The following is a 57671-nucleotide window of genomic DNA, read 5'->3' as shown; positions in this document are numbered from 1 at the left end:
CACCGTCCGCAACGCGGGCACCGCCAACGCCCCCGCGACCACGGTGAACGTCAGCGTCGAGGGCACCGTCGCGGGCTCCGCACCGGTCCCGGCCCTCGCGGCGGGAGCGTCCACCACCGTCTCGGTCCCCGTCGGCAAGCGCCCCACCGGCTCGTACACCGTCTCCGCGGCCGTCGACCCGACGGACACCGTCCCCGAACTCGACAACACCAACAACAGCCGTACGGCAGACCGCAAACTGACGGTCTCCCAGGCACCCGGCCCGGACCTCACAGTCACCGGCATCACCAGCAACCCGGCCTCACCCGCAGTCGGTTCGTCCGTCTCGTTCACCGTGGCGGTGAACAACCGCGGCACCACCGCCGTCCCCGCCGGCAGCGTCACCCGGCTCACCGTCGGCGACACCACCCTCCAGGGCACGACCGGCACCATCGGCGCGGGCGACACGGCCACCGTCGCCATCGACGGCACCTGGAAGGCCACCAACGGCGGCGCGACCCTGACCGCCACGGCCGACGCCACCGACGTCGTCGACGAGACCGACGAGAACAACAACGTCTTCGCCCGCTCGATCGTCGTCGGACGCGGCGCCGCCGTGCCCTACACCGAGTACGAGGCCGAGGACGGCAGCTACGAGGGAACCCTCCTCACCGCCGACAAGAAGCGGACCTTCGGGCACACCAACTTCGCCACCGAGTCCTCCGGCCGCAAGTCGGTACGGCTCGACGACACCGGCGACCACGTGGAGTTCACCTCCACCAACGCCGCCAACTCCATCGTCGTACGCAACTCCATCCCGGACTCGGCCACGGGCGGCGGCCGCGAGGCCACGCTCAGCCTCTACGCCGACGGCGAGTTCGTCCGGAAGCTGACCCTCTCCTCCAAGCACAGCTGGCTCTACGGCAGCACCGACGACCCCGAGGGCCTGACCAACCGGCCGGGAGGAGACGCACGACGGCTCTTCGACGAGTCCCACGCCCTGCTGACCCAGAGCTACCCGGCAGGCACCAAGTTCCGCCTCCAGCGGGACTCGGGCGACTCCGCGGCCTTCTACATCGTCGACCTGATCGACCTGGAGCAGGTCGCCGCCCCCGCCACCAAGCCCGCCTCGTGCACCTCCATCACCGAGTACGGCGCCGTACCCAACGACGGCATCGACGACGCCGACGCCATCCAGCGCGCGGTGACCGCCGACCAGAAGGGCGAGATCGACTGCGTATGGATCCCGGCCGGGCAGTGGCGCCAGGAGAAGAAGATCCTCACCGACGACCCGCAGGACCGGGGCCAGTACAACCAGGTCGGCATCCGTGACGTGACCATTCGCGGCGCCGGCATGTGGCACTCGCAGCTGTACTCGTTGATCCCGCCGCACGAGGCCGGTGGCATCAACCACCCGCACGAGGGCAACTTCGGCTTCGACATCGACGACAACACCAAGATCTCCGACATCGCCATCTTCGGCTCCGGCACCATCCGGGGCGGCGACGGGGGAGCCGAGGGCGGCGTCGCGCTCAACGGCCGCTTCGGCCAGGACACCAAGATCACCAACGTGTGGATCGAGCACGCCAACGTCGGCGCCTGGGTCGGCCGGGACTACTCCAACATCCCCGAACTGTGGGGTCCCGGCGACCGCGTCGAGTTCAGCGGCGTCCGCATCCGCAACACCTACGCCGACGGCGTCAACTTCGCCAACGGCACCCGCAACTCCACCGTCTACAACTCCTCGTTCCGCAACACCGGCGACGACGCCCTGGCCGTATGGGCCAGCAAGTACGTCAAGGACACCTCCGTCGACATCGGCCACGACAACCACTTCCGCAACAACACCATCCAGCTGCCCTGGCGCGCCAACGGCATCGCCGTGTACGGCGGTTACGGCAACACGATCGAGAACAACCTGGTCTCCGACACCATGAACTATCCGGGGATCATGCTCGCCACCGACCACGACCCGCTGCCCTTCTCCGGACAGACCCTGATCGCGAACAACGGCCTGTACCGCACGGGCGGGGCGTTCTGGGGCGAGGCCCAGGAGTTCGGCGCCATCACGCTCTTCGCGCAGGGGCCGGACATCCCCGGCGTCACCATCCGCGACACCGACATCCACGACTCCACCTACGACGGCATCCAGTTCAAGACGGGTGGCGGCGCGATGCCGGGCGTGAAGGTCGAAGACGTCCGCATCGACAAGTCGGTCAACGGCTGCGGCGTCCTCGCCATGGGCGGCGCACGGGGCAGCGCCACCCTGACCGACGTCACCATCACCGACTCGGCCGAGGACGACATCTGCGTCGAGCCCGGATCGCAGTTCGTCATCAATCGCCCCTGACACACCGACGGGACCGGTGCGGCGGCTCCGCCCCCAGGGGCCGCCGCACCGGCACGACGACCCGGCAGGCGACGAACCTGCCCCCTTCCCCCCTTCGAGCCGCGTCGTGCGCCCACTCGGCACACGACGGAAGAGCGAGGATCGATGAGAACCCGCATCCGCAGATCCCGGTGCCTGAGCGCCCTGATCGCGACCAGCCTGCTGGCGCTGGGCGGACCCCTGATGTCCGCCCGCGCCGCGGGCGGACCCAACATCGCACTCGGCGACACCGCGTCGGCGAGCAGCTCCCACGCCGGATACGGCGCCGCGAACATCACCGACGGCAACCAGGGCACCTACTGGGAGAGCGCCGGATCGAACCTGCCGCAATGGGTGCAGGCCGACCTCGGCACGGCCACCCGCGTCGACGAGGTCGTCCTCAAGCTGCCCGCGGGCTGGGAGAGCCGCAACCAGACCCTCTCCGTCCAGGGCAGCGCCGACGGCACCAGCTACACCACCCTCAAGGCCTCCGCCACCTACACCTTCAGCCCGGGCAGCGGCAACACCGTCACCGTCTCCTTCCCGGCCGCCCAGACCCGGTTCGTGCGCGTCGACATCAGCGCCAACACCGGCTGGCAGGCCGCCCAGCTCTCCGAACTGGAAGTGCACTCCGCCGACGACGCCTCCACCAACCTCGCCGCCGGACGCCCCCTGACCGCCAGCAGCCACACCGACGTGTACGCGGCGGGCAATGCCAACGACGGCAACCGGGCCAGCTACTGGGAGAGCGCCAACAACGCCTTCCCGCAGTGGATCCAGGCCGACCTCGGCAGCTCCCGGGCCGTCAACCGTGTCCTGCTGAAGCTCCCGGCGGGCTGGGAGAGCCGTACCCAGACGCTGAAGATCCAGGGCAGCTCCAACGGTACGGACTTCACCGACCTGTCTGACTCGCAGACGTACGCCTTCAACAGCGCCAACGACAACACCGCGACCATCACCCTGGACGCGGCCACGACCCGCTACGTCCGTGTCCTGGTCACCGCGAACACCGGCCGGCCCGCCGCGCAGATATCCGAGCTGGAGATCTACGGCCCGGCCACCGGCGACACCGAGCCGCCCAGCGCGCCGACGCAACTGGCGTACACCGAGCCCGCCCCCGGCCAGATCCGGCTCACCTGGAAGGCCGCGAGCGACAACAAGGGCGTCACCGCGTACGACATCTACGCCAACGGCGACCTGCTGACCAGCGTCACCGGAGAAGTCACCACCTTCACCGACAACCGCCCGGCCGGCCAGACCGTGTCGTACCGGGTACGCGCCCGGGACGCGGCCGGCAACCAGTCCGCCGACAGCAACACCGTCACCCGGATCGGCGAGGCCGGTGACACCCAGGCCCCGACCGCCCCGTCCAACCTCGCCTACACCGAGTCCGAGCCGGGCAGGGTCAAGCTCACCTGGACCGCGTCCACCGACAACGTCGCCGTGACCGGCTACGACATCTACGCCAACAACGTCCTGCGTGGAAGCGTCGCCGGGAACGTCACCACGTACACCGACACCCAGCCGACGACGAGCACCGTCACGTACGTCGTGCGGGCCAAGGACGCGGCCGGCAACCGGTCGGGCGACAGCAACAGTGTCACCCGCAACGGCAGCGGCGGCAACGGCTCCAACCTCGCCGTCGGCAAGCCCATCGAGGCGTCCTCCACCGTGCACACGTACGTCGCCGGGAACGCCAACGACAACAGCACCTCCACCTACTGGGAGGGCGCGGGAGGCAGCTATCCGCAGACCCTGACCGTCAAGCTGGGCGCCAACGCCGACCTGGAGCGGCTCGTGCTCAAGCTGAACCCGGACTCGGCGTGGTCCGCCCGCTCCCAGACCATCGAGGTCCTCGGCCGGGAACAGAAGGCCTCCGCCTTCACCAGCCTTGTGGCGGCGAAGAGTTACGACTTCAGCCCCGCCAGCGGCAACACCGTCACCATCCCCGTCACGGACCGGGTGGCCGACGTGAGACTCAGGTTCACCGCGAACACCGGTGCCCCGGCGGGCCAGCTCGCCGAGTTCCAGGTCGTCGGCGTGCCCGCGCCCAACCCGGACCTCGTCGTCACCCAGCTGACCACGTCACCCGCCGCACCGGTCGAGTCGGACGACATCACCGTCGCCGCCACCGTCCGCAACGACGGCCCGGCGACCGCCCCCGCCAGCAAGGTCGCCGTGCGCCTCGGCGACACGAAGGTCGCCACCGCCGACGTCGGCTCTCTCGCGCCGGGCGCCCAGACCACGGTCGAGGCGTCCATCGGCACCCGTGACGCGGGCTCGTACGAGCTGAGCGCCGTCGCGGACGAGCCGAACGACGTCATCGAGCAGAACGAGACCAACAACACCTACACCCGGCCCACCGCCCTGGTGGTCAAGCCGGTCGCCGGCTCCGACCTGGTCGCCGGGACCGTGACCACCAACCCGTCCAGCCCCGCCGCGGGCGACTCCGTCACCTTCAAGGTGCCGGTGAAGAACCAAGGCACCGAGGCCAGCGCTACCGGCAGCCACGCCGTCACCCTCACCCTCCTCGACGACAGCGGCGACACCGTCAGGACCCTCACGGGCGCCCACAACGGGGCCATCGCACCGGGCGACACCGCCGTGGTGAACCTCGGCCCCTGGACCGCCGCCAACGGCTCCTACACCGTGAAGACCGTCATCGCCGCCGACGCCAACGAGCTGCCGGTCAAGCGGGAGAACAACACCTCCACGCAGCCCCTGTTCGTCGGCCGCGGCGCCAACATGCCCTACACCACCTACGAGGCCGAGGACGCGACCGTCGGCGGTGGCGCGAAGGTCGTCGGTCCCAACCGGACCGTCGGCGACATCGCCGGTGAGGCATCCGGCCGCAAGGCGGTGACCCTCGACGCGACCGGCGAGTACGTCGAGTTCACCACCCGCGCCGAGACCAACACCCTCGTCACCCGCTTCTCGATCCCGGACGCCCCGGGCGGCGGCGGTATCGACTCCACCATCAACGTCTACGTCGACGGCGTCTTCAAGAAGGCGCTCCCGCTGACCTCCAAGTACGCCTGGCTGTACGGGGCGGAGTCGTCACCCGGCAACTCCCCGGGCTCGGGCGCACCCCGGCACATCTACGACGAGGCGCACCTGAAGCTCGACGAGACCATCCCCGCAGGAAGCAAGATCCGGCTGCAGAAGGACGCCGCCAACAGCGCCGCCCACTACGCCATCGACTTCGTCGACCTGGAGAAGGTCGCCCCGGTCGCCAACCCGGACCCGGCGACGTACGCGGTACCGGCCGGGTTCACCCACCAGGACGTGCAGAACGCGCTCGACCGCGTCCGCATGGACACCACCGGCACCCTCGTCGGCGTCTACCTGCCGCCCGGCGACTACCAGACCTCGGGCAAGTTCCAGGTCTACGGCAAGGCCGTCAAGGTCGTCGGCGCGGGGCCCTGGTACACCCAGTTCCACGCACCCGCCGGCCAGGACAACACCGACATCGGCTTCCGCGCCGAGGCGAGCGCGAAGGGCTCCCTGTTCAAGGGCTTCGCCTACTTCGGCAACTACACCTCACGCATCGACGGACCGGGCAAGGTGTTCGACTTCTCCAACGTGTCGGACATCGTCATCGACGACATCTGGAACGAACACATGGTCTGCCTCTACTGGGGCGCCAACACGGACCGGATGACCATCCGCGACTCCCGCATCCGGAACATGTTCGCCGACGGCGTCAACATGACCAACGGCTCCACGGACAACCTCGTCGCCAACAACGACGCCCGGGCGACCGGCGACGACAGCTTCGCGCTGTTCTCGGCGATCGACGCGGGCGGCGCGGACATGAAGGACAACGTCTACGAGAACCTGACCACCACACTGACCTGGCGAGCCGCCGGCGTCGCGGTCTACGGCGGCTACCGCAACACCTTCCGCAACATCCACATCGCCGACACGCTCGTCTACTCCGGCATCACCATCTCGTCGCTGGACTTCGGCTACCCGATGAACGGCTTCGGCACCGACCCCACGACCTTCGAGAACATCTCGATCGTCCGGGCGGGCGGCCACTTCTGGGGCAACCAGACCTTCCCCGGCATCTGGCTGTTCTCGGCGTCGAAGGTCTTCCAGGGCATCCGCGTCACCAACGTGGACATCGTCTCCCCGACCTACAGCGGCATCATGTTCCAGACGAAGTACAACGGCACCCAGCCGGAGAACCCCGTCAAGGACACCATCCTGACCGACATCTCCATCACCGGAGCCAAGCGCAGCGGTGACGCCTGGGACGCCAAGTCCGGCATGGGTATCTGGGTCAACGAACTGCCCGAACCCGACCAGGGCCCCGCCGTCGGCGAGGCCACCGTCAACTGCCTGCGCATGAACGACAACGACGAGAACATCCGCAACACCACGACCACGTTCAAACTCACCGTCAACCCCTGCTGAAACCGACCCCCGCGGGACCGGCACAGGCCGGTCCCGCGGCATTTCCACGCCCGGTCAGCCCGCGGCGTTCACACGCTCTGTCAGCGCGCCGAAAGTAGGCGCGCAGGGCTTCCCGCCCCTCGATCCGGCGCCCGTTGTACGGCCATTCCCAGACCCCGTCCGGGTTGAAGAGGTCGCAGACCGTACGGGGATCACCCGGGTCCAGGCGGCGCGCGAGTTCCAGGACCACACGCTCGCAGCCGCGTTCCGCGAGCAGACACGTCATGGGATCGGGATCGTGAGTTGTCATCTCCGCTTCCTAACAGGTCAGTTGGGGTTCCCACGACTCCTTTGTGATTACCGGCTCGGGACGGCCGCCGAGCGGTTGGGCCGGGGTTAGCCGCATGTCACCGGCGGCTAACCCGCGCCCCCGTAGACCTGGGTCCGACGGCACCGACCGGTGCCGTGGACCTGGCGGGAGGACGAATCATGCGACGGACGTTCATGTCGTGGGCGGCAGTGACGGTACTCAGTGTTGGGGCGGCCGTGTCCCTGACGGCGTGCAGCTCGGACGGTGACAAGCCGGCGCCGAATGTCGCGGGTGACCAGGGCGGGCAGGGCGAGGAGAAGCAGCCGCAGGACCCGAAGGACGTCGCCGAGGCGTACGCCAAGTGCATGCGGGAGCAGGGGCAGGAGGTGCAGGTCGACAAGTTCGGCCGGGTCAACTCGCCCGCGACCGGTACCGGTTCGGAGGGCCGGGTGGCCGACGAGAACCTGCCCAAGGCCATCGAGAAGTGCGACAAGGAGGTCCCCGGCATGAAGCAGCTCAGGGAGAAGGGGAACTCGGAGAGCCTGGAGCAGGGGCGTGGCCTGGCCAAGTGCCTCCGCGAGAACGGCATCCCGAACATGGCGGACCCGGACCCGAAGCTGGGCGCCCTGTCCGTCCCGAAGGACGCGGCGGGCGACAAGTGGACCAAGGCCATGGGGATCTGCGGTGACAAGTTCCCCGGGGCCGCCTTCGTCGCGGAGCAGACCCAGTGACGGAGCAGATCAGCAGCGAGGGGGAGGACGGGCAGGGACGCCGCCGTGGCGCGTCGCGTTCTCGTCGGCGGTTCCTCGCCGCCGGGGTCGTGACCGCCCTGGCGGCGGCGGGCACGACCCTGGCCGCCCGGCGGTGGCCGAACGACGACCAGGACACCTCCGCACAGCACCGACCCCGCTCGACCGCGCCGGTCGTGCGCACCTCCTTGGCCTCCGGGCTGCAACTGGACGGCGAGCTCGGCCACACGCCCGCCGACGAGATCACCGCCCAGGGCCAGGGCACCTTCACCAAGCTGCCGAAGAACGGTGATCACATCCGCGTGGGCGAGCCCCTGTACGAGATCGACGCGCAACCCGTCGTCCTGTTCCGCGGCTCGCGCCCGTTCTGGCGCGTACTGAAGAAGGGCATGAGCGACGGCCCGGACGTCAAGGACCTGGAGCGCAACCTCACCGAACTCGGCTTCGCCGACGCGACCAACCTGACCGTGGACGAGGAGTTCACCGACGCCACGACAGAAGCCGTCAAGCGATGGCAGAAGGCACTCGGCGTGGAGCAGACGGGCACGGTGGAACTCGGCCGGGTCGCGGTTCTCCCCTACGGGGACGTGTGGGTCGAGGAAGTCGTCGCCAAGCCCGGGGCGACGGCGGGGACCGGCGGCACGGTGCTGAAGGTGACGACCACGGACGTGTACGCCACCATCAAGCCCGAGGAGGAGCAGCTGCCACAGCTTCCCCCGGGCAGCAGACTCATGGTGCGGCTCGACGTCGGCGGCACCCTCCAGGGGAGGATCACCTCCATCACCCGGAACACCCCCGGCAGCGGCGACGGCTCCGGCGGACCGGACAACCAGGCCAAACCCACGGTGTCGATCCGGCTCAAGGACCAGAAGAAGGCCACCGCGGCCCTGCGCAGCGGACGCGTCGGCGTCACCGTCACCGTCCCGGAGAAGAAGGCGGACGACGTCCTCGCCGTCCCGGTGACCGCCCTGCTCGCCACGGCCGGCGGCGGCTACGGCGTGGAGGTCGTCCGGCCGGACTCGGCCGAGCCGGAACTCGTCCCGGTGAAGGTGGGGCTGATCGTCGCGGGCCAGGCCGAGGTCGAGGGCCGGATCAAGGAGGGCGACAAGGTGGTGATCCCCGTATGAGCCGAGAGAGCGGTCGCCACGGGGACGGGCGGCGCACCCCGGTCCTGCAGCTCGACAAGGTCGTCAAGGAGTACGACGGCGACCCACCGCTGCGGATCCTGCACGGCATCGATCTCACCGTCCACCAGGGCGAGTTGGTGGCCGTCGTCGGGCCCTCCGGGTCCGGCAAGAGCACGCTGCTGTCGTTGGTCGGCACGCTCGACCGGCCGACGTCGGGACGGGTCCACCTGGACGGCCACGACCTGACGGACCTGAACGACCGGCAGATCGCGGCATTGCGCGCCAGCAGCATCGGCTTCGTCTTCCAGCAGTTCTTCCTCCTCCCGGGCCTGACGACCGTCGACAACGTCGCCACCGGCCTGCTCTACACCGGGGAGAGCGCCCGACGCAGACACGAACGAGCCGTACGCGCACTGCGCGAGGTGGGCCTGGCACACCGGCTCGATCACCGGCCCGACCAGCTGTCCGGCGGTGAGAAGCAGCGCGTCGCCATCGCCCGGGCCCTGGTCGGCAGACCCGCGCTGCTCCTCGCCGACGAACCCACCGGTGCCCTGGACTCCGCGTCCGGGCAGGGAGTCGTCGATCTGCTGCTGCACCTGAACGCCCAAGGCACGACCGTCATGGTCATCACCCACGACCGCGACCTGGCCGCTTCCTTCCCCCGCCAGATCGGGGTGCAGGACGGACGTGTCGCATTCGACCTGCACGGCGACACGCGCACAGCCGCTGTCCCGCGGTCCGCACAGGGAGGCCCGGGATGACGCAACACCTGCCCCGCCCGGCCCGGCTCCGGCTGCCCGACCTGCTCAGAATCGGACTCATCGGCCCCCGGACCCGCCGACTGCGCTCGGCGCTGTCCGCCCTGGGGATCGCCCTGGGCATCGCGGCAGTCGTCGCCATCACCGGTATCTCGGCATCCAGCCAGGCCCACCTCCTCGACCGCCTGGACCGCCTGGGCAGCAACCTGATCTCCGTGTCGCCGGGGGAGAACTACGGCGGAGAAAAGGTCCCGCTGCCCAAGGAAGCAGTCAGCATGCTCGCCAACATCGCACCCGTCGAGCAAGTGAGCGCCACCGCCGAAACCAAGGCGAACGTCTACCGCAGCGACTTCGTCCCCCCGAACCAGACCAACAGCCTGCGCGTGCTGTCGGCACGCCTGGATCTGCTGAAGACGCTGCGGGGAGAGCTGAGTTCGGGACGCTGGCTCGACAAGGGCACCCAACGGCTCCCCGTGGTCGTCCTGGGCGACACCGCGGCCCGGCGGCTGGGCGTGACCGCCCCGGGAACCAAAGTGTGGCTCTCCGGCCGATCCCTGCCCGGAGGCTGGTACGGAGTGATCGGCATCCTGCGGGCGAACGAACTCGTCCCCGAGATAGACGACTCGGTCCTGGTCGGCGCTCCCCAGGCCGTCGCCGAACTCGGCGGCGACCGCACACCGTCGACCGTCTACGTACGCACCCACCCCGACCGGGTACGTGACGTACAGGACGTGGCCGCGGCCACCGCCAACCCCGCCCGGCCGTCCGTGGTCGCCGTCTCCCGCCCGTCCGACCTGCTCAAGGCGCGCTCGGAGACGGATACCGCCCTCACCGGCCTCGTCCTCTCCCTCGCCGGTGTCGCCCTGCTGGTCGGAGGGGTAGGGATCGCCAACACCATGGTCGTCGGCGTCATGGAACGGCGCGGGGAAGTGGGGCTGCGCCGCGCACTGGGAGCACGCCGGGGGCAGATCACCCTGCAGTTCCTGATCGAGGCGGTACTCCTCGGCCTGTTCGGCGGCCTGGCCGGCGCCGCCCTGGGGGTCGTCGCGGTCTACGGGTACGCGGCCGTGAAGGATTGGCCCGCCACCGTGCCCATGGCATGGGTGGTGGCCGGACCGGCGGTGGCCGTACTGGTCGGCACGGTGGCCGGGCTGTATCCGGCACTGAGGGCGGCCCGGATGTCGCCCACGGGGGCGCTGCGCTCGGCCTGAGTATCGGAAGGTGGTCATCCGGGGCCCGGCGCGAGAGGCGCCGGGTCCCGGACCGACGCGTGCTGACCGGGCGGCAGCTCCACGCGCACCGTGAGACCGCCGGACGCGTTGGGTCGTACGGCCATCGTGCCGCGGTGCGTGCCTGTGACCGCCCGGATCACGGACAGACCGAGGCCCGCCCCCTTCCGGCGTCCGCTGCCCCGCTGGAAGGGTTCGCAGAGAGTCGGCACATCGGCCTCCGTGACAAAGGGGCCGGTGTTGACCACCTCGATGAACGCGCACCCCGCGTCGGTCGTTCCGGTGGTGACGTGGACCGAACCGTCGGCCTGGTTGTGGCGGACGGCGTTGGTCACCAGGTTCCCCACGAGCTGATGGAGCAGCGAAGCGTCACCCCACACCGGGGCGGTATGCAATTGGGCGTCCACGCTGACGCCGGTCTCCCGCGCTTCCGCGAGCACATCGGCGATCGCCGTCCGTGTCTCCTCGGCGAGGTCCGCCGAGCTCGGAAGCAGTACACCGCTCTCGCCTTTCGCCAGGGCCAGCAGGGCGGCGATCAGGCGCTCGCTGCGCCGGGTGGCGTCCAGAGCGCGGTGGATGTTGGGCAGGAGATCGTCCGGAATCCGCCCCTGGGAGAGTGGGATCTCCAGCGCGGTGCGCTGAACGGTGAGGGGCGTGCGCAGTTCGTGGGAGGCGTGTCCGGTGAAGCGCCGCTGTTCCGCGAAGCTGCGCTCAAGACGGTCGAGCATGGCGTCGAACGTGTCCGCGAGCTCCTTTACCTCGTCGTCGGGGCCGACGAGAGACAGCCGGGCGTGCAGGTTCCGGTCCCCGATGTCGCGGGCGGCCGCGGTCACCCGACCGATACGGGACAGGCCGCGCCGGGAGACCCACCAGCTGGCCAGGAGGGAGAACAAGGTCATCAGGACCAGCAGGAGCAGACACAGTTGCAGCAGCTCCTCCATGACATCCTGTTCGAACACCGCGAAGCGACCGGCGCTGGTCCCCGCCACCCGGCCGGCCGGCACCGAGAGAACGCCCTCGCCGAGCGCGTCCTCGGACCGCGTCGCCAGGACGATCGAGCTGTTGCGCGCGATGATCTCGCCCGCGCTCGCCCAGATCAGGGCGAGGAGAGCGGCGTTGCCGACGACGAACACGGTCGCGTTGATCAGGGCCAGACGGGTCCGGATGGTCAGCCGGCCGAAGGACAGGCTCACAGTCTGTATCCGAATCCGGGAACCGTCTCGATGAGAGGCGGTGGGCCCAGCTTGCGGCGGAGCTGGTGAACGGTGACCTTCACGGTGGTGCTCTCCGGATCCGTGTCGTAGTCCCACACCATTTCCAGCAGGTCGGCCGCGCGCAGCGGGGAGCCGTCGGCGGACATCAGCGCCTCCAGCACTCCGAGTTCCTTCGGGGTGAGCCGCAACAGACGCCCGTCACGCTCGGCGATCCTGCGGACGGTGTCCAGGCGCAGACCGTGCCGTTCGAGGACGGTCGGTGTGCCACTGGGCCCGCGCCGGGCCAGGGCCTGCAGCCGGGCGACCAGTTCGACGTAGGAGAAGGGCTTGGCGAGGTAGTCGTCCGCGCCCTTGCCCAGGCCGTCGACGAGATCTGCCAGCGATCCGGCCGCCGTCAGCATCAGGATCCGAGCCGGATATCCGTTCGTGGTCAGCATGCGGCACACGGCGTCGCCGTGGATGCCGGGCAGATCACGGTCCAGGACCAGTACGTCGTAGTCGGCTGCCGCCGCCATTTCCATCGCCCGGCCGCCGTCGAAGGCGACGTCCGCGACGATGCCCGAGGAGCGCAGCCCGTCGGCGATCATTTCGGCGAGGTCCTCCTCGTCCTCCACCACCAGTACGCGCATCGCTACCCCTCTCGTTCGGCTGCTCAGGCTCGCAGCCAGGGGGTTAAGCCGTGGTTAGCCGGAAGTCACCCGTGCCCAACCGACCCTCCGGGCCGCGGCAGGGTGCGTATGAGGGGGTGACTCGGACGCTGTCGGCGCGATGACGGGAATCGGGGATTCCCTTACCCGCGGCGGTAGTTGCCGTGTCGAACCTCTTGACCCGGGGTGGCTGGAACCATACCTTGCTGCAAGTTTCAGCAAGATTTTGCTGAGAGGTACGGCCAGTAACAGCCGTGCCCGCAATCCATTGCCCCAGCCTTTGGAGAGCCGCATGCACACGAACACAGCACCCGCCCGAAGACGAACCACCGCCGCGCTGGCGGGGGCGGGGCTGATCCTCGGCCTCACCACCGCTCTGGCCGCACCCGCACAGCCTGCCGCCGCGGCCCCCACCGCGAACGGCGGCAAAAAGGTCACCGCAGTCCTGTTCGAGTGGAACTTCGACTCGATCGCCCGTGAGTGCACCCGCACGCTCGGCCCGAAGGGCTACGGGTTCGTGCAGGTGTCCCCGCCGCAGGAACGTATACAGGGCAGCGCGTGGTGGACCGCCTACCAGCCGGTCAGCTACAAGATCCAGGGACCCTTGGGCGACCGTGACTCGTTCCGGACGATGGTCGACACCTGCCACGACGCCGGCGTGAAGGTCGTCGTCGACGCCGTGCTGAACCACATGACGTCCGGATCCGGAACCGGTACCGCCGGCACGCAGTACACCAAGTACAACTACCCGGGCACCTACTCGGACGCGGACTTCCACAGCTGCCGCCAACCCATCGGCAGCAACTACAAGGACCGCTACAACGTCCAGGAGTGCGAGCTGGGCGAGACGGGACAGCCCTCGCTCTCGGACCTGAACACCGGCAGCGACTACGTCCGCGGAAAGATCGCCGGCTATCTCAACGACCTGCTGTCCCTGGGCGTCGACGGCTTCCGCATGGACGCCGTCAAGCACATGGCCGCCGGGGACCTCGCCGCCATCCGCAGCAGGCTCACCGACCCGAACGTCCACTGGATGCAGGAGGCCATCTACGGCGCGGGCGAGGCCGTCTCGCCGACCGAGTACCTGGCGACGGGCGACGTCCAGGAGTTCCGCTACACCACCGATCTGAAGCGAGTGATGACCGGGGAGAAGCTGTCGTACCTGAAGAACTTCGGTGAGGGATGGGGCTACATGCCGTCCGGGCAGAGCGGCACCATGGTCACCAACCATGACACCGAGCGCAACGGTTCGAGCCTGAGCTACCGCGACGGCGCGAACTACACGCTCGCCCACGTCTTCATGCTCGCCCACCCCTACGGCTCCCCGTCCGTCCACTCCGGGTACGAGTTCAGCAACCGGGACGCCGGCGCCCCCAACGGCGGCAGCGTCAACGCCTGTTACAGCGACGGCTGGAGCTGCCAGCACACCTGGCGCCAGATCGCCAACATGGTGGACTTCCGCAATGTCTCCGAGGGCACCGCCCTCACCGACTGGTGGGACAACGGCAACAACGCCATCGCCTTCGGCCGCGGCAGCAAGGCGTACGTCGCCATCAACCACGAGGGCGGATCCCTCACCCGGACCTACCAGACCTCCCTCCCGGCCGGCACCTACTGCGACATCCAGCACGGCGACCCGACCGCGAACGGCGGCTGCTCCGGCACCACGTACACCGTCGACGGGGACGGCAGGTTCACGGCCACCATCGGCGGCAACGACGCCGTCGCCCTGCACATCGGCGCGATGGTCGAGGACGAGCCCGGCGACAACACCGCCACCGTCTACTACAGCACCGACAAGAACTGGTCGGCCTACCGCATCCACTACGCGCCCACCGGCGGCAGCTGGACCACCCCGCCCGGTGTCGCCATGGAGAGCGCGTGCGCGGGCTGGGTGAAGAAGAGCATCCCCCTCGGCTCGGCCACCGGCCTCAAGGCGGCCTTCAACAACGGCTCCGGCACCTGGGACAACAACAGCGGTGCCGACTACGCCCTCGGCACCGGTGACCTCACCGTCAAGAACGGAGTCATCGGCACGGGCAACCCCTGCGACGAACCGCAGACCGACCCCGGCGCCTCCTTCGCGGTCAACGCGACCACGGTCCTCGGCGAGAACATCTACGTAGTCGGCGACAAAGCGGCCCTCGGCAACTGGGCGCCTGCCGCCGCGCTGAAGCTGGACCCCGCCGCCTACCCGGTGTGGAAGCTCGACGTGGACCTCCCCGCGGGCACGTCCTTCGAGTACAAATACATCCGCAAGGACGCCTCCGGCAACGTCACTTGGGAAAGCGGCGCCAACCGCACGGCCACCGTCCCCACGGACGGGAAGATTACGCTGAACGACACCTGGCGCAACTGAACCGCAGCCGTGTGAGGGGGCACCGGCTGACGCCGGTGCCCCCGTTGCGCAGTCCGGAGGGGCCGGTCACGTCACCGGCCCCGCCCTCCGTGGCTCTGGGTCGTACGACGCCTTCGCCACGATGTCCCGCAACCGCCTTGCCGCGGTGAGGAGTTCTCCGTGCGTCGTGTACAGCGCGTTGACGCCGAAGCGGAGGAGGTCGGGGGCCCGCATGTCCGCGATCACGCCCTGGTCGGCGAGGGCGCGGGTGAGGGCGTGGGCGTCGGGGTGGCGCAGGGAGACGTGGCTGCCGCGGCGGTCGGGGTCGGAGGGGGTGACGGAGGTGAGGCCGAAGGGGGTGAGGAGTTCGTCGGCGCAGCGCAGGAAGAAGTCCGTCAGGGAGAGGCTCTTGGCGCGGATCGCGGTGAGGTCCACGCCGTCGAAGGCGGTGAGGGCCGCCTCCAGGGCGAGCAGGGACAGGATCGGGGGAGTGCCGATGCGGGCTCGGGCGATGCCGGGGGCGGGGGTGTAGTCGCGGCCCATTCCGAAGGGGTCGGCGTGACCGGTCCAGCCCGGCACCGGCGTGCGCAGCTCCTCGTGGTGGCGGTGTGCCACATACAGGTAGGCCGGGGCGCCGGGTCCGCCGGAGAGGAACTTGTAGCCGCAGCCCACGGCGAGGTCGGCACCGAGGGCGTCGAGGCCGACCGGCATGGCCCCGGCCGCGTGACACAGGTCCCACAGGACCAGCGCACCGGCGTCGTGAGCGCCCCGCGTCAGGGCCCCCATGTCGAACAGCTCCCCGGTGCGGAAGTCGATGGGGGAGTAGCTGACGACGGCCACCCGGTCGCCCTCGTCCGAGAGGAGGGCGGGGAGGCCGGCCGGCGGTACCCGACGGACCTCAAGGCCGCGGCGCTGGGCCAGGGCGTCGGCCACATAGCGGTCCGTGGGGAAGTGCCCGGGGTCGGTGACCAGCAGGGTGCGGTCCGGCCGGAGCGAGGCGGCCGCGTCGAGGGCGGTGAACAGGTGCACGCTGGTGGAGTCACCGGCCACGGTCTGGCCCGGCGCGGCCCCGATGAGTGCGCCGATGGCGTCGCCCACCCGCAGGGGCGCCTCCCACCAGCCGTTGTCGTTCCAGGAACCGATGAGGTCGGTGCCCCATTGCCGGGTCACAACGTCGGTGAGGACCGGTGGGACGGCGGCGGGCAGCGGACCCAGGGAGTTGCCGTCGAGGTAGATGAAGTCCGGAGGGAGCAGGAAGCGATCGCGCAGGTGAGCCAGCGGGTCGTCGGCGTCCAGGCGCGCGGCGGCCTCGGCCAGGTCGGTCGTGGGCAGCGTCGTCATCGGTGCGCGCGCTCCTCGTCCGTCGGCGCGGGGAAGGACGCCGCCATCTTCCGGAGCGTGTCGGCGACGGCGCGGGCGCCGGGCGCGCCCGGTTCGATCAGGGTGTAGTGGCCGGTGCCGGGCAGGACGACCGTGGTGAGGTCGCGGTGGACGGCCGCGTAGTCGGCGAACTGGGTGAGGGGCACCTCCTCGTCCACGGCGCCGTGCAGCAGCACGGTCGGCACCCCGGTCGTCCCCGCGTCGCGCAGCAGGGTCAAGGGGTCCACCTCGGCCATGCGCTTCGCGAAGTGCTCCTCACCGCCGAGGAGTTGCAGGGCCGCCCCGTTGCTCAGGTCGTCCCGGCGGGTGGCGGCGAGGTCGGTGAGCGGGGCCAGCGCGAGCACGGCCGTCGGCAGGGTGCGCGTGTGCCAGCGCGAGCCGTCGGGAAGCAGTCCCCGGGCCGCGCACCACAGGGCCAGGTGCCCGCCCGAGCAGTGGCCCGCCAGGACGTACGGCTGTCCCTGCGGGAGGGTGTCGACGATCCGGGCGATGTCGTCGAAGGTCTCCGGATAGCCGCCCGCGCCCCCGGAGCGACGGAAGCCGGGCAGCAGGACGTCGAAACCCTGCTCGGCGAGGTAGGCGGCGAAGGGCGTCAGGTGCATCCGGTCGTAACGCCAGTAGCCGCCGTGCAGCAGAATCACCCTCGGGGCCCCGGGGTTCTCGGCGGGCCAGGCGTCGTAGACCTGGTGCGGATGGTCGCCGTAGTGGCCGTGCACCGGTGCCAGGACCGGCTTCAGGCTCAGCACCCGCCGCTCCTCCTCCTCGGCGTAGGCCGAGATGACCCTAGATCCCACCGCGCACCTCCCACAGCTCGGGGAAGACCGGGCGGGCGGCGCGCCGCTCCAGCCAGGCCAGGCCGTCGGAACCGGCGCTGCCGGGCTTCGAGCCCATCGCCCGCCGTACCACCAGCAGATGCTCGAAGCGCCAGCGGGCGACGAGCCCGGCGATGTCGGTGAGGAGTTCGGCCAGCGCCAGTTGCGGGTGGTGCTGGGGTCCGGTGTAGATCTCCCGCCACATCGCCACCACTGCGGGGTCGGATGTGTACGGGGCGGTCATGTCCCGCTCGCGGACACGCATCGGCACTTGCAGGCCCTGCCGGTGCAGGAAAGCCAACACCTCGTCGTACAGGGACGGTTCGCGGTAGGTCTCGTTCAGTGCCTCGTGGACGTCCGGGTCGCCCCGGTGCGCGCGCAGCATCTCGGCGGACTTGTCGCCGAGCAGGAACTCCATGTGCCGGTACATCGCCGACTGGAAGCCCGACGCCTTCCCGAACGCCGCGCGGAAACCGTTGAACTGAGCGGGCGTCAGCTCGGCCAGCGGAGCCCAGGCACCGTTGAGCGAGGTCAGGGCACGGCGGCTGCGGGTGAGGGCGTCCGTCGCGGCGTGCAGATCGTCCTTGGTGAAAGCATCCCGCGCGGTGCGCCACTCGTGCACGACCAGGGTGAACCACAGCTCCATCACCTGGGTGGTGACGAGGAATCCCATCTCGTCCGGCGCGTCGGTGAGCGGGTGCTGCAGTGAGTTGAGGACCGAGGCGTGCACATAGCTGTCGTAGGGGCTCGGGCCGGTGAAGGGCCGGGTCAGGTCATCGTCCGTGACCGGCTCGGCGAGAGCGGTCGTGCGGTTGTTCATCGCATCTCCTGTGCTGCGGCCGAGAGACGGGACGGCCGGGTGTGGGTGCCGCGGACGGCGGGGGCCGTGGGCGCGGGGCCGGACAGCGGGGTCACACGCCCAGGTGAACTCCGCCGGAGGCGTCGATCCACTGACCGGTCATCCAGCGGGCGTCGTCGCTCGCGACGAAGGAGACCACGTCGGCGATGTCCGCCGGCCGGCCGAGCCGGCTGAACACGGACGCCTCGGAGCACCTGCGGCGGATCTCCGGGACGGAGAGCGTGGGGTTGATCTCCGTCTCGGTGTAGCCGGGTGCGACGGCGTTGACGGTGATGCCCCGCGGCCCCAGTTCCTGGGCCAGGGAGAGGGTGAGGTAGTCGAGGGCGGCCTTGGCCATCGTGTACGAGACGAGCGGCGGGTACGCGACCCGGGTGGCCACGGAGGAGATGTTGATGATCCGTCCGCCGTCCCGCAGTCGGCCGAGGCCGCGCTGGATGATGAAGAACGGTGCCTTGGTGTTGATCGCGAAGACCCGGTCGTAGTCGGCCTCGGTCACGTCGGCGATGGGGCGCGGGACGGTGATGCCCGCGTTGTTGACAAGGATGTCGAGGCCGCCGCTGACGCCGCGGTCGTCAAGGGCCCGGTCGAAGGCGGACCAGAGGGCGTCGGCGTCGCCCGGCACGCCGAGTTCGGCGTGCACGGCGAGGGCGCGGCCCCCGTCGGCCTCGATCTCCTTGACGGTCCGCTCGGCGGCGCCCGCGTCGTGGCCGTAGTGCACGGCCACCAGTGCGCCGTCCCGGGCGAGGCGACGGCTGATGGCCCGGCCGATTCCCCTGCTGCCCCCGGTGACCAGGGCGGTCCTTCCCGCGAGGCGGGCGGTGGTGGTCAAGACGTCTCTCCTTCGGTGAGTGCTGAAGTCGGGTGGGTGCCCCGAGGCGGGCGTCATGCGTCGAAGTCGATGACCACCTCGGCGGAGTCCGGCCGGGCCCGGCACACCAGCGTGTAGCCCTCGGCACGGTCGCGGTCGTCCAGGGCGTGCTGGCGCTCGGCTCGCACCCGTCCGGACACGACCTTCGCGCGACAACTGCCGCACACCCCCTCGCGACAGGCGTACGGCACGTCCGGGCGCGCGCGCAGCAGGGCGTCCAGGATGACCGAGTCCTGCGGCCCGAGGGCGGCCCGGACACGGTGCCCGTCGAACAGCGCGGTGACGCCCATCGGCCCGACCACCGGAGCCGGTCGAGTGGTGCCGACGGAGGGGGCGGGGGACCCGGACATGAACGACTCCCAGCGCACCAGCGCCGGATCCACACCCCTGCCGTCCAGGAACCGCCGCACGGTGGCGAGCATCCCCGGCGGCCCGCACAGGGCGTACGCGGTGTCCTCGCCGCGCCGGACGCCGAGGACGGTCAGCAGACGGGACAGCTGGTCGGCGTCGATCCGTCCGCGGAACGGCGCGTCGGGGTCCTGCTCGTCGCGGGTGAGGACGTACTGGACGGTGAAGCGGTCGAGGAACATGTCCTTCAGGGCGGCCACTTCGTCGGCGAGCAGAGCGTGCGCGGCGTTCGGCACGGAGTGGACGAGCGAGACCCGGCAGACAGCGTCCCGGCGCAGCGCGTCGGCAGCCAGCGCGGCGAGCGGGGTGATGCCGGAGCCGCCGGCGATCAGGACGTGGTGGGCGCCGGGCGGCCCGGCCAGGGCGAAGTTGCCCACGGGAGCGGACAGTTCGAGCCGGTCGCCCGGTGCGAGGCCGCTGACGGCATGGGCGCCGAAACCGTCCGGCGCGCCACGTTTGATCACGAGGCGGAGCGCCGAGGGGTCGTGCGGGGGCGGGCACAGCGAATAGGCGCGGCGCAGCTCGCCGTCGGCGCGGCGGTGGCGTACGACGACATGGCGACCGGGTTGGTGGGCGAACACCTCACGCAGACCGGCGGGCACCTCCAGGGTCACGGCCACGGCGTCCGGAGCCGCGCGGCACACCTCGCTGACCGTGGTGGAGTGCCATCGGGTACGGGTGGGCGGTGTGGTGGCGGTGTCGGTCACGGTGTGCCTCACAGCGCGGTCAGGTAGGGGAAGGGCTCGCGGCACGCCGTGCACCACAGCATCGACTGGCAGCGGGACGGGCCGAAGGGGCTGTGCGGCCGGGTCGCGTGCGAGCCGCAGTGCGGGCAGGCGACGGCACCCAGCTCCACGGCGACCGGGCCGCCGGAGGCCCCGCGCACGGGCGGGGCGATGCCGTGGTCGACGAGGATCCGCCGTCCGCGCGCGGTGATGCGGTCGGTCGTCCAGGGCGGCGACAGGACCTGCCGCACCCGGCCGTCCGGGTGACCGCAGTCGATCAGGACCTGGTGGACGGCGTCGGTGATCGCGGGCAGGGCGGGACAGCCCAGGTAGGTGGGGATGATCTCCACCTCCAGGTTTCCGTCGGTACCCGGACCGACCGAGCCCACCACCCCGAGGTCGCCGAGGCCGATCACCGGCAGCTCCGGATCGGGCAGCGCCTCCACCCGTCTGCGTACCTCGTGCGTCGACACGGCGCCGTTCACCAGGTCCCTCCGGGGAACTGCCGCCGCACCGACTGCAGTTCGCCGATCAACCCCGCGAACTCCTCGGTGTGCAGCCCCGATCGGCCACCCCGCGCCTCCCAGGCCGGCGCAGGCACAGTCAGCCCCGCCTCGGTCACGACGTCGGTGACGCGCTGCTCCCACCGCGGGCGCAGCGGCGCCGGTGAGGGCACTGTGCCGGCGGCGGCCAGGCCCCGTACGAGGTCGTCCTCGTCGAAGAGTTCCGCGATGTAGGGCCACACGCGCTCCAGACCCTGCTGCATCCGGCGCGCGCTCTCGGCGGTCCCGCCGCCCAGTACGCGCACCCACCGGTCGGCGTGCAGGCGGTGGAAGGCGACCTCCTTGACCGCCCGCGCCCCGAAGGCCGCGAGTTCGGGGTCCGCGCCGCCCGCCAGTGCCTCGTAGTGCAGCAACGCGTAGTGGGTGTACGTGAGTTGCCGGGCGACGGTCACCGCGAAGTCACCGTTGGGCAGCTCCGTCAGCAGGGTGTTGGTGAACTCGCGCGGGTGGCGGTCGTAGGCGAGGTCGTCCTCGGTGCGTCCGGTCCCGTCGAGCCGTCCGGCCAGCGTGAAGAGGGCGCGCGCGTGGCCGATCAGGTCCAGGGCGATGTTGGACAGCGCCAGGTCCTCCTCGATCGTGGGCGCACGCGTGATCCACTGGCACAGCCGCTGCCCGAGTACCAGGGCGTCGTCCCCCAGGCGCAGCACGTAGGAAGCGAGTTCGGTGTCGGCGGATGCGGCCGCCCGCCGGTCACTGGTGGTGGTCACCGTCCGACCCCCTTTCGGTCAGCGGCGGGAAGTGCTCGGGATAGCGGTACGGCTTGCCGCGGGCGCCCGCGAAGTACGGGTCGCGCTCGTCCGGGGAGGCCGCGTGCACGGCGTCCGAGCGCACTACCCACAGCGACAGCGGATCGCCGCGCCGGACGAACAGATCCCGGGCGACCGCCAGCGCCGCGTCCGGACCCGCGGCGCGGACCGACCCCACGTGCTGGTGGGCCAGTCCGCGACGGGCCCGCAGGAAGACCTCCCAGGACGCGGGCGCGCCTTCTTCACTGCGGTTCATGCGTGCTCCTTGCGCATCTCTCGGATCGCATCCAGGGCCTCCTCGCGGGCGGCGTACGCCGTGGCGGCCTCCCGTACCCAGGCGCCGTCCTCGTGAGCGGTCCTGCGGTGCTCGATGCGGCGGCGCGCCCAGTGGGTGTCGTCGCCCAGGGCCGCCCGGTAGGTGTCCCAGTCGACGGGGGTGAAGTCGTAGTGGCCGCGCTCCTCGTTCCAGCGGATCGCCGGATCGGGCAGCGTCAGGCCCAGGCGCTCGGCCTGCGGGACGCACTGGTCGACGAAACGCTGGCGCAGCTCGTCGTTGGTGTGGCGCTTGATGTTCCAGGCGATGGCCCGACGGGAGACGGCGGCCCCGACCGCCGCGGTCCGGGCGTCGGCTCCGCCCGCCTCGGTGTCGGGCGGTCCGAACATCAGCGCCACGGCCGGCAGCCACCAGCGGTTCACCGCGTCCTGCGCCATCGCCTTCTGCTCTGGTGTGCCCTCGCACAGCGCGCGCATCAGGTCGTAGCCCTGGCGCACATGGAAGGCCTCCTCCTGGCAGACGCGACGCATGGCCCGCGCGTACGGCCCGTAGGAGGTCCGGCACAGGGGTGCCTGGTTGATGACGGCGGCACCGTCCGTGAGCCAGGCGATGGCGCCGGTGTCCGCCCAGGTCAGCGCCGGGTGGTTGAAGGTGGCCGCGGCGCGCTGGTGGCCCCGGTGCAGGGCGTCGAGCAGTTCGGCGCGGTCCACGCCCAGGGTCTCGGCGGCGGAGTACAGGTACAGGCCGTGCCCGGCCTCGTCCTGGACCTTGGCGATGAGCACGGACTTGCGGTGCAGGGACGGCGCCCGGGTCAGCCAGGCACCCTCGGGCTGCATACCGATGATCTCGGAGTGGGCGTGCTGAGCCATCTGCCGGAGCAGCATGCGGCGGTAGCCGTCGGGCATCCAGTCGCGCGGCTCGATCGTCGCGCCCTCGGCGATCAGCGCCTCGAAGTGCGCGAGCAGTTCGTCCTGCCCGACGGCCTCGACGCTCTCGGCGCTCACCCGGTGCCACCCGTGCGTGCGAGGGTTCCCGGTGCCGACTGCCTGAGCACGCGCATCACTCCCTGGTTCGGGGCCCGCGCGCCGCCCGCGGCAGCGGGGGCGCACCGGGCGCAGCAGGTGTCTTCACCCATGCAAGGAGGCCGGACGGGAGGCCCGGCTATCCCTGCCGTGCGTGACGGGCCGCGTGACAAGGATCACGGTGGGCGCGGGGAGTGCGGGCGTCGTCGGCCTCCTCTAGAGGGGGTGACAGCCAGCCCGTGGCGAAAGGGGAACCCATGAGCACCATCAGGGAGTTGCTGGTCGAACTCACCGGCACCGCCGAATACGCGGACGGGATCGGCGACGACGTCGACCTCGCCGCCAGCGGCATCGACTCCGGCGACCTGGTGCGTCTGGTGCTGCTCGTCGAGCAGCGCCTCGGCGTCGAGATCACGGCCGAGGACATGGAGAAGCTGCGCACGATCGCCGACTACGAGCGGTTCGTGGCCGCGCGCTCGGCCGCCGGCGCCGGCGGTGCGTGATGTGGCTGACCCAGCTGCTGGAGCGCAACCGGCAGTGCTATCCCGACCGGATCGCCCTAGTCGACGAGCAACGCAGCGTGACCTGGACGGAGTTCCACGACCGCACGCTCGAACTCGCACACGGCTTCGCCGAGTTGGGTATCGAGCGCGGTGACCGGGTCGCCGTCCTGTCCAAGGACCGCATCGAGGTCCTGGAGAGCTACTTCGCGCTCGCCCGCCTGGGCGCGCTGTTCGTGCCGCTCAACCACAGCCTGGCCGAACCCGAGGTCGCGGGCATCGTCGAACGCGTCGGCGCCGTCGCGGTGCTCGGCGAGTCGGACCTGCTGGACCGCCACCCCCGGCTGCCCGAGGCGGTACGTATCCGCGTGGCGCTGGACAAGCCCGGCTTCGCCACGCTCGGCAGCATGGCACCCGAGCGGGAACTGCCGCAGGTATCCGACACCGACCCGATCGCCGTACTGCACACCTCGGCCACCACCGGACAGGCCAAGGGCGTCACCGTCGACAGCGGCTCCTTCCGGGCGATCGCCCTGGGCTGGCTGACCCTGGCCCGCCCCACCGACGACCTCGTCCTGGTCAACTGCTGCCCGCTCTACCACGGCAGCATGGTCGTCTCGCACACCTACATGGCCGTCGGCGCCACCGTCGTGCTGATGCCAGGCTTCACCCCGCAGCGGGCGCTCACCGCCGTGGAACGCCACCGCGCCACCCACATGTGGATGGTCCCGCAGATGCTGCGGTTCATGCTCCAGGCCAAGGCCGCCGGGCGCACCGACTTCTCCACCCTGCGGGAGATCCTCTACGGCGCCGCGCCCATGCCACCGGAGGTCTACGCCGAGGCGGTCGAGCGCCTGGGCTGCGGCTTCCGCCAGGTGTACGGCATGACCGAGGTCGGCGGCCCGTTCGTCACCCTCGGCCCCGACGAGCACCCCGCCCCCGGGGATGTCACCGCCCGCATCCCTTGCGGCCGCGTCGTGCCGGGCATGTCGGTGCGCGCCGTCGACCGGGACGGACGGGAGGTGCCGCGCGGCGAGATCGGTGAGATCGTGGTGCGCGGACCCGGCGTCATGCAGGGCTACTGGAACGACCCCGAGGCCACCCGCGAGATCACCCTCGACGGCTGGACCAGGACCGGCGACCTCGGATTCGTCGACGACGAGGGCCGCATCAGCCTCGTCGACCGCACCAAGGACGTCATCATCCGCGCCGGCCAGAACGTCTACCCGTCGGAGATCGAACGCGCCCTGCTGGCCCACCCGGCCGTCCACGACACGGCCGTCGTCGGAATGCCCGACGAGGACTACGGCGAAGTGCCGCTGGCCTACGTCGCTCTGGAGCCGGGTGCGGACGTCAGCGCCGCGGAACTGCTGACCCACGCCGGCCGGCTCCTCGCGCCCTACAAGCGCCCGCGGCGCGTGGAGTTCATCGAGCAGGTGCCGCGCAACCCCGCCGGGAAGATCATCAAGAAGCTGCTGCGGGGCTGACGGTGAACGGTGGCGCGCGGAGCGCGGTCCCATGACGGACCGCCGTGCCGCGCGCTCTCGCCGTGAGCGGCCCGGCGCCGAGCGCGTGGACGCGCTGGCCGGGCTGCGCCCCCAACTGGCCGCCGTCGGCCTGGGCTTGGGGATCGCCCACGTCGGTGAGGCGGGACTGGGGCCCGCCGGACCGGCCGAGGCGTCCGCGGCGGCGACGATGACACCGGACCGCCGCCGAGAGTTCCTGGCGGGCCGGCACGCCGCCCGCCGTGCCCTGCGCGCGATCGGCCTGGACTGCGGGGACATCCCCCGCGACGGCCGCCTGCCGGTGTTCCCACCCGGACGGGCGGCCTCGATCTCGCACAGCGCCGGAATCGCCGTGGCCGTGGCTCGCGAGCCGACGCGACACATCCCGCTCGGCTGCGACTTGGAACTGAAACCGCTGCCCGACAACGCGGCGAAACTCGTTCTGCGGGCGGACGAGACGGAGTGGCTCCAGGCCGCTCCCGCCGAGGCCACGCTCACGGCCCTCTTCTCGGCCAAGGAAGCGGCGTGGAAGGCCCTCTGCCTCTCGTCCGGGACACTGGGGGACCTGTGGGCCAGGCCGTACGACGACGAGCTGCTGATCGGCCCGCACGCGACCCCGGCCGACGCGGTGCGCGTGCGCACGCTGCCCGTCGGGAAGGGCGTGTTCAGCTACGTCGTAGGCCGGGCCCGGGCGGGCGCGGGGGCCGCCCTGTAACGGCGGCCCCCGCGCGTTCCTCAGGACTCCGGACGGGCGTTGACCAGCGCCGCCATGTTGCCCGCCGGATGGCGGTTCTCGTGGAGGAGCTGGTGGGCCAGGCCGATCTCGTCGAAGGCGAACGTGCGTGACAGGCACGGGTCGATGACGTCCTGGGCGATCAGCCGGGTCACCTCGCGCGCGTCACGGGCGTTCGCGGCGTGCGAGCCCTGCAACCGCTTCTGCCGCATCCACAGCACCCGCAGGTCCACGTCGCCGTTGTAGCCGGTCGTGCCGCCGCACGTGACCACCATGCCGCCGTTGTCGCACATGTACAGCGACGTAGGGATCGTGTCGGTGCCCGAGTGCTCCAGCACGATACGCGGGTTGCGGCGCTCGCCCAGCACCTCCCAGAAACGCCGGCCGAAGGCGCGGGCACCGCCCAGCCACGTGCGCATGGCCGCCTCGTCGGAGATGTCCGGCAGCCTGCCCCAGTGGTCGAACTCGCGCCGGTCGATGACCCCCTCGGCGCCCAGCTTGAGGCAGAACTCCCCGCGCTCCTCGCTGGAGACGACCGCGACCGGGATACCCCCGGCGTGCCGCACGAGCTGGATCGCGATGCAGCCGAGCCCGCCCGCGCCGCCCCAGATCAGCACCGGGTCGCCGGGCCGCACCGTGTGCGGCTGCCAGCCGAACAACTGCCGGTACGCGGTGGCGGCGGTCGCCATGTAGCAGGCGGACTGCGCCCACGACAGCCGGGCGGGCTTGGGGTGGCACATGTAGTCGTCGACGACCGCGAACTGCGCGAACGAGCCGTAGTTCTCCTCGTACCCCCACACACGCTGGGAGGTCGAGAACGCCGGATCGGCCCCGAGGCGGACATCCTCGGCCGACTCGTCCCACCGGTTGGCCAGCACGACGACCTCGTCACCGGGCCGGACCCCGCGCACGTCCTCGCCGACCGCCCACACGACACCGGACAGATCCGAGCCGCCGATGTGGAAGTCCTCGGTGGCACCGGCCCTGCGCCGGGCGGCGATCACGTCGATCGGCTCGCCCAGCGCCGCCCACACGTTGTTGTAGTTGATACCGGCCGCCATCACCTTCACCGCGACCTGCCCGCGCCCGACCGGCGGGACGTCCACCACCTCGGTACGGAACGCGTCGATGGGCTGCCCGTAGCGTTCGGGGCGGATGAGCGAGGCGTGCATCCTGCGGGGGAGGGTGCCGATCTCGGGCGCGTCGCCCAGCTCGTAGAGGTCCTTGGTCACGGTCACGCGGGTCTCCTGAACGGTCGGAGGGAGGCAGGGAACGTCGGACTCAGTCACCGAGCGCGCGCAGGGCCTTGGCGACCGTCTCGCCGATACGGGCGATCGGCTCGGGCTCGGTCATCTCGTAGTGCCCACAGGGCACTTGGTGGTCGTGGAGGGTGCCGGCGACATGACGGCGCCAGCTGTCGGCCTTGCCCGGCTGCACGGCGAGGTCGCCGGCGAAGTCCGGGTCCGGCTCCAGGGCCGCGCTGAAGAACAGCACCTCGCCGCGGAAGCGGCCAGGTGCGAACTGCGGGGCGATCCGCAGGTTGTTGCGCATCACGGCCGCGATGGCGGCGGCCTGCGCACGGGTGACCGGCGAACTGTCCGCCCCGGCCTCGATGGCGTCGAGCACACCCTCCACGTCCGCCTCTGCCGACAGGGGCAGTCCGGCGACCCGCGCCAGCAGGGCGGCGACCTGGCGTTCGGCCGCGTCGGGGTCGTAGGCGGTGCCGTGCGGCTGGGGCGCGTCGAGCATGGCGAGCAGATCGACCCGTTCACCGGCTTCTTGCAGCGCGCAGGCCATGGCGTGCGCCACGAACCCGCCGTAGGACCAGCCCAGCAGCCGGTACGGGCCGTGCGGCTGCACCTCGCGCACCAGGTCGAGGTACGCGCCGACCATGGCGTCGGCGTCGCTCGCGAGCGGCCGGGTGCCGTCGAGGCCCAGGGCCTGGATGCCGTGGACGGGCTGGTCGCCGCCCAGGTGCGGCAGCAGGCCCGTGTACCGCCAGGACACGCCCGCTCCGGGGTGGACGCAGAACAGCGGGGTGGCGGTGCCCTCGGCGCGCAGCGGCAGCAGCGGACCGAGCGCGGCGGCGGTCTCCGGCTCCTCCTCGGCGAGCAGTCCGGCGACCGTGGGAGCGGCCAGCACCCCCGCCGCTGCGACATCGAGCACACCCGCCTGCCGCAGACGGCCCGCCAGCAGCACGGCGCGCAGCGAATCCCCGCCCAGGTCGAAGAAGTTGTCGTGCACGCCGATCCCGCCGATCCCGAGCGTCTCCTCCCACACCCGGGCCACCGCCTCCTCCCGCTCCGAACGCGGCGCCACATGCGGCGTCGTCAGCCGGGGACGCGGGGCGAGCCGGCTGCCGGCCGGTGCGGGCGCCGAGTCCTCGGTCGCCGCGGCATCCGAACGGACGCCGGGCGCGTCGATCCAGTGGCGGTGCCGTTCGAAGGCGTACGGCGGAAGCGGCGCCCTGCGTGCGCGATCCGGGGCCGGTGGCAGCGCGGCGTCCACTCCCGCGCACCACAACCGGCCCAGCGCCTCGGCCAGGACGAACCCGTCGGCGGCCTGTGCCTTGGCGTGCCGCATGGTGGTAACCGTCACCGGCGTCTCGTCGGCGAGGCGGCTCGTGGCCAGCTTGATCAGCGTGTCCCCGGGACCGATCTCCACCAGGACGGGGCGCTGGCGCTGCCACAGGGCGGCGATGCCGTCTGCGAAGCGCACGGTGTGCCGGGTGTGGTCGAGCCAGTGCTGTACGGAGGTGGCCTGGGCGTCGGTGATCCAGTCGCCGGTGACGTTGGTGACGAAGGGGATGCGCGGCGGGCGCAGGGTGATCTGCCGCAGGTGGCTCTCGAAGACCGGCAGTACGGGATCGAGGACGTGGGAGTGGGCCGCGGCAGAAAAGCGCAGTCGGCGGAACGGCGTGCCCCGGCGGGTGAGTTCGGCCTCGAAGCGCTCGACGGCCTCGACGCGCCCGGCGACGGTGCACGCGGCGGGGCCGTTGACGGCGCTCAGGGACACCTGCTCGTCCAGCAGCGGCAGGATGTCCTCAGCCGGGGCGGCGACGCCGGTCGTGGCGCCGCCCGCGGAGGCGATGAGCCGGATCCGCTCGCTGACCAGCGGCAGCATCTCCGCCAGGTCCATCACCCCGGCCAGACAGGCCGCCGTGTACTCGCCCAGGGAGTGCCCGATGAGGGCGTCCGGGCGCACACCGGCCTCCATCAGCGTGCGGGCCATCGCGTACTCGGTCACCACAAGCCCGAGCACGATGTCGAGGTCGCCGGACTTCCGGCCCTCGAACAGCGCCTCGCGCAGGTCGCCGCCGAGGACGGGCCGCAGGATCCGCGCGCACTCGTCGACGGCGTCCCGGTAGACGCCGTGCTCGCGGTACAACTCCGCCCCCATGCCGGGGTATTGGGTGCCGCCGCCCGGCAGCAGGAACGCCACCCGGGCCGCCTCGTCGCCCACCGCGGGGATGACGGGCGCGGCCGCGCGCAGGGCCTCCACGGCCTCCTCGCGGGAGGCCGCCGTGACGGCGAGACGGTGGCGCAGCGCGGGCCGGTCGGCGCGCAGGGAATGCGCGATGTCGTCCAGGCGCAGACCGGGACGGCGCTGAAGGTGCCGGGCGAGCGCGTCGGCCTGGCCGCGCAGCGCTCCGGCCGTGCGAGCGGAGACCGGCAGCACCAGGCGACGCCCGCCCTCGTCCGGACGGGACGCAGCGGGGGTGACGGGCGGGGCCTCCTCCAGGATGACGTGGGCGTTGGTGCCCCCGACACCGAAGGCGGAGATGCCGGCCCGACGCGGATGGCCGTGCGCGGGCCAGTCCTCCAGGGCCGTGGGCACCCGGAAGGGACCGGCGTCGAAGTCGATGAGCGGGTTGGGCCGGTCGAAGTGCAGACTCGGCGGGATCTGCCGGTGCTCCAGGGCCAGTACGGCCTTGATGAGCCCGGCGATACCGGCCGCCGCACCCAGATGGCCGATGTTGGTCTTCACCGAGCCCAGAGCGCAGTAGCCCCGCCGGTCGGTGCTGTGCCGGAATGCCTCGGTGAGCGCCGCGACCTCGATCGGGTCACCGAGCCTGGTGGCGGTGCCGTGCGCCTCGATCAGGCCGATGGTGTCCGCGTCGACCATCGCGTCGGCCTGGGCGGCGAGGATGACCTCGGTCTGCCCGGCGGCGCTGGGCGCGCTGAAGCCGACCTTGCGGCGCCCGTCGTTGTTGACGGCGCTGCCCCGGATGACGGCGCGAATACGGTCGCCGTCGGCGAGGGCGTCCTCCAGCCGCTTGAGGACCACGGCGCCGACACCGTCCCCGGAGGAGGTACCGGCGGCATCGGCGGCGAACGCGCGGCAGCGGCCGTCGGGGGAGAAGGGCCCGTCCGGCACGTGCCGGTAGCCCAGGACGGCGGAGGGGTTGAGCGAGACCGCGGCCGCCAGCGCGGTGTCGCAGCGGAGGTCGATCAGATCCTGACAGGCCTGATGCACGGCGACCAGCGCGGTGGAGCACGCCGTCTGCAACGACACACTCGGCCCGGTCAGGCCCAGTTCGTAGGAGACCCGGGTGGCGAGCGTGCCCAGGGAGTTGGCGGTGGCCGCGTTCACGAGGGCGATCGATCCGGGCTGCCCGGCGAAGCGGGGATGGACGTGGGCGGGGTAGTAGCGGCTGTCGCCACTGCCCGCGTACACGCCGAACGCCCCGGTCGTACGGCCCTCGCCCAGGCAGCCCGCGTCCTCCAGCGCGTGGTAGGCCGTCTCCAGCAGCAGGCGCTGCTGCGGGTCGACCACGGCCGCCTCGGCGGGGTTGTAACCGAAGAACCCGGAGTCGAAGCGGTCGATGCCGTCCACGACGGACGCCATCCGCACCAGCGAGGGGTCGTCGAGGTCGCGCGGGTCGCCGCCCGCGGCGAGGAACTCCTCCTCGCTGACGGGGCGCACCGACTCCCGGCCGGCCGCGAGGTTCTCCCAGAAGGCGTCCAGGTCGTCGGCGCCGGGGAAGCGGCCCGCCATGCCGATCACGGCGACGGCGGGGACCTCCTCGTCGTGCGCTGCGGGGGTGTCATGCATGGCCGCGGTCCTTTCCGTGCCGTGCGGTGCGGCGGGCGCGTGCCGCGCGCTGCCGTTGTGCCTGTTCCTTGGCACGGTCGAGAGCGCCTTCCTCGGCACGGTCGCGGGCGCCGGGTGCCGGGGCGGCGGCGTCCGCCGCCGGTGATGCCGAGGGCTGCGCCGCCAGGTGGCGGGCCAGTTCGCGGACCGTGGGGTGGGCGAACAGATCCACGACCGACAGGTCGGTGCCGAAGGCGCTGTTGACGGCGCCCTGTGCGGTGACGAGGAGCAGCGAATTGCCGCCCAGGTCGAAGAAGTTCTCGTCCAGGCCCACCCGGTCACGGCCCAGCACACCGCACCACACCTCGGCGAGCCTGCTCTCCAACTGCGCTACGTCCGCGCCCGATTCGCCCACGTCCCGGTGCGCGGTGGCTCCGGCCGACCGCAACACCCAGTCGTCGCCCAGGCCTTCGGCACGGGCCGCGTCGGAGGCCGCGCGGTACAGAGCACCGAGATCGGTACCGTCCGCGAGCCCGACGGCCGCGACCGGGCGGCGCACCTGGCGTACCGGTGCCACCACATGACTGCGCACCCACGGGGCGGTGCGGTCGGCGCCGATGAGCAGATGCGGCTCGTCCAGCGTGCGGGCGAGGTCGAAGGAGCGCAGCGCGGCGGGCACGTCCAGCAACCGGTAGCCGCGGGCCTCGGTGAGCGCCGCCAGCCGGTAGCCACGGCTCACCCCCCGCTCCCGCCACATGCTCCAGGCCAGGGACTGCGCGGGCAGACCGAGACTGCGGCGGTACAGGGCGAGGGCGTCGAGGTAGGCGTTGGCGGCGGCGTAGGCGGCGTTCATGGCACCGCCGAAGTAGCCGTTGACCGAGGAGAAGGTGACGAACTCGGTGACGGGGTGGTCGGCGGTGAGCCGGTGCAGTGTCCACGCGCCGCGCGCCTTCGCCGCCAGCGCCTGCCGCCAGCGGACGGCGTCCAGCTCGCCGACGGGACGCTCGTCGAGCGCCCCGGCCAGGTGCAGTACGGAGGTCAGCGGGACACCCCACTCCTGGACGGCGGCGTCCACTGCGGCGCGTACTTGCTGCTCGTCGGTGACGTCGGCGCATGTGTAGCGAACCTCGCCCAGCTCGCGCAGCCGCTCCAGCAACTCCCCGCGGTCCGCCTCGCCCGGCTGGACGGGAGTGCGGCCCAGGATCAGCAGGCGGGTGCCGGGCGTGCGCAGCAGGTGGGCCGCGACCTCGCCGCCGACACCGCCCAGCCCGCCGGTCAGCAGCGTGAACCCGTCACCGGGCCGTTGCTGAACGGTCGCGGGCGTGTCGGGCAGAGGTGCGAGGCGGCGCACGTAGCGGTGCCCGTCGCGGAAGGCGACCTCCGCTTCTCGGGCGCCTGCTGCCACCTCGGTCAGAAGCAGCGGCAGCCAGTCCACGGAGTCGTCCGCAGGGAGGTCGAGGTGGGTGCCCTGCAGCCAACCCAGCTCTTCGCGTAGGGACTTGAGCAGCGCTCCGGCCATGGCCTGATCCGGACGGGGCCGGTCCTCCGGGCGCACGCCCTGGGCGCCGGCTGTTACGTGCAGCAGGTCGACGGGCCGACGGCCGGGACGGGCGCAGAGGGCCCGCGCGAGGGCGAGAAGGGACAGTGCGTCGGTCTCCTCCCCGGCCAGGTGAATGACGGCATCGACCGGCCGCTCGTCGCGCTCCAACTGCTCCAGCAGCGCGGCGATATCGCTCTCCTCGCCGAGTCGTAGCCGGTAGCGCGCGGCGTCCACGCGGGCGTACGACTCCGCGTCGGTGGCAAGGGTGCACCGCCCGCCCGCGGAACGCAGCGCGTCGGCCATCTGCTGGGCCTCCGCATCGCCGCCTGCGAGGACGAGGGTGTGCCGGTCGGGCGCCGTCCCGTTCGGCGCCGGGAGTTCCGCGCGCTGCCACACCGGACGCAGGAACCAGTCGGGCACAGTAGCCGCAGTACCAAGCAGCAACTGGGCGGCGCGCACCTGCTCGTCGAAGTCCCCGGCCTCGAAGCTCTTGCGCAGCTTGGTGCGTTGGATCTTGCCGATCTCCGTCTTGGGGATCGCGTGTTCGGGGACGGGGACGAGGAAGGCGGGGCTGACACCGATCTCCCGGGTGACCTTGCCCGCGATCTCCCGCAGGGCGGCCGCCGTATCGCCCTCCGCGGCCTCGGCCACTTCGGGAGCCAGGTGGAAGAACAGGGCCAGCTCGTCGGTGGTCGCCGACGGGTCGGAGCGCACCGCGACCGCGGCAGTGAAACTGCGCACCACGTGCGGGAGTTCCTCGACGCAGGACTCGATCTCGTGGCTGTAGTGGTTGACGCCGTTGACGATGATGACGTCCTTGGCGCGCCCGGTGATGTACAGCTCTCCCGCACGCAGGAACGCCAGGTCGCCGGTGTCGAACCAGCCGTCCTCGGAGAACGCCTCGGCGTTGGCGCCCGGATTGTCGTGGTACCCGCCGGTCACGGAGGTGCCCCGGACCTGGAGGCGCCCGGCCACGCCCTCGGCGAGCACCGTGCCGGACTCGTCGACGATGCGCATGGCGAAGCCGGGATAGGGGAGACCACAGCTGACGAACACGCCCTCGTCAGGGCCGGGTTCACCGGACAGCACGGTGTCCGTGACCACCGAGCAGGTCTCCGACATGCCCCAACCCGGGTGCATGACGTCCTGAGGCAGGCCGAAGGGCTTGAGCGTGTGCAGGAAGCGGCGGGCCACGGCGGCCACGACGACCTCGCCGGCGTTCATCACCAGCCGCATCGGCGACAGGTCCCAGCTGCGGTCGGCGAACCGCTCGGCCTGCTCGGCCAGGAGCCCGAACGCGAAGTTGGGCGCCCAGGTGACGGTGACGCGGTGCCGGTCGGCGAGGTCCATCCAGCGCACCGAATCCTGGAGGATCCACGAGGTGGGCGCATGGATCTGCCTGCAGCCCAGATACACATCCCGCAGGTGGAACATCACCACGCCGGTCACGTGGTCGAGGGGGATCCAGTTCAGGGAGACGTCCGCCGCGCCGAGCCCGTTCATCTGCTCCGTCGCGGCCGAGCGGGTCAGCACATTGCGGTGGGTGAGCCGTACCGCCTTCGGCAGACCGGTGCTGCCGGACGTCATCAGCATCAGGATGAGATCGTCCGGCCGGGCGGCGTACCAGTCACGGTCCTCCGGCGCCTCACGCAGCTCGTCGGCCGTGGCCAGCCGCAGCCCGGGCCAGTTCTGACGCCCGGCCACCTCCCGCAGCCCCGCCTCACGCTCGGCGGAGCAGACGATCCAGGGCCGGCCGAGCATCCGCCAGATGCCCTCCAGTTTGGTCAGCGCGGCGGACGGCGTGTCGTAAGAGGTGGGGACGGTCAGCGGGACAGCCACGAAGCCGCCCAGGATGCAGCCCCACAGCACGGCCAGGAAGTCCTCGGTGACATCGCACTGGAGGATGACCTGGTCGCCGGGGCGCAGTCCGGCCGCGCGCAGTCCGGCCAGGACCCGGGAGGCCTCCGGGATCAGGGAGGCGTAGCTGCGCCGGTGCTCGGTGCCGTCCGCGTGGACGTGGACGATGTCGCCCTGGGCCCGCTCGGCGGCGCGGAGCAGGGCCTGCGCCCAGCCGGGCACGGACGGCTCGACGAGCGCGGGACCCTCGCTGAGCGCCGGCACGGCGGACGAGGCCCCGGCGCCGTCGGAGGCGGGGGTTGCCGTGCGCTCGGGCAACCCGGTGTGACGTCGGCCCAGTTCCTCGGGAACCTCCTGCGTCGTCACTTCCACTCCGGTCACCCCGGACAGACGCCTCAGGCGGTCGCGCCAAGCGTCGGCCGCGGACCGGTCCACGGTGGGGAGGGCTCGTAGCGCGTCGGTGTCGAGGGTGCCGTCCGCGGTGAAGGGCAGGGCACTCACCGCCGTGACGCGTACGCCCCGCAGGAGCTGCTCGACGCGCTCCACCACGTCCGCGCGCCCCGGGACGACGTACAGGCGCGGCTCCCCACCGTCCACGCCCGGCAGGGCGCGGGCGGCGCGGATGCCGGGCACCGACAGTGCCGCCGCCTCCACCTCCGCGCCGTGGAAAGCGGGCGCGGCCGGGGCGCGCTCGGGAAGTGCGGGCAACTGCCCAACGTGCACACCGGGTTCGACGCACACGGTGCGCAGCACATCGCGCAAGGCGTGCGCGAACGCCTCGGCGGTGGACGCGTCGTACAGGTCGGTGGAGTACTCGACATGCAGGGCGAGTCCGTCGGGGGAGCCGCCGTGGGTATGCCGCTCCAGCACATCGACGAACAGGTCGAACTTGGCGGTGCCGTTGGCGGTCGGACTCAACCGGTGTGGCTGTCCGTCGAGTTCGAGAACAGCGGGCTCGTTGTTCTGCAGGGCGAGCATCACCTGGAACAGAGGGTGCCGCCCGGCCCGGCGCGGGGGGTTGAGTTCGTCCACGAGCCGGTCGAAGGGCAGGTCCTGATGGTCGAGTGCGGCCAGGTCAGCGGCCCGTACCCGGGTGAGCAGGTCGCGGAAGGCGGGGTCGCCGGAGGTGTCGACGCGCAGCACGAGGGTGTTGGCGAGCAGCCCGATCAGATGGTCCAGGGCCGGCTCGGTACGGCCCGCGACCGGGGTGCCCAGGACGATGTCCTGCCCCGCGCCGCAACGGGTCAGCAGGGCCCCGACGGCGGCGTGCAGCACCATGAACAGGCTGGCGCCCTCGCGGTCGGCGAGGTCGAGCAGATCGCGGTGGAGCTCGGCGTCCACGACCGCCTCGACATGCGCGCCGGCTCCGCGCGGCGCCTCCGGGCGCGGCCGGTCGCCGGGCAGGCCGCACTCCTCGGGCAGACCCGCCAACGCCGCACGCCAGTGAGAGGTCAGCCGCTCCAGACGGCTCGTGCCGTCCGGGGCGGGCGCGAGCAGGTCGCGCTGCCACAGGGCGTAGTCGGCGTACTGAAGCGGCAGGGGCTCCCACTCGGGTGCACGGCCCGAGCGGCGGGCGGCGTAGGCGGTGCTCAGGTCCTCGGCGAAGGGCCGCAGCGACCAGCCGTCGGCCGCGCTGTGGTGCAGCAGGAGAAGGAGCGTACGGTCGTCATCCGGCCCCAGCAGCCAGGCGGCCAGCGGGCTGTCGGCGCTCAGGTCGAAGGGGTGCCGCATCGCCGCGCGGACGTGGGCAGCGCTCTCCTCGGCGGGGCAGTCGACGCGCCGCAGTGGCGGACGCAACTCGCCCGGCGCCAGGACGCGTTGGTAGGGCGTCCCGTCGTGCACGGCGAACACCGTCCGCAGGCTCTCATGATGGTCGGCCAGGTCCCCGAGAGCGGCCTCCAGCGCGTCGGCGTCGAGACCGGCGGGCGCCTTCACCACGAGCGGGATGTTGTACGTGGCGGCCTGTCCGCCGAGCCGGTCCAGGAACCACATACGCTCCTGCGCGAAAGAAAGCGGCACCCGCTCGGGACGCGTGGCGGCGCCCAGAGCGGGCCGCGGCAGGGCATCCACGGAGTGCGCGGCCAGCCGCGCCGCGAGGGCGGCCGGAGTCGGCGTGTCGAACAGCGCGGTGATGGGGACCTCCACGCCGGCGCTCTGCCGCAGCCGGGCCAGCAGACGGGTGGCGAGCAGCGAATCTCCGCCAAGGTCGAAGAAGTTCACGTCGGTGCCCACGGTGTCGCGCGGCAGCTTCAGTACGTCTTCGAACAGGGTGCACAGCAGGGCCTGTTGCGGTGTCGTGGGCCGGGCGCCGGACGCCGCGGCGGTGAAGTCCGGTGCGGGCAGCGCCCGCTCGTCGAGCTTGCCGTTGGGCGTCAACGGCAGGGCTTCCACGGCGACACAGGCGGCCGGGACCATGTGCTCGGGCAGGCGGGCGGCGGCGTGGTCGCGCAGCTCGGCCGGGTCGGCGGGAGTTTTGTTGGCGGCGACCGTATAGGCGACGAGCTGCTGGGCGCCGTTGTCCGCCCGGCGCACCACGACGGCGGCGCGTGCCACGCGGGGGTGCGCGGCGAGTACGGCCTCGATCTCACCGGGCTCCACCCGGAACCCACGGATCTGCACCTGCGCGTCGGCCCGTCCGAGGTAGTCCAGCGTCCCGTCCGGGCGGCGCCGGGCCAGGTCGCCGGAGCGGTACATGCGGGCGCCGGGCGGACCGAACGGGTCCTCCAGGAAGCGTTCGGCGGTCAGCTCGGGCCGGTTCAGATACCCGGCGGCCACACCGGCGCCGGAGACGTACATCTCACCGACCGCACCGGGCGGAACGGGGCGACCTTCGGCATCGAGCAGATGGACACGCAGGTCGCCCAAGGGCCGCCCGATGACGCTGCCCCGCCGCGGGTCGTCCAAGTCGGCCCGGGTCAGCCGGTGATGGGTGACATGCACGGTGGTCTCGGTGATGCCGTACATGTTCACCAGGGCCGGCCGGTCCAGGCCGTACCGCTCGACCCAGGGCCGCAGCCGCGCCGGACGCAGCGCCTCGCCGCCGAACACGACGTACCGCAACGCCCCACTGTCACCGTCGCGTTCGAGGTCCGCGTCAATCAACTGCTCGAAGGCGGACGGCGTCTGGCTGAGAACGGTGACGTCCTCGCGATGCAGCAGCTGTACGAAGTCCCGGGGGGAACGGCTGACGGCGTACGGCACGACGACGACCCGGCCGCCGTGCAGCAGGGCGCCCCACATCTCCCACACGGAGAAGTCGAAGGCGTAGGAGTGGAACAGCGTCCACACGTCGTCGGGCCCGAAGGCGAAATGCTCGGAGGCGGCGGCGAAGAGCCGGACAACGTTGGCATGCGGCACCGGGACCCCCTTGGGGCGGCCGGTGGAGCCGGAGGTGTGGATGATGTACGCGATGTCGGCGGGGCTCGTCGGCCCGTGCCGGTCGGCGTCGGTGAGGTCACCGGGGTCCCGCCCGGCCATGTCCTGCGCGAGGTCGTCCAGCAGCAGGGTGGGGACGGACCCGCCGACGAGCCGGGCATGTGCGCGCTCGGTGACCAGCACGACCGGTTCCGCGTCCGCCACGACCAGCCGCAGCCGCTCCGCCGGATGCCCGGGGTCCAGCGGGAGGTAGGCGGCGCCGGTCTTCAGGACCGCGAGCAGGGCGGGCAGCAGCCGTAACCCGCGCTCCAGAGCCAGCGCCACCACCCGCCCCGGCCCCGCGCCGCGCTCGACGAGCAGCCGCGCCAGCCAGTTGGCCTCGGCATTGAGCTCGGCATACGTGAGGTGCTGCCCGTCGCAGGTGACGGCGGTCCGCTCGGGGACGGCCGTCACCCGATCCTCGAACAACTGGGTGAGAGTGCGATCGACCGGATACGTACGTACGGGACCGTCACTCGGATGCTCGCCCCGCAACAGGACGTCCAGCTCTCCCAGCGCGGTCGTGGGCTCCGCCTCGGCCAGTCGGCGCAGGACGGCGAGGAACCGCCTGCTGTGCAGAGCGAGTTCGTCCTCCTCGTACAGTGCGGGATTGGCGTCGAAGGCGAACCACAGACCACCCGCCTCCGCCGCGGGACGCACCGAGATCTGCAGGTCCTCCACGGCACCGCCGGACAGGTGGTGCCAGGTGGTGGGGTGGCCGTCGAAGACGGGCGACTCGTCGAAGGGCACGATGTTCAGCACCGGCCCGTACAGCCGGCGGCCGGTGCCCAGCAGCCCCAGGTCGCGACGCAGGAACTCGCCCCGGTAGGCCTGATGGCGGCGCAGGGCGCGCAGCTCGTCGGCGACGCTCCGGGTGAAGCGATCGAGCGGCGTCCCGGGCGCGGCGGCCACCCGCAGGGGCAGCACGTCGGAGGCGGTACCAGGGGTGCGCAGCGCGACGCTGCCCAGACGGCTCATCGTGGCCAGACCCAGCACCAGGCCCTGGCTGCCGGTCATGCGGTGCAGGTATGCGGCGGTGGCGGCGGCCAGCAGGTCGGTGCGGGTGACGCCGAGCCGCGAGGCGGCCTGCTCCAGGGCGGCCACCTCCGACGGCGCCAACTCGGCGGTGCTGCGCAGGAAGGGCGAGGTGGCGGGGGCCGTGCGCGAGGTGAGCCGTGCGGGCTCGGGCAGTCCGGCCAGGCGCTCGGCCCAGTGGGCGCGGTCACGGGTGTGGCGTTCACCGGCGCGGTAGGCGGCCTCTTCCTCCTGCAACCGACCGACCGGTGCGAAGACGGAGGCGTCCGGCTCACGGCCCGCGGCGAGCGTGTTGTAGACGTCGGCCAGGCGCCGCCCCAAGAGCTTGAAGCTGTAGCCGTCGAGCAGGATGTGATGGGCCCGCAGCAGCCAAATGAACCGGTCGGACGCCAGCGTCAGCAGGGTGTGCGAGAAGAGCGGGCCCTTCTCCAGGTCGACCGGGGTCGCCAGGTCGGAGCGGATCCAGTTCCAGGCGGCCGCGGTGGGATCGTCGGCGTCACGGACGTCGACCCGGTGCAGGGGCCAGTCGTCCGGGTCCGGGGCGCGATGGCAGCGGGGGCCGTCCTCGGTGTCGACGAAACGCAGGGCGAAGGTGTCCGCCTCGGCGACCGTGCGGCGCAGCGCGGTCTCGAACAGTCTCGTGTCGAGCGGCCCATGGATCTCCACCGCCTCACCGGTGTTGTACGCGGCACTGTCCGAGGCGAGTCGCCCGGCGTACCAGAGACCTTCCTGGGCGGCGGACAGCGGACGTCGCTCGTCCTGCTGGAGTGACATGGCACATCCCTCATGGCAAGCCGTGATGTCCCGGCCGGCGACGGCACGACCGGGTCGGAGCGGTGCGGCCACCGCTTCGTGCCGCCCGCGCGTGCTGGATACGCGCCGAGCCGGCCCACGAAGCGGAACGGAGGTCGCACGCCGGGGACTCGGCGCGTACGCACTCGGGCCCCGGTTCTACGACTCATCACGGTGTGTCACCGCACTCGGCACGGTCAAGGCGGCACCGGGTCAAGAGCGGCACCCCAGGGATTTCCCTAGAGATCACCGGACGAGGGAGTGAAACCTCCGACGCCAACTTCTAGGGAATTCAAGCGACATGGCTGATAGGAGCCGTGCCGAGTGGACTCGACCACGCGCCGCGGGGCAGTGTCGAAACGACTCCCGACACCCGCGGCCCCATGCCGGCGACAGGCCGTGCCGCCCGCGGGCCACCCGTTGGACGATCGAGAAGAGGCCGCCCCCCATGCACCACCGTGCGCTGTGTCCGGTCGAGAAGCTCTACGTCGGTCAGCGAAGCAGAGCCGTACTGTCCTGCACCCTGAACGGACGCGTCGACACCGAAGCGCTGACCGCCGCGTACGACGCCGTGACACAGGCGAACCCGACCCTGCGCTCCCACATCGTGGCGGACGACGCGGGCCACGCCCTGGCCCTACTCGACGAGGCCGACCGCCCCCGCCTGGAGACCCGCACCGGGGAGCTGACCGAGGCGTACGCGACGGAACTGAACAGACCCCTCACGGTGGGCGGCCCCCTGTCGCGCGCCGTCCTGGTCAGCGCACCGAACGGCACGGACCACCTGTTCGTCCTGGTGGTGGACCACACGGTGACCGACGGCCACAGCGGAATCACCCTGCTCAACACGCTGTGGGACCACTACCGTTCCCTGGTAGCCGACGACGAGTCACCATCCGCTCAACCAGACGCACCGGCCTGGCCGGCGCCCGTAAGCACCCTGCTCCCCCCGGCCGACGAGGCGGACACCGCCGCCTACCTCGACCAGCGCATCACGGACACGAAACAGCACCCGGTCGAGCTGATGCCCTACGACGTGACACCGCCCGCCGGCCCGGGGGAGGGTCGCATCGAAGTGCGCCGCCTGACCCTGGACACGGAGCAGACGACAGCCCTGCGCACGACCGCCCGACAGGCCGGCGTCTCCGTGCACGCGCTGATAGCGGCAATCCTCCTGAAGACGGCCCGAGCCCGCCTGGAGGGCGATTCCCCCCGCACCCTGGGCTGCATGTCCCCCGTGGACCTGCGCTCCCGGCTGACACCACCACTGCCGCCGTCGGTGATGGTCCCCGCGGTGACGACACACCTGCAGACGCTGGAAGTAGGCACAGATTCCGCCCCCTTGGACCTGGCACGCAAGGTCCACACAACCCTGAGCGACGCGCTGTCCTCCGGCGCTCACTTCCACGAGATGCGCATCACGCCGGAGATCCCCCGCAACCCCGCCCTCCAGCTGGCCACGGTGATCGTCACCAACATGGGCGTCGTCCCGGGCCCTCGCCTGCCCGAGGTCCTGCGGGCGGTCGACGTCCGTCTGGTGCCCGCCCGCGAGCACTACTTCCCGCAGGCCGGCCGCAGCCCCGTCATGGCGTGCGTGGTCTCCTTCGAAGGCCGCCTGTCCATCGAATTCCCGCACCACACGGCCTGCTTCAGCCCGTCCTTCATGCGGGCCTTCCGCGACGAGGCCCTCGCCGGCCTCCTCGCCCTCGCCTCCGCGGACTGAACGCCACCCGCACTCCCGCACCACCCCGGTTGCCGTAAGGAGTCCTCCCGCGCCATGTCCCATGCAAGCGAACTCCTCTCCCCCCAGACGCTGTTACCCCGCGCCCAGTCGGGCGACGAACATGCGATGAACCACCTGCTGAACCACATCACGCCGTATGTCACCCGAATCTGCCGCTCCATCACCCGCCACGACACGGCCGACGCCACGCAGGAAGCACTGCTGGCCATCTACCGCGGCTTGGGCCAACTCCGCGAGCCGGTCGCCTTCTACGGCTGGGTACGCGCGGTGACGGTCCGCGAGGCCGTACGCACCGCCAAGAAGCGCTGCGGCGAGGAACACACCTGCGGCCAGATCGAGTCACACCAGCACACGAACCCCCTGGACGCGGTACACATCTCCGACGTCCTCGACCGCCTCTCCCAACCCCACCGCCAAGTCCTCACCCTCCGCGCCTACGGCCTGAACGAGGAAGAAATGGCCGAGGTCCTCGCCCTCCCCGTAGGCACAGTACGCTCCCGCCTCTTCCGAGCCCGCCGCCGCTTCCAGGAGGCCTGGCAGCCATCGGCGGCGTGAGCTCCGCACAGGGAACGCTTCTATTGGCGTCCTGACAGCGGAAAGCCAACCGGCCGCAAACGAGCGCGTGATGACCCCGAACCGTTGGAAGGGTGAGATCACCGGTGAGTGCATCCGTGACGTTCCGCATGCACGATGGGCAGGGCGGACTGGTGGGTCTCTCTGACGTGCTCGCTCTGGTCCCGCACAACGACTGGCTGTGGAGCATTCTGGATTTCGATGGGATCGGGCGCGTTCCGGGCGGACTTGACCACCACGAATTCGTCGAACCCAGCTCCGGACTTGCGGCAGCGCTCCGAGCGCGCCATGACCGCGAGCTGGGGAAGGTATAGCGCCGCCCTGGCCGGGCCGGCGAGCACAGCAGCGGCGGGGCTCCCGGGCGCGCCCCCGGTAGCCCCGCCGTATGTCTGCCCGCTCAGGCCGCCAGCGCGGACACCTTCCCCCGCACCGCCCTGGGCTCCAGCACCCGCTCGGCCAAATAGCCGAACAGCAGCCCGAAAGCAGCCCACAGCACAGCCTGCGTGCCGATCGAGGCGATCCGGAACTCCCAAAGGTCGTTGGCCGGGAAGCCCTTGGGCGTGTTGTCGCCGCTCGGCAGGACAGCCATCGTCACCGCCATGACCGCCACGAAGGCGCCCCCGGCGGCGATGGAGGCGTTCCAGTTGCCCCAGGCAGGGGCGAGCCTGCGCCCCAGCAGAACCGCGGCGATGCCCAGCAGCACACTGAGGACGATCATGCCGACGAACAGGATGGTGCGTTCCCCGATGGTGTCGGGGTTGCCGACGGCGGGCGGGTTCGCCGGGTACTTGAGGGTCGGGATCAGGTACAGGAGCAGGAACCCGGCGAGCGCGGTGAGCGCACCCGTGGCCCGTGCCCCGATGCGACCTACACGGCCCAGCGCGAAGCAGAACGCCAGTGCCGCGATGCCGCCGACGGCCACGCCGAAGACGAGCATGCCCGTGGCGAGACCGGCGGTCGACTGCACGGTACGGCTGACGAGTTCCTCGCCGCCGTGTTCATGGGAGTTGGACTCCTCGAACGCGATGGCCGCGTCGACGGGACCTTCTCCGACCAGGTAGGCGAAGACGAAGGCGAGCACGCCGGCGCCGAGGCCGGCGAGCATGCCGCGCACCAGAAGGGTGCGTACGGTGACGGAGTTCATTTTGGGGAGGCTCCGTCAGTGGCAGGGGAAGCCGAGGAGGTGCCGGGCGTCGTGCACCCACTCGTGCACGCCCTCACCGGAGACCAGGGCGGTCGCGCCCTGCTCGGCGCCGACGAAGTAGAGCAGGACCAGCATCAGGACGCCGAAGAAGACGGCCCAGGGGGCGATCGCCCGCAGCGGCAGCGGCGTGAGGGTCTGGGTGGTGGGGGTGGGGGCGGCAGTGGACTGCGCCATGGCGAGACCTCCTCGGGAACTACGCGTCCCGCATCGTGTGGAGCACTCGACGACAGCGTTGGGTCTGACTCACCATCCCCGCCTGGCGGGCGGGTGTGGCACACAGTGGCGCGACCGTGCCGGGCTTTCACCGGACTTCCGTGGCGCTGTCGTCCTTGTCGCCCCAGATGGTAGAGGCAAGAAGGACTTCGGCCAACATGGCGTACGCCACCTACGACGAACCGACCCCGCGGAAAGGCCCACCATGACGATCCGGCTCACACTGCTCTGTGCCGCGCTCCCCACGGCGCGCGACGCAAGGTTCGGCGGAGACACGCCGCTGGACGAGAAAGCGCTGGAGCAGGCACGAAGAGTCGCCGGATCGCTGCCCGCAGCCGCCGACGCCGTACTCGCGGCGCCTTCCCAACGGTGCCGCCAGACCGCGCAGATTGTCGGCCGGGAGGGAGCCGTCACCGTCGAACCGGCCCTGAAAGGTATGGACATGGGCAACTGGCACGGCCTGACCCCGGACGAAGTCGCTGCCAACGACGCCGCCGGGCTGGCCAGTTGGATGTCGGACCCCGAAGCCGCCCCGCACGGCGGCGAGTCGGTGGCTCAACTGTGCCGCCGGATCGCCGCCTGGCTGGACAGCCTGCCCGACGACACGGGCCGGGCCCTGGCCGTCGTCGAACAGGACGTGGCACGTGCGGCACTGCTCCACGCGATCGGTGCCCCTGCCCAGTCGTTCTGGCGCATCGACATCCCGCCGCTGTCCTTCTTCCAGCTCACGAGCAGATCCGGCCGATGGAACCTGCGGATCGCTGCCGCCGGGGGCGGTCGGGCGCGCAGCTAGGGGCGTGTATCGAGTCGTGTTCAATCTGCCAAGGAGGGAATCGGGTCAACGGTCGACCAACTGCTGGCGCGGCGCCTCACCCGCGGGTTCCACCTCGGTGCCGACCGGCCCGCCCGGCAGCATCCGCTCCAACCACCCCGGCAGCCACCAGTTCGCCCGCCCGAGCAGCGTCATCGTCGCCGGTACCAGCACCATGCGTACGACCGTGGCGTCGATGAAGATCGCCGTGGCCAGACCGAGCCCGAACATCTTGGTGGAGGGATCGTCGGCGACGGCGAAGGACAGGAAGACCGCCACCATGATCAGAGCGGCCGAGGTGATGATCCGGGCCGTGCGCGAGATGCCCTCGACAATCGCCGCGCCGTTGTCGCCGGTGCGCAGGTACTCCTCGCGTACGCGGGAGAGGAGGAACACCTCGTAGTCCATCGACAGGCCGAACAGGATGGCGAAGAGGAACATCGGGATGAACGACACGATCGGCACCGTCGCTTCCAGACCGATGAGCGCGCCTCCCCAGCCCCACTGGAAGACCGCGACCATGACGCCGTAGGCCGCGCCGATGCTCAGCAGGTTCAGCAGCACCGCCTTGAGCGCTACGACGACCGAACGGAAGACCAGCATCAGCAGCAGGAACGACATCGCCAGCACGGCGGTGACGAACAACGGCAGGCGTTCGCTGGTGCGTTGGCCCACATCGGACAGGCTCGCGGCGGCACCGCCGACGTGGGCCCTGGCCTGGCCGTCCCCGACCGCCTTGGGCAGTACGTCGGAGCGCAGCCGGGCGATGGTGTCGGTCGTGGCCTTGTCCTGAGGGCTGGTGGTCGGGAACACCACTACTGTCGCGATACCGGTGGCCCGATCGACGTGCGTCGGCGCGACGGACGCGATGCCCGGGTCCGCCTCGACCGCCCCGACGAGCCGGTCCAGCACTCCCGGATCACCGGCGGGGTCAGCGGCGATGACCAGGGGACCGTTGGTGCCCGGTCCGAACCCCTCGGCGACGAGGTCGTACGCGCGGCGCTCGGTACGGCTCTGGGGCTGTGAGCCGTCGTCGGGCAGGCCGACGCGCAGGCCGAGCACGGGCAGCGCAGCGGTCAGCAGCAGTGCCGCCGCGCCGACCGCGTACGGCACCGGGTGCCGGTTGACGTGCCCGATCCAGCGACGCCAACCGCCGGCGGGGGCAACATCCGCTGCCGTGTCCCGCCGTCGCCCGACCCGCCCCAGCCGCAGCCCACCCGCGCCAAGGAACGCCGGCAGCAACGTCACCGACGCGACCACCATGATCAGAACCACGATCGATACGGCCAGCCCGCCCACCGTCATGAACGGCACGTTCGCGACCGCCAGACCCAGGATCGATACGACGACGGTGCCGCCGGCGAAGACCACCGGCCGCCCCGCCGTGGCCACCGCCCGTCCGGCCGCCTCCTGCGGATCGAGCCCGCGCGCGAGGTACTCCCGGTGCCGGGCGAGCACGAACAGCGCGTAGTCGATGCCCACGCCGAGCCCCACCATGCTGCCCAGGACCGGTGCGAAAGTGGGCACGTCCGTGACGCCCGCCAGTACCGTCATCGTGGCGACCCCGACGGTCAGTCCGAAGACCGCCATGCCGATCGGCAGCGCGGCGGCGACGAGTGAACCGAACGCCAGGAACAGGATCGCGGCCGCCGCGAGCAGGCCGATCAACTCGCTCACGCCGCCGCTGGGGTCGGAGAAGGCGTAGAACAGATCCCCGCCCATTTCGATGCGCAGGGGCAGTTCGGCGCGCAGCCGGTCACCGAGAGCGACGAGGGCGTCGAGGTCCTCGGCCGACAGCCGGCTCTGGTCGGGGTACTGCACCCGCACGACCGCGATCCGCCCGTCGGCCGAGACGAGGCCGCCGCGCACGGCGGTGTCCCCGCCCGCGTCGAGCGCCCCGGCCGGGTCGCTCGTGCCGAGCACATGCGGCAGCCGCTCCACCTCGGTCTGCAGACGTGTGAGAGCGGTGCGCGCCCTGCCCTCGTCGAAGAACGACGCACCTCCGTCGAGGGGGATGACGACCACCTGGGCGGTCATCCCCTCCTGGCCGGTTCCGGCCCGCTCGATCAGTTCCGCGGCCCGTTGGGAGTCCAGTCCCGGAGCGGTCATCGAGTCCGTGGTCCGCCCGCCGAAGGCGATCGCGGCGAGGACGACGAGCGCGGCGGCGACCAGCCATGCCGCGATCACCCGCCAGGGATGGCGGGCTGCGCTTGCGCCCAGGCGCAACAGGGCTTTCGAGAGCATCGGGTCCTCCAACCACCTCGTCGGCCGTCCTTGTACGGCCGCCGATGCCGAGGCTCGTCGCCACGGCGCTCCGGGGCATCGGCCCGCGGGCCGCGGTTCCGTCGGCCCCGGGGCGGAGTGACGCCCCGTCCTTTCGGCCGATGCGCGGCACCGCGCGATGCCTAGGCTGAGAACCGTGCTGCGAGACGACCTGCGAACCCTGTGGACCGAACCCCGGCCGCCCGACCCGCCGGCCCGGGTGTGGCGGGACTGGGCGCTGCTCGCCGTGAGCCTTGCGGGTGTGGCACTGGAGGCCACCCTGCGCGACAACGTGGTGTGGCGGCCGGTGGCGGTGGTGTTCGCCGTATGGCTCTGCCTGCTGCTCCTGTGGCGCCGGACCCGCCCACTGGCCATGGTCAAGCTGGCGTTCGGCTCGGTGATCCTGCTCCAGCTGGCCTCGCTCGTCGCCGCACCGGACGAGCCCGTCGGCCTGGACACCAACGTGGTCGTGCTCGTGCTGGTGTACGCGCTGGCCCGCTGGGGGTCGGGACGGGAGATCGTGCTCGGCGGCGCGGTGATCCTCGCGGCCTGCACCCTGGCGACCCTCACGTACGAGGATCCGGTCGTCGAAGAGATCGGGGGGTTGGTCTTCCTGCTGCTGCCCGGCGTGGTCGGAGCCGCCGTACGGTTCCGGGTGACCGCTCGCGAGCGGCTGTTGGGCCAGGTGCGCTCCCGTGAGCGCGAGCAGCTCGCCCGGGAACTGCACGACACGGTGGCCCACCACGTGTCGGCCATGGTGATCCGCGCCCAGGCGGGCCGGGTGCTCGCCGGCACCGACCCGTCCGCCGCCGTCGAGGCGCTGGAGGAGGTCGAGGAGGAAGGGGCGCGCACCCTGGAGGAAATGCGCGCCATGGTCGCCACACTGCGCGACCGCGGAGTCGGCGCCGAGCTGGCGCCCCCTGCCGGAGTCGCGGATCTGGAGCGCCTGGTACGCACCCCGGGTGGCCGCCTCAGGGTCGACCTGGGGCTCGAAGGCGAACTGGACGCGCTGCCCCCGGCTGTGGACGCGGCCGTCTACCGGATCGTGCAGGAGTCGGTGACCAACGCGATGCGCCACGCGGTCGACGCGACCGAGCTCGTCGTCCGGGTCGTCGCGGAGCGGCACACAGTACGGGTGAGCGTGCGCGACAACGGCCGGCGCACCGGCCGGGGGCGCGACGGATACGGACTCACCGGACTGCGCGAGCGCGCGACCCTGCTCGGCGGCACACTACGAGCGGGCCCGGGTACCGACCGGGGGTGGCATGTCGAAGCCGAACTGCCGACAGCGAGGAGCGAGAGCGGTGTCCATTCGCGTCCTCGTCGCTGACGACCAGACGATCATCCGCACCGGGTTGCGGATCATGCTGAACGCCCAGCCCGGCATCGAGGTGGTCGGCGAGGCCGCCGACGGACGGGAAGCGGTACGCCTGGCCCGCGAACTACGCCCCGACGTCTGCCTGTTCGACATCCGCATGCCCGAACTCGACGGGCTCGAAGCCACTCGGCTGGTCGCAGGCCCCGGCGTCGCCGACCCACTCGCCGTGGTCGTCATCACCACGTTCGACCTCGACGAGTACGTCTACGGCGCACTGCGGGCCGGTGCCCGCGGTTTTCTCCTCAAGGACACGGGACCGGACCTCCTGGCGCAGGCCGTACGGTCGGCGTCCGACGGGGAGGCGCTCATCGCGCCCAGCGTCACCGTCCGTCTGCTCCAGGCCTTCGCGGACCTGCCCGCCGGCCGGCCCGTGGCCCAGCCGGTCTCTCCCGTCACCGCCCGCGAGGAGCAGGTGCTCCTCGCCGTCGCCCGCGGGCTGACCAACACCGAGATCGCCGACGCACTGCACATCAGCCTCAGCACGGTGAAGACCCATCTGGCGAGCCTGATGGCCAAACTCGGCGCCCGCAACCGGGTCGAGATCGCGATGTGGGCCTACGAGACACGCCGTATCCTCCCCGGAACCTGAGCCGGGTGCCGGGTGCCGGGTGCCGGGTGCCGGGTGCCGGGTGCCGGGCCACCCTCAGCGCGACGGCTCCCGAGGCGTCAGCGAGTCCAGGAGTTCCCGGCCCTGGCGCCACGAGCCCAGTCCACTCGCGGAGTTGATATGCCCGTACGAGCCCACCAACTGCCATCGCGCCTCCCACCGTGCCGCGAAGCCTTCGGCCGCCCCTGAACTGCAATACGGGTCGTCGGCGCTGCCCACCACCAGAGCCGGGCAGGGCAACGGTCGTGCCGTCACCTCCATGAACGTAGAGGCCGCCTGACGTGGGAAGGCCGGCCCGCGCGGATCGGGCGGCGCGACCAGGAACGCGCCGCCCACCTGGCGGGACGGCTCCCTGCCCAGCCAGACGGACGCGGCCCAGCACCCCAGACTGTGAGCCACCAGCACCACACGACCGTCCCGCCGAGAAGCCTCGTCGTACGCCCCCTGAACAGCGCCGACCCAGTCATCCAGATCGGGCGCCGACCACGAGACCGGAGCGATCCTCACCGCCGAGGCGCCCCACTCCCGCTCCCACAAGGTCTGCCAGTGCTCCTCGTCCGAGCCGTCGATCCCCGGGACGATGACGTACGCGACCACAGCCCACCACCATTTCACTCGCCGCCCCCTGCGATCCTGGGAGCACATGCCCCAGATTCTGTTGGATGCATCAGGGCAGCGGCGGCGATGCAAGTGATCTCAAAGGAAGTGGTGCGGACAACGATGGAATCACTCGACCGGACAGACCGAGAGATCCTTGCCCTGCTCCAGACCGACGGCCGACTGACCGGGGCGGAGATCGGGCGCCGCGTCGGACTCTCGCAGCCCGCGGCCGGCGCACGTATCCAACGGCTGGAGAAGAACGGCGTCATCACCGGCTACCGAGCCGTCGTCGCCCCCACCGCCCTCGGCCTGAACATCCACGCGGTCATCCGCCTGCGCACCACACACGCCCAGCTCCAACGCGCCCTGGATTTCGCCTCCCGAACCCCCGAGATCACCTCCACGCTCCGGGTCACCGGGGAGGACTGCCTCATCTTCGACGTCCACTGCCCGCAGGCGGAACAACTCGAAGAAGTGGTCGACGCACTCGCCCGCTACGGCCCCGTCACCACCTCCCTCGTGCTGCGCGCCTACCCCCCGAAGCCGCTGACCGACGCCACCACACCAACGCCGTGACACGGGGCGGCGCCGCGAGGACCACCGCCCCGCGCCACCGCCCCATGCCCCGTGCGCCGCGGACCCTACGTGAGGGTGATGGCGTACACCTGCACCCGGGAATCATTCGGCAGCCCGACCGACCGCACCGTCTTCGACGCGTCGAGCCCGGCCGAGGCCCCGAACAGCCGCACGGGCGGCCCGTCCACACCCTGCCCCCGCTTGATCCGGTGCGGCATCTCCAGCACCACCGTGCTGCCCTGGGGAGCCGACCCGGCCCAGTCGCCTACAGTCACCGGAACCTCGCTGGTGGTCCCGTCGGTGTAGCGGACGGTCAGGGTCGCGGCCACGGGCCCGTGGTGGGCCACGGCGACCAGACGAAGCGCCCGGTACTCACCGGCCGGAAGCAGCAGGGACTGACCCCGGGACTCGACGAAGTTCGGGGCCGTGCCCCGCGGGTCGGGGGCGTCGTAGGTGACGCCGTCCCACTTCACCGGCCCCGCCGCGGGCAGCAGATCGGCGTCGAAGCTCCACCCGGCCCCGTCGAAGTCGCCTTCGTCGGGAGCCGCGACGGTCGCGGTGCCGTCGTGGTTGAGCTCCTTGCCGAGGCCGACGGCACACTGCTTACCCGCACCCTCCGCGCACCGGGCCGCCGCGCGGACCTCGATGGTCGCGACGCGTTCCACGGGCTTCACGCCCTTGGCCCGCGCGGTGATCCGTACGGTGTACGAGCCCGGCTCGGTGCCGGCCGGGACGTTCACGTCCACCGCCACGGTCCGCTGCAGAGGAAGTCGGCCGGACCTGAGCGAGAACCCATCAGGGGTCTTGGCGCTCCAGCCACGGGGAGTCTTCGCGGTGATGTCCACCCGCAACGAGCCAGGTGCCTGCCCCAGGACGTCCATCCGCAGACGGACGCTCTGCGCGCTGTCCGCGACCGGCAGGACATCGGACGAGGTGCGCAGCGAGGCATCGAGGTGGCGGCGGGAATCGGCCGCCGCACGGTTCACGGACGGCGGCTCGGCGCCCTTGCCGGTGCCCCACGCCGACGGCTTGTCGGTCATCTCGAAGTTGAGGCGCCCGCCCTTGGCGACCGCGTCCCAGTCCAGCCACGTGGCCTTGAGGCTCTTCCCGCCGAACTCGGCCCGCCGCACATAGCGTTGCGTGTCGCTCGCTCCGGGCGCCTTGACGGTCAGCGTGCCGCCCTGCCGCTTGCCGTAGGCGCCGATACGGATGACCGCCGAGGGGAACTGCGGACTGGACACGGCGAGGAAGTCGCCGCCGTTCGTCGTCGGGTACAGGCCCAGGGAGGAAAAGACGTACCAGGCCGACATGGTGCCCAGGTCGTCGTTGCCCGTCATACCGTCGGGCCCGTCGGTGAACAGCGTCATCGCGGCCCGGACCACGGTGGCCGTCTTGGCGGGCGCCCCGGCCCACAGGTACATGTACGGGGCGTGCAGATCGGGCTCGTTGTTGGGGTTGTACGTCGCCTTGCCGTAGTAGTCGTACGGCGCCGAAATCCACTCCTCCCGCGCGGTCCTGGCAGGGTCGGCGAGGAGCTTGTCGTAGGCGAAGAAGTCGTCCAGCCGTTTCTCTGTCTGCCGCCTGCCGCCCATCAGATCGACCAGCCCCGCCGGGTCCTGGGGCACCAGCCACTGGTACTGGTACGCCCCGCCCTCATGGAACTGATGACGCGCCTCGACCGGGTCGTACGGCGTGAGCCAGGTGCCCTCGACCGTACGCGGCCGGAACTGCTTGATGCCGGAGTCCCACAGGTTGCGGTACCACTGCCCACGCGCCGCGAACAGCCGGGCGTCCGCGCTGTGCCCCAGCCCCTTGGCCATCAGGGCCAGCGAGGCGTCCGCCGCCGCGTACTCCAGGGTCGCCGAAGCGGGGTGCCGGCAGTCGTTGTCGCCGCCCTTGTCCGCGCAGTCCTCGCCCACGTCGAGCCCGCTGGGGAGGTAGCCGCGCTCGGCGTAAGCGGCCACTCCCGCACGGCCGTTGTACGGCGAATCGGCCGGCGGCGCGCTCAGCGCGTTCTTCCGCAGCAGCGCGTACGCCTCCTTCTCGTGCCCCGCGAGCAGCCCCTTGGACCACGCCTCGACCAGGAAGGGCGTGACCGGGTCACCGGTCATGATGTTGGTCTCGCTGTTGGCGAGCGACCAGCGCGGCAGCCAGCCGCCGTCCCGCCCGATCGCGACGACCGACAGAGCGACATCACGGGCGACTTGGGGCTCCAGCATCTGCAACAGCTGGTTCTGCGGCCGGTGGGTGTCCCACAGTGACAGGTTCTGATACGGCGTGAACCCGGACGCGAGATGAACCTTGCCGTCGAACCCCGCGTACCGGCCGTCCACGTCCCCGGCGAGGTTCGGGTGCAACTGGGCGTGGTAGAGCGCCGTGTAGAACGCCCGCCGCCGCTCCAGCGGCCCACCGTCGACCTTCACGGCGCCCAACTGCCGCTCCCACGTGGAGTGCAGGGCCGCGCGTGTGGCGTCGAAGTCGTAGGAGTCGCCGGTCTCGGCCTTCAGATTCTTCCGGGCACCCTCCACACCCGTGTAGGACAGCCCGACCTTCACGACGACATCGCGGTCTTCGGCGGCGTCGAAGGTCACCCAGGCACCATTGCCGCCCTCACCGGCCGCGTCGCGCTCGCCGGGGGAGGGGGTGCTCCCGCGCCAGGTGCCGTGCGAGGCGAACGGCCGGTCGAAGGTCGCCGTGAAGTAGACGGTGTGCCGGTCCTTGCCCGCACAGAAGTTGCCCGCCTCCACCCGTCCCTCGACGGTACGGTCACCGACGACATGGACCTCGGACTCGTACACCCTCTGGTTCGCCTGGCCCGTGTTGAACAGGACGTTGGCACGGCCGGCCGAGGGGAAGGTGTAGCGCTGCCACCCCGTGCGGGGCGTGGCGGTCAGCTCGGCGTCGATCCCGTACGTCTTCAACCCGACGCGGTAGTAGCCGGGTTCGGCGTCCTCGTCGTCGTGCGAGTACGTGGACCGGTAGTCGGCCGGGTCGACGCTGTCGACGGCTCCGGTCGTCGGCATGATCGGCAGCTCGCCCATGACGGAGCAGCCGACGCCGGACAGGTGGGTCTGGCTGAACCCGTGGATCTTGTCCTGCTGGTAGTCGTAGCCGCCCTGACCACCCGTGTCCGGACTGACCTGGACCATGCCGAAGGGGGCACTCGCACCGGGGAAGGTGTTGCCGAAGTTCTGCGTCCCGATGAACGGGTTGACCAGGGACGTCAGTTGACCCTCGGCCGCCGGGGCCTCCTGGGTGGCGGCCGATGCCGGGCTGATCGCACCGCCGGCGACGACGATTGCGGCGAGCACGGTCGATGCGCGGTTGCGTAGTCGGTGCAGGGCTCTGTGCATGGAAGCGGGCCTCCTGTTCCTCAACTGCCCGGCGCGGCGGCCCGGGAGACGGGTGCTGAGCCTCACCCGTGACCGCACGCGGACAGTTGAACCTGGCTGGCTGAGAGCGGACTAGATCATGCGCCTGACATCGTTGTCAACGGTTTGGACGGGAGCCGGGCAGCCGGTGCCGACAAAGGGGGAGAGCCGGTGTTGGAGAACTGCCGCTTGCAAGGGCACGCCAGTGCGGCTCGTCGGTTACGGTTCAGTCCCGAGGCTCAGGGACGCGGCCACCGGCAGGTGGTCACTGCTCGTGGCGGGCAGCGTCCAGGCCGATCGTGGTTGTATCCCGCGTACGAGGATGTGGTCGATCCGGGCCAGGGGGAAGGAGGCCGGCCAGCTCAGGCCGAAGCCGGCACCGGCCGTGTCCTGGGCCGAGCGCAGGCGCGAGGTCAGGACGGACAGGGCGTCGTCGTCCGTGGTGCCATTGAGATCGCCCAGGAGCAGTGTCCGGGGGAGTGGTTCGGCGTCGAGGGCGGCGGCGAGACGGTGAGCCGCTGCGTTACGCGCATCCGTGCCGAAACCCGTGGTGGCGCTGAGCCGGACGGACGCGAAGTGGGCGACGTAGACCGCTACCGGCCCCTTGGGGGTGCGGACCGTGGCACGCAGGGCGCGGGGCCACGGCGCGATGTCGACCGTACGGACATCGGCGAGCGGATACCGGCTCCACAGACCGACCGTGCCGCGCACCTCGTGGTACGGGTGAGCGGAGGCCAGCGCCCGCTCGTAGACCGGTGTGCTGTCTCCCAGTTCCTCCAGGGCCACCAGTTCGGCGCCGGAGTCGGCCAGGGCACGGGCGGTGCGGGCCGGGTGCGGGTTGTGTTCGTTGACGTTGTGCGTCACCACCGTCAGGTCCCCGCCTGCCGCGCGCTTGTCGACCCATCGCCCGCCGAAGAGGGCGCTCCAGGCGATCGCGGGGACCAGGAGGGCCACGGCGGCCGTGGCGGAACGCCGGACCACCGCGCACACAAGCAGCGACGGCACGGCGAGGCCGGTCCAGGGCAGGAACGTCTGGATGAGACTCGCGAGGTGACCGGGCCGGTCGGGGAGCGCGGAGTGGCCCAGCATGACGACGGCCACCGAGACCGCTAGCACGGAGATGATCCACCCCCTGCGCCAGATGCCAGCGTACCGCCGAGGGCGCCGCGGTCGATCGGGCCGCTGCGGGGCGGTGGGGGAGTCGAGGACTGTGGCCATGTTCCGGCTCACCGGGTCCGGGAGGCGGTGTCGGCCGCCTCCACCGGATCGGTCGTGGACATCCGGTGCCGGAGCGCCTCGACGAGCGCGCGGCTGCTGTCGAAGACGGCCGACAGGCCTTCCTGGGGACTGGTGTCGGCGCGTTGGTGCAGGACGACCCCGAGGGCGAGGTGCTGCCGTCCGTGTCGGTCGGGTACCTGGACCGCCCACATCAGCGCGCCGCCCGCAGGAGTGCTGGAGCCGGTCTTGATCCCGACCACGCCGGGCGTGCCGAGGAGGGCGTTGGTGTTGGGAAGAGTGCGGGGCGCTCCCGGGACGGAGGTGTCGGGCTGGGCGACAACAGACCTGAAGACCTCGTCGCGCATCGCCTGTCGGGCCAGTTTCAGCTGGTCGGCAGCGGTGCTCTTGGTGGTGGGCTCCAGACCGCTGGCCCCGGTGTAGGTGGTCCGGCGCATGCCGAGGGCGTCGGCCGCCCGGTTCATCTTCGCCACGAACGCCTCCTCAGATCCCGCGTCCCAACGGGCCAGCAACCGGGCGGCGTTGTTCCCCGACGGGATCAACGTCAGTTCCAGCAACTGCCGTTGGCTCAGCCGTTGCCCGCGTTCCAGGGGGACGGGGGACTCCACACCGGAGACGGACTCGTCCGCGGCCTGCTGGTCGACGGTGATCCGGGGACCGGACTCGCCCGCGCGGAGCGGGTGTTCGCGCAGGATCACGTAGGCCGTCATCACCTTGGTCACGCTGGCGATCGGTACCGGCGCCTGCGGGCCGTGGGAGCCCAGGCCGCCGATGCCGTCGACATGTACGGCGGCCTGCCCTTCACGCGGCCAGGGAAGTCCGGCACCCCACGGCTCTCCGGCGTCCGGGGCCCGGGTACTCCGGCGTGCGTCCCCGTCCTCGAACAGCAGGGCGAGAGCGGCGAGGACAGCCAGGACCAGGGTCAGGGTTCCGGTCGCGGCGAACAGAGGACGGCGCCGAAGCAGCCGAGGCGGTACGGACGACGGGGGCATGAGCGGCACCTCCACAGAACGCTGTGCGCGGCGTTCGCGCACACCGGTCACTGTGGGCGGGGCTGATCTCCGGACAGTGGTGGCCGAGTCTTCGCCGCCGCTCGGTTGTGCATCCGTCAGGTAACGGCGGCCGGACGGACAGCGCCGGCCGGGCGTGCCGTGCGGCCGCGCCAGGAGGTGTCAGCCGGTGGTCGGCAGACGCAGGGTGGCGACGGCGCCGCCGTCCGGCGCATTCGCGAAGGACAGCGAGGCTTGGATGACCCGCGCCTGGCCGAGGGCGATGGTCAGCCCCAGGCCGTGGCCGCGGCCACGTTCAGGCGTCCCGGTGCGAAAGCGCTGGGGGCCGTCGGCGAGCAGGTCCTCGGGGAAGCCGGGTCCGTGGTCCCGTACGGTCACCGTCGTACCCGCCACGGTCACCACGACAGGCCGCCGCCCGTGCCGGTGGGCGTTGACCACGAGGTTGGTGACGATACGGTCCAGGCGCCGCGGGTCGGTCTCCACGGCCGCGGGGTTCTCCGTCCGGAGCGGGGTCTCCCACCCGGTACGGCCCAGCGACTCGGCGACCGCCTCGGCCAGCGGCACGCGCCGCGTCTCGGCCCGTTCCGCGCCCGCGTCCAGCCGGGAGATCTCCAGCAGGTCCTCGACCAGCGTCCGCAACACCTTCACCCGGTCCTGGACCAGCTCGGTGGCCTCGCCCTCCGGCAGCAGGCCACTGGCGGTGACCAGGCCCATGAGCGGGGTGCGCAGTTCGTGCGCGACGTCCGCGGTGAAGCGCTGCTCGGTCAGCAGCCGCTGATGGAGGCTGTCGGCCATCGAGTCGACCGTGGCGGAGATGTCGGCGATCTCGTCACCGCCGCGGGCGCCGGTCCCCGTCCTGGTGGTGAGGTCCCCGGCCGCGATGGACCGCGCGGTGCGCGCCACCCGCCGCAGTCGCCGGTTCGGCAGCTCCGCGGCCAGCGCCGCGAACGGCACCACGACAGCCAGCGCGAGCAGGGAGTACTTCCACATGTGCCGGTCCAGGGCACGGCGGGTGAGCAGGTCGCTGGTCATGTCGACCTCCATCACGACGGGCTCACCGCGGTAGGTCCGCGCCGCCCACATCGACGGATGGTCACCGGGACTGTCCCCGTCGTACCAGGTGACGTACGCGCCGATCCTGCCCCGCCCGTCCCGCAGCCGCTGCGTCAGTTCGTCGGGGATGGCGCCGGGGGACAGCTGGAGCCCGAGCGGCGGCTTGCCGTCGCGCTCGTAGTCGTCCAGGGCCTGCGACAGCGCCTCGATGGCCTTGGCGCCGCCGTCGTTCATGGACCGCTCCAAGGTGGAGGTGTGTACCAGCCGCCCAACGGCCAGGGCGACGGCACAACAGCACACGGCGACGAGCAGCGCGATCTTCCACCGCAGCGAACGCCAGTTACCCAGGTCGCGCAGGACGTCCATGTCAGCGCCGCAACTTGTAGCCGAAGCCGCGGACCGTCTCGATGTGCTCGGCACCGATCTTCTTCCGCAGCCGTTGCACGCACAGGTCGACCACGCGGCTGTCGCCGTCCCAGCCGTAGTCCCATACGTTGCGCAGCAGGGTCTGACGATCGAGGACGATGCCGGGGTTGGCGGCGAACTCCAGCAACAGCCGAAGCTCCGTGGGCGCCAGCGCGACGGGCCGCCCCGCCACGGACACATCCAGGCCGGCGGTGTCGATGACGAGGTCGCCGAAGTGAAGCCAGCCGTTGGACGACGAGGGTTCCGGGCGCGCCTGCGGGGCCGCGGTGGGCGCGTAGACGGCCCGCCGCAGCAGCGAGCGGATACGGGCCACCAGCACAGCCGTGTCGACGGGCTTGACCACATAGTCGTCGGCGCCCGCCTCCAGGCCCGACACGATGTCCAGGGCGTCGCCGCGCGCGGACATCATCAGGATCGGGTCCATGCTGGTCTCCCTGATCCGGCGGCACAGCCCCACACCGTCGAGCCCGGGCAGCATCACATCGAGCAGCAGCAGGTCGTGACCGCCCTCCCGGAACATCTCAAGACCGGTCAGACCGTCCCCCGCCGTGGCGACGTGGTAGCCGTAGCGCTCCAGCGCCAGCCCGACAGATCTGCGGATCACCTCGTCGTCCTCGACCAGCAGGATCGACACGGGTGCCGGGGTGTCCCCGTCAGCCACTGGGCCCGACCTTCCTTCATCGCGTGCACCGCCGATGTCGTGCGCGGCGGCCTGTAGTCCGAGCTCGCATTATGTCCGCTGCGTCCGGCAAGGGCGTATCCGCCGCAGCTCAGCCGTGTATCACCCAGGTATCAAGGAGCCCGCTGCCCGCCGGGCGATCGGCTCCGGTACCCAGCCCACGGCACTATGACCGATCAGTAACAAGCCGGCGCGGTCGGCTCGGAATGCCTGCCTCCACGCGCACACTTTCCCTCGGTTCATCGACCACGCACATGATGATGTGCGCTCAGCCACGGGGGATCCGGAGATGCGCGCCACCCGCAAGACCATGAAGCTGTACGCCCTTGGACTGGCCGCAGCGGCCGCTCTGACGACCACGGCCTGTGAGCAGGAGGGCAGCGACAAGACCCGGGACACCACCAGCCCGTCCGCAAGCGCCGCGCGCACACCGGACGCCGGTTCGGGCGGTGAGGACTCCGACAAGGCCGGTAGTCCGGATGCGGAGCAGGCCGGAGGTTCAGGCGGCGAGGACGGCGCGTACCGGTTCGCGGACCGGCAGACCCCGCCCACGGGCTCGGTCTGCGACAACGGAGGCCAGGGCCCCTACGGGGCGATCCAGACCGTCAATTTCGGCGGCGAGGCCCCGAACACGGTGGTCGGGATGGTCCTGGGCCACTACGACTGCGCCGGCGGGGCCCCTGTCTTCAAGCCGACCAGTGCGACCGGGGCGGCGATGGACGTCCTGCTGGACGACAGCCACCT

41 protein-coding genes (2 of these 41 cut by a window edge) are annotated in these 57671 nt (G+C 71.4%); 17 read left to right on the top strand and 24 right to left on the bottom strand.

Annotated features, from left to right (window positions below; genetic code table 11):
- A protein-coding gene (locus tag ACZ7L7_RS29825) for a CARDB domain-containing protein (protein WP_472077650.1) crosses the window boundary here: on the top strand, positions 1-2329 show its 3' portion. It extends 1046 nt beyond the left edge of the window; the window shows 2329 of its 3375 coding nt (coding positions 1047-3375); its start codon lies beyond the left edge, outside the window; the stop codon is at positions 2327-2329.
- Positions 2330-2473: 144 nt separating this feature from the next.
- Complete coding sequence (locus tag ACZ7L7_RS29820; protein ID WP_472077649.1) at positions 2474-6766, top strand: discoidin domain-containing protein; 4293 nt, start codon at positions 2474-2476, stop codon at positions 6764-6766.
- Here ACZ7L7_RS29820 and ACZ7L7_RS29815 read toward each other — a convergent pair.
- Entirely contained in the window at positions 6753-7031 is a 279-nt protein-coding gene (locus tag ACZ7L7_RS29815) for a nuclear transport factor 2 family protein (RefSeq protein ID WP_471431248.1), read from the bottom strand. The two genes, ACZ7L7_RS29820 and ACZ7L7_RS29815, sit on opposite strands and share 14 nt — an antisense overlap.
- A gap of 203 nt (positions 7032-7234) precedes the next feature.
- Between ACZ7L7_RS29815 and ACZ7L7_RS29810 the strand changes: the two genes are divergently transcribed.
- The 4 genes from ACZ7L7_RS29810 to ACZ7L7_RS29795 are packed head-to-tail and all read left to right on the top strand — an operon-like array spanning position 7235 to position 10900.
- Positions 7235-7786 (top strand): hypothetical protein, encoded by a 552-nt coding sequence (locus tag ACZ7L7_RS29810; RefSeq protein ID WP_453599791.1) that lies wholly within the window; start codon positions 7235-7237, stop codon positions 7784-7786.
- Positions 7783-8931 carry a peptidoglycan-binding protein gene (locus ACZ7L7_RS29805; protein ID WP_453599788.1) on the top strand — a complete coding sequence of 383 codons (1149 nt, stop codon included), beginning with the start codon at positions 7783-7785 and terminating at the stop codon, positions 8929-8931. Before ACZ7L7_RS29810 ends, ACZ7L7_RS29805 begins: the two co-directional genes overlap by 4 nt.
- Entirely contained in the window at positions 8928-9692 is a 765-nt protein-coding gene (locus tag ACZ7L7_RS29800; RefSeq protein WP_093718814.1) for an ABC transporter ATP-binding protein, read from the top strand. The genes ACZ7L7_RS29805 and ACZ7L7_RS29800 overlap by 4 nt, the downstream gene beginning before the upstream one ends.
- Entirely contained in the window at positions 9689-10900 is a 1212-nt protein-coding gene (locus ACZ7L7_RS29795) for an ABC transporter permease (protein WP_453599782.1), read from the top strand. Before ACZ7L7_RS29800 ends, ACZ7L7_RS29795 begins: the two co-directional genes overlap by 4 nt.
- A 14-nt stretch (positions 10901-10914) precedes the next feature.
- On the opposite strand, the gene ACZ7L7_RS29790 is transcribed toward ACZ7L7_RS29795, so the two are convergent.
- Together ACZ7L7_RS29790 and ACZ7L7_RS29785 are read right to left on the bottom strand one after the other, a co-directional pair.
- Positions 10915-12111, bottom strand: coding sequence for a sensor histidine kinase (locus ACZ7L7_RS29790; protein WP_471431217.1), 1197 nt, complete (start codon positions 12109-12111; stop codon positions 10915-10917).
- On the bottom strand, positions 12108-12761 hold the full coding sequence (locus ACZ7L7_RS29785; protein WP_285514572.1) for a response regulator transcription factor: 654 nt from the start codon (positions 12759-12761) through the stop codon (positions 12108-12110). Before ACZ7L7_RS29785 ends, ACZ7L7_RS29790 begins: the two co-directional genes overlap by 4 nt.
- A gap of 310 nt (positions 12762-13071) precedes the next feature.
- On the opposite strand from ACZ7L7_RS29785, the gene ACZ7L7_RS29780 reads away from it, so the two are divergent.
- Positions 13072-15138, top strand: coding sequence for a carbohydrate binding domain-containing protein (locus tag ACZ7L7_RS29780; protein ID WP_285514573.1), 2067 nt, complete (start codon positions 13072-13074; stop codon positions 15136-15138).
- Between the two features lie 66 nt (positions 15139-15204).
- On the opposite strand, the gene ACZ7L7_RS29775 is transcribed toward ACZ7L7_RS29780, so the two are convergent.
- The 9 genes from ACZ7L7_RS29775 to paaA all read right to left on the bottom strand — a co-directional run bounded on the left by ACZ7L7_RS29775 (position 15205) and on the right by paaA (position 22756).
- On the bottom strand, positions 15205-16458 hold the full coding sequence (locus ACZ7L7_RS29775; RefSeq protein ID WP_471592891.1) for a kynureninase: 1254 nt from the start codon (positions 16456-16458) through the stop codon (positions 15205-15207).
- A complete protein-coding gene (locus ACZ7L7_RS29770; RefSeq protein ID WP_285514575.1) occupies positions 16455-17291 on the bottom strand; it encodes an alpha/beta hydrolase family protein in 837 nt (278 codons plus the stop codon). Before ACZ7L7_RS29770 ends, ACZ7L7_RS29775 begins: the two co-directional genes overlap by 4 nt.
- A complete protein-coding gene (locus tag ACZ7L7_RS29765) occupies positions 17281-18129 on the bottom strand; it encodes a tryptophan 2,3-dioxygenase (protein ID WP_285514576.1) in 849 nt (282 codons plus the stop codon). Before ACZ7L7_RS29765 ends, ACZ7L7_RS29770 begins: the two co-directional genes overlap by 11 nt.
- A gap of 91 nt (positions 18130-18220) precedes the next feature.
- Positions 18221-18997 carry an SDR family oxidoreductase gene (locus ACZ7L7_RS29760; protein ID WP_285514577.1) on the bottom strand — a complete coding sequence of 259 codons (777 nt, stop codon included), beginning with the start codon at positions 18995-18997 and terminating at the stop codon, positions 18221-18223.
- Positions 18998-19050: 53 nt separating this feature from the next.
- A complete protein-coding gene (locus ACZ7L7_RS29755; RefSeq protein ID WP_471592892.1) occupies positions 19051-20151 on the bottom strand; it encodes a 2Fe-2S iron-sulfur cluster-binding protein in 1101 nt (366 codons plus the stop codon).
- Positions 20152-20159: 8 nt separating this feature from the next.
- Positions 20160-20654: a 1,2-phenylacetyl-CoA epoxidase subunit PaaD gene (gene paaD, locus ACZ7L7_RS29750; RefSeq protein ID WP_471592893.1), complete on the bottom strand. Its 495-nt coding sequence runs from the start codon at positions 20652-20654 to the stop codon at positions 20160-20162.
- Complete coding sequence (gene paaC, locus ACZ7L7_RS29745) at positions 20651-21439, bottom strand: 1,2-phenylacetyl-CoA epoxidase subunit PaaC (protein ID WP_472077648.1); 789 nt, start codon at positions 21437-21439, stop codon at positions 20651-20653. Before paaC ends, paaD begins: the two co-directional genes overlap by 4 nt.
- A complete protein-coding gene (locus ACZ7L7_RS29740) occupies positions 21423-21734 on the bottom strand; it encodes a 1,2-phenylacetyl-CoA epoxidase subunit B (protein ID WP_285514581.1) in 312 nt (103 codons plus the stop codon). The genes paaC and ACZ7L7_RS29740 overlap by 17 nt, the downstream gene beginning before the upstream one ends.
- Positions 21731-22756, bottom strand: coding sequence for a 1,2-phenylacetyl-CoA epoxidase subunit PaaA (gene paaA / locus ACZ7L7_RS29735; RefSeq protein ID WP_285514582.1), 1026 nt, complete (start codon positions 22754-22756; stop codon positions 21731-21733). The genes ACZ7L7_RS29740 and paaA overlap by 4 nt, the downstream gene beginning before the upstream one ends.
- 275 nt (positions 22757-23031) lie before the next feature.
- Here paaA and ACZ7L7_RS29730 point away from each other — a divergent pair, with 275 nt between their 5' ends.
- From ACZ7L7_RS29730 to ACZ7L7_RS29720, 3 genes are read left to right on the top strand one after another with little or no spacing between them, the layout of a single operon-like run.
- The gene (locus ACZ7L7_RS29730) at positions 23032-23277 is read left to right on the top strand and encodes an acyl carrier protein (RefSeq protein ID WP_285514583.1); all 246 of its coding nucleotides are present in this window, start codon (positions 23032-23034) and stop codon (positions 23275-23277) included.
- Positions 23277-24761, top strand: a complete 1485-nt coding sequence (locus tag ACZ7L7_RS29725; RefSeq protein WP_472077647.1) for a class I adenylate-forming enzyme family protein — start codon at positions 23277-23279, stop codon at positions 24759-24761. The genes ACZ7L7_RS29730 and ACZ7L7_RS29725 overlap by 1 nt, the downstream gene beginning before the upstream one ends.
- 31 nt (positions 24762-24792) lie before the next feature.
- Positions 24793-25494: a 4'-phosphopantetheinyl transferase superfamily protein gene (locus ACZ7L7_RS29720; protein ID WP_471592896.1), complete on the top strand. Its 702-nt coding sequence runs from the start codon at positions 24793-24795 to the stop codon at positions 25492-25494.
- 20 nt (positions 25495-25514) lie between these two features.
- Here the strand turns inward: ACZ7L7_RS29720 and ccrA are convergent, their stop codons facing one another.
- The 3 genes from ccrA to ACZ7L7_RS29705 are packed head-to-tail and all read right to left on the bottom strand — an operon-like array spanning position 25515 to position 39166.
- The gene (ccrA, locus tag ACZ7L7_RS29715) at positions 25515-26750 is read right to left on the bottom strand and encodes a crotonyl-CoA carboxylase/reductase (RefSeq protein WP_453599754.1); all 1236 of its coding nucleotides are present in this window, start codon (positions 26748-26750) and stop codon (positions 25515-25517) included.
- Between the two features lie 43 nt (positions 26751-26793).
- Complete coding sequence (locus tag ACZ7L7_RS29710) at positions 26794-30567, bottom strand: type I polyketide synthase (RefSeq protein WP_285514587.1); 3774 nt, start codon at positions 30565-30567, stop codon at positions 26794-26796.
- Entirely contained in the window at positions 30560-39166 is an 8607-nt protein-coding gene (locus ACZ7L7_RS29705) for an amino acid adenylation domain-containing protein (RefSeq protein WP_472077646.1), read from the bottom strand. The genes ACZ7L7_RS29710 and ACZ7L7_RS29705 overlap by 8 nt, the downstream gene beginning before the upstream one ends.
- A gap of 466 nt (positions 39167-39632) precedes the next feature.
- On the opposite strand from ACZ7L7_RS29705, the gene ACZ7L7_RS29700 reads away from it, so the two are divergent.
- Both ACZ7L7_RS29700 and ACZ7L7_RS29695 read left to right on the top strand, forming a co-directional pair.
- The gene (locus ACZ7L7_RS29700) at positions 39633-40907 is read left to right on the top strand and encodes a phthiocerol/phthiodiolone dimycocerosyl transferase family protein (RefSeq protein ID WP_453599746.1); all 1275 of its coding nucleotides are present in this window, start codon (positions 39633-39635) and stop codon (positions 40905-40907) included.
- 54 nt (positions 40908-40961) lie between these two features.
- Complete coding sequence (locus ACZ7L7_RS29695) at positions 40962-41483, top strand: RNA polymerase sigma factor (RefSeq protein ID WP_285514590.1); 522 nt, start codon at positions 40962-40964, stop codon at positions 41481-41483.
- A gap of 415 nt (positions 41484-41898) precedes the next feature.
- On the opposite strand, the gene ACZ7L7_RS29690 is transcribed toward ACZ7L7_RS29695, so the two are convergent.
- Both ACZ7L7_RS29690 and ACZ7L7_RS29685 read right to left on the bottom strand, forming a co-directional pair.
- Complete coding sequence (locus ACZ7L7_RS29690; protein WP_285514591.1) at positions 41899-42645, bottom strand: CbtA family protein; 747 nt, start codon at positions 42643-42645, stop codon at positions 41899-41901.
- A 15-nt stretch (positions 42646-42660) separates the two neighbouring features.
- The gene (locus ACZ7L7_RS29685) at positions 42661-42879 is read right to left on the bottom strand and encodes a CbtB domain-containing protein (protein WP_285514592.1); all 219 of its coding nucleotides are present in this window, start codon (positions 42877-42879) and stop codon (positions 42661-42663) included.
- Positions 42880-43123: 244 nt separating this feature from the next.
- On the opposite strand from ACZ7L7_RS29685, the gene ACZ7L7_RS29680 reads away from it, so the two are divergent.
- A complete protein-coding gene (locus ACZ7L7_RS29680) occupies positions 43124-43711 on the top strand; it encodes a histidine phosphatase family protein (RefSeq protein WP_285514593.1) in 588 nt (195 codons plus the stop codon).
- A 45-nt stretch (positions 43712-43756) separates the two neighbouring features.
- On the opposite strand, the gene ACZ7L7_RS29675 is transcribed toward ACZ7L7_RS29680, so the two are convergent.
- Positions 43757-45973, bottom strand: a complete 2217-nt coding sequence (locus ACZ7L7_RS29675) for an MMPL family transporter (protein WP_472077645.1) — start codon at positions 45971-45973, stop codon at positions 43757-43759.
- Between the two features lie 175 nt (positions 45974-46148).
- Between ACZ7L7_RS29675 and ACZ7L7_RS29670 the strand changes: the two genes are divergently transcribed.
- A complete protein-coding gene (locus ACZ7L7_RS29670) occupies positions 46149-47321 on the top strand; it encodes a sensor histidine kinase (protein WP_285514595.1) in 1173 nt (390 codons plus the stop codon).
- On the top strand, positions 47296-47958 hold the full coding sequence (locus tag ACZ7L7_RS29665) for a response regulator (protein WP_285514596.1): 663 nt from the start codon (positions 47296-47298) through the stop codon (positions 47956-47958). Before ACZ7L7_RS29670 ends, ACZ7L7_RS29665 begins: the two co-directional genes overlap by 26 nt.
- Before the next feature lie 54 nt (positions 47959-48012).
- Here ACZ7L7_RS29665 and ACZ7L7_RS29660 read toward each other — a convergent pair whose 3' ends face one another.
- A complete protein-coding gene (locus ACZ7L7_RS29660; protein WP_453599736.1) occupies positions 48013-48573 on the bottom strand; it encodes an RBBP9/YdeN family alpha/beta hydrolase in 561 nt (186 codons plus the stop codon).
- Positions 48574-48696: 123 nt separating this feature from the next.
- On the opposite strand from ACZ7L7_RS29660, the gene ACZ7L7_RS29655 reads away from it, so the two are divergent.
- Positions 48697-49152, top strand: a complete 456-nt coding sequence (locus ACZ7L7_RS29655) for an Lrp/AsnC family transcriptional regulator (protein ID WP_285514598.1) — start codon at positions 48697-48699, stop codon at positions 49150-49152.
- A 65-nt stretch (positions 49153-49217) separates the two neighbouring features.
- On the opposite strand, the gene ACZ7L7_RS29650 is transcribed toward ACZ7L7_RS29655, so the two are convergent.
- From ACZ7L7_RS29650 to cseB, 5 genes are all read right to left on the bottom strand, one after another.
- Positions 49218-52505 carry a GH92 family glycosyl hydrolase gene (locus tag ACZ7L7_RS29650; RefSeq protein WP_472077644.1) on the bottom strand — a complete coding sequence of 1096 codons (3288 nt, stop codon included), beginning with the start codon at positions 52503-52505 and terminating at the stop codon, positions 49218-49220.
- 237 nt (positions 52506-52742) lie between these two features.
- Positions 52743-53612, bottom strand: coding sequence for an endonuclease/exonuclease/phosphatase family protein (locus ACZ7L7_RS29645; RefSeq protein ID WP_285514642.1), 870 nt, complete (start codon positions 53610-53612; stop codon positions 52743-52745).
- Between the two features lie 137 nt (positions 53613-53749).
- A complete protein-coding gene (locus ACZ7L7_RS29640; protein ID WP_472077643.1) occupies positions 53750-54751 on the bottom strand; it encodes a D-alanyl-D-alanine carboxypeptidase family protein in 1002 nt (333 codons plus the stop codon).
- A 180-nt stretch (positions 54752-54931) separates the two neighbouring features.
- Positions 54932-56188: an ATP-binding protein gene (locus ACZ7L7_RS29635; protein ID WP_472077642.1), complete on the bottom strand. Its 1257-nt coding sequence runs from the start codon at positions 56186-56188 to the stop codon at positions 54932-54934.
- Between the two features lies 1 nt (position 56189).
- Positions 56190-56909, bottom strand: coding sequence for a two-component system response regulator CseB (gene cseB, locus ACZ7L7_RS29630; protein WP_472077641.1), 720 nt, complete (start codon positions 56907-56909; stop codon positions 56190-56192).
- Positions 56910-57216: 307 nt separating this feature from the next.
- Between cseB and ACZ7L7_RS29625 the strand changes: the two genes are divergently transcribed.
- Positions 57217-57671, top strand: partial view of a hypothetical protein gene (locus ACZ7L7_RS29625; protein ID WP_453599725.1) — the 5' portion only. Its footprint extends 226 nt past the window's final position; only the first 455 of its 681 coding nucleotides appear in the window; its start codon is at positions 57217-57219; the stop codon falls past the right edge of the window.

The organism is Streptomyces sp. NPDC110618, from assembly GCF_055657065.1.
The sequence above is the reverse complement of the archived record's forward strand: the minus strand, read 5'-3'. Positions and strand labels throughout refer to the sequence as shown.

What these genes read in the sequence shown, in the direction of transcription:
- ACZ7L7_RS29820 (WP_472077649.1), top strand. Translation starts at nt 2,474, where the DNA reads ATGAGAACCCGCATCCGCAGATCCCGGTGCCTGAGCGCCCTGATCGCG.
- ACZ7L7_RS29815 (WP_471431248.1), bottom strand. Translation starts at nt 7,031, where the DNA reads ATGACGTGTCTGCTCGCGGAACGCGGCTGCGAGCGTGTGGTCCTGGAA.
- ACZ7L7_RS29810 (WP_453599791.1), top strand. Translation starts at nt 7,235, where the DNA reads ATGCGACGGACGTTCATGTCGTGGGCGGCAGTGACGGTACTCAGTGTT.
- ACZ7L7_RS29800 (WP_093718814.1), top strand. Translation starts at nt 8,928, where the DNA reads ATGAGCCGAGAGAGCGGTCGCCACGGGGACGGGCGGCGCACCCCGGTC.
- ACZ7L7_RS29795 (WP_453599782.1), top strand. Translation starts at nt 9,689, where the DNA reads ATGACGCAACACCTGCCCCGCCCGGCCCGGCTCCGGCTGCCCGACCTG.
- ACZ7L7_RS29785 (WP_285514572.1), bottom strand. Translation starts at nt 12,761, where the DNA reads ATGCGCGTACTGGTGGTGGAGGACGAGGAGGACCTCGCCGAAATGATC.
- ACZ7L7_RS29780 (WP_285514573.1), top strand. Translation starts at nt 13,072, where the DNA reads ATGCACACGAACACAGCACCCGCCCGAAGACGAACCACCGCCGCGCTG.
- ACZ7L7_RS29775 (WP_471592891.1), bottom strand. Translation starts at nt 16,458, where the DNA reads ATGACGACGCTGCCCACGACCGACCTGGCCGAGGCCGCCGCGCGCCTG.
- ACZ7L7_RS29765 (WP_285514576.1), bottom strand. Translation starts at nt 18,129, where the DNA reads ATGAACAACCGCACGACCGCTCTCGCCGAGCCGGTCACGGACGATGAC.
- ACZ7L7_RS29740 (WP_285514581.1), bottom strand. Translation starts at nt 21,734, where the DNA reads ATGAACCGCAGTGAAGAAGGCGCGCCCGCGTCCTGGGAGGTCTTCCTG.
- ACZ7L7_RS29730 (WP_285514583.1), top strand. Translation starts at nt 23,032, where the DNA reads ATGAGCACCATCAGGGAGTTGCTGGTCGAACTCACCGGCACCGCCGAA.
- ACZ7L7_RS29725 (WP_472077647.1), top strand. Translation starts at nt 23,277, where the DNA reads ATGTGGCTGACCCAGCTGCTGGAGCGCAACCGGCAGTGCTATCCCGAC.
- ACZ7L7_RS29720 (WP_471592896.1), top strand. Translation starts at nt 24,793, where the DNA reads ATGACGGACCGCCGTGCCGCGCGCTCTCGCCGTGAGCGGCCCGGCGCC.
- ACZ7L7_RS29710 (WP_285514587.1), bottom strand. Translation starts at nt 30,567, where the DNA reads ATGCATGACACCCCCGCAGCGCACGACGAGGAGGTCCCCGCCGTCGCC.
- ACZ7L7_RS29705 (WP_472077646.1), bottom strand. Translation starts at nt 39,166, where the DNA reads ATGTCACTCCAGCAGGACGAGCGACGTCCGCTGTCCGCCGCCCAGGAA.
- ACZ7L7_RS29700 (WP_453599746.1), top strand. Translation starts at nt 39,633, where the DNA reads ATGCACCACCGTGCGCTGTGTCCGGTCGAGAAGCTCTACGTCGGTCAG.
- ACZ7L7_RS29695 (WP_285514590.1), top strand. Translation starts at nt 40,962, where the DNA reads ATGTCCCATGCAAGCGAACTCCTCTCCCCCCAGACGCTGTTACCCCGC.
- ACZ7L7_RS29690 (WP_285514591.1), bottom strand. Translation starts at nt 42,645, where the DNA reads ATGAACTCCGTCACCGTACGCACCCTTCTGGTGCGCGGCATGCTCGCC.
- ACZ7L7_RS29685 (WP_285514592.1), bottom strand. Translation starts at nt 42,879, where the DNA reads ATGGCGCAGTCCACTGCCGCCCCCACCCCCACCACCCAGACCCTCACG.
- ACZ7L7_RS29680 (WP_285514593.1), top strand. Translation starts at nt 43,124, where the DNA reads ATGACGATCCGGCTCACACTGCTCTGTGCCGCGCTCCCCACGGCGCGC.
- ACZ7L7_RS29675 (WP_472077645.1), bottom strand. Translation starts at nt 45,973, where the DNA reads ATGCTCTCGAAAGCCCTGTTGCGCCTGGGCGCAAGCGCAGCCCGCCAT.
- ACZ7L7_RS29655 (WP_285514598.1), top strand. Translation starts at nt 48,697, where the DNA reads ATGGAATCACTCGACCGGACAGACCGAGAGATCCTTGCCCTGCTCCAG.
- ACZ7L7_RS29650 (WP_472077644.1), bottom strand. Translation starts at nt 52,505, where the DNA reads ATGCACAGAGCCCTGCACCGACTACGCAACCGCGCATCGACCGTGCTC.
- ACZ7L7_RS29645 (WP_285514642.1), bottom strand. Translation starts at nt 53,612, where the DNA reads ATGCTGGGCCACTCCGCGCTCCCCGACCGGCCCGGTCACCTCGCGAGT.
- ACZ7L7_RS29640 (WP_472077643.1), bottom strand. Translation starts at nt 54,751, where the DNA reads ATGCCCCCGTCGTCCGTACCGCCTCGGCTGCTTCGGCGCCGTCCTCTG.
- ACZ7L7_RS29635 (WP_472077642.1), bottom strand. Translation starts at nt 56,188, where the DNA reads ATGGACGTCCTGCGCGACCTGGGTAACTGGCGTTCGCTGCGGTGGAAG.